The 55,908-nt window shown below is 67.6% G+C and carries 47 protein-coding genes, 1 pseudogene and 1 riboswitch (1 of these 49 only partly in view); of the genes and pseudogenes, 30 read left to right on the forward strand and 18 right to left on the reverse strand.

Features of this window, described 5'->3' with window-relative positions; genetic code table 11:
• The 7 genes and pseudogenes from murG to lpxC all read left to right on the forward strand — a co-directional run.
• Positions 1–1,085, forward strand: partial view of an undecaprenyldiphospho-muramoylpentapeptide beta-N-acetylglucosaminyltransferase gene (murG, locus tag SriyCCGPB3_RS03065; RefSeq protein WP_110711050.1) — the 3' portion only. Its footprint begins 4 nt before the window's first position; 1,085 of the gene's 1,089 nt are visible here — the last part of the coding sequence; the start codon falls outside the window, past its left edge; it ends in the stop codon at positions 1,083–1,085.
• Between the two features lie 40 nt (positions 1,086–1,125).
• A complete protein-coding gene (gene murC / locus SriyCCGPB3_RS03070; RefSeq protein ID WP_012510048.1) occupies positions 1,126–2,562 on the forward strand; it encodes a UDP-N-acetylmuramate--L-alanine ligase in 1,437 nt (478 codons plus the stop codon).
• On the forward strand, positions 2,559–3,521 hold the full coding sequence (locus SriyCCGPB3_RS03075; RefSeq protein ID WP_197611169.1) for a D-alanine--D-alanine ligase: 963 nt from the start codon (positions 2,559–2,561) through the stop codon (positions 3,519–3,521). Before murC ends, SriyCCGPB3_RS03075 begins: the two co-directional genes overlap by 4 nt.
• Positions 3,518–4,195: pseudogene (locus tag SriyCCGPB3_RS03080) on the forward strand (cell division protein FtsQ/DivIB); the annotation flags it as partial. The gene SriyCCGPB3_RS03075 and the pseudogene SriyCCGPB3_RS03080, both read left to right, overlap by 4 nt.
• A gap of 68 nt (positions 4,196–4,263) precedes the next feature.
• Complete coding sequence (ftsA, locus tag SriyCCGPB3_RS03085) at positions 4,264–5,499, forward strand: cell division protein FtsA (protein WP_005408083.1); 1,236 nt, start codon at positions 4,264–4,266, stop codon at positions 5,497–5,499.
• Positions 5,500–5,669: 170 nt separating this feature from the next.
• Entirely contained in the window at positions 5,670–6,905 is a 1,236-nt protein-coding gene (gene ftsZ, locus SriyCCGPB3_RS03090) for a cell division protein FtsZ (protein WP_164161599.1), read from the forward strand.
• Positions 6,906–7,111: 206 nt separating this feature from the next.
• Positions 7,112–8,023, forward strand: coding sequence for a UDP-3-O-acyl-N-acetylglucosamine deacetylase (gene lpxC / locus SriyCCGPB3_RS03095; protein WP_004143722.1), 912 nt, complete (start codon positions 7,112–7,114; stop codon positions 8,021–8,023).
• Positions 8,024–8,305: 282 nt separating this feature from the next.
• On the opposite strand, the gene SriyCCGPB3_RS03100 is transcribed toward lpxC, so the two are convergent.
• Positions 8,306–8,755, reverse strand: a complete 450-nt coding sequence (locus tag SriyCCGPB3_RS03100) for a DUF721 domain-containing protein (RefSeq protein ID WP_005408086.1) — start codon at positions 8,753–8,755, stop codon at positions 8,306–8,308.
• Between the two features lie 12 nt (positions 8,756–8,767).
• On the opposite strand from SriyCCGPB3_RS03100, the gene SriyCCGPB3_RS03105 reads away from it, so the two are divergent.
• The 3 genes from SriyCCGPB3_RS03105 (at position 8,768) to SriyCCGPB3_RS03115 (ending at position 13,790) form a co-directional block, all read left to right on the forward strand.
• Positions 8,768–9,724: a M23 family metallopeptidase gene (locus tag SriyCCGPB3_RS03105; protein ID WP_033834438.1), complete on the forward strand. Its 957-nt coding sequence runs from the start codon at positions 8,768–8,770 to the stop codon at positions 9,722–9,724.
• 275 nt (positions 9,725–9,999) lie between these two features.
• Positions 10,000–12,732 (forward strand): preprotein translocase subunit SecA, encoded by a 2,733-nt coding sequence (gene secA / locus SriyCCGPB3_RS03110; RefSeq protein ID WP_350259865.1) that lies wholly within the window; start codon positions 10,000–10,002, stop codon positions 12,730–12,732.
• A gap of 101 nt (positions 12,733–12,833) precedes the next feature.
• Positions 12,834–13,790, forward strand: a complete 957-nt coding sequence (locus SriyCCGPB3_RS03115) for a Nudix family hydrolase (protein WP_350259866.1) — start codon at positions 12,834–12,836, stop codon at positions 13,788–13,790.
• Positions 13,791–13,890: 100 nt separating this feature from the next.
• On the opposite strand, the gene SriyCCGPB3_RS03120 is transcribed toward SriyCCGPB3_RS03115, so the two are convergent.
• Positions 13,891–14,475: a DUF4124 domain-containing protein gene (locus SriyCCGPB3_RS03120; RefSeq protein ID WP_110711055.1), complete on the reverse strand. Its 585-nt coding sequence runs from the start codon at positions 14,473–14,475 to the stop codon at positions 13,891–13,893.
• A 40-nt stretch (positions 14,476–14,515) separates the two neighbouring features.
• Complete coding sequence (gene metF, locus SriyCCGPB3_RS03125; protein ID WP_049399801.1) at positions 14,516–15,343, reverse strand: methylenetetrahydrofolate reductase [NAD(P)H]; 828 nt, start codon at positions 15,341–15,343, stop codon at positions 14,516–14,518.
• Between the two features lie 203 nt (positions 15,344–15,546).
• Between metF and SriyCCGPB3_RS03130 the strand changes: the two genes are divergently transcribed.
• From SriyCCGPB3_RS03130 to SriyCCGPB3_RS03140, 3 genes are read left to right on the forward strand one after another with little or no spacing between them, the layout of a single operon-like run.
• Complete coding sequence (locus SriyCCGPB3_RS03130) at positions 15,547–16,479, forward strand: alpha/beta fold hydrolase (protein ID WP_350259867.1); 933 nt, start codon at positions 15,547–15,549, stop codon at positions 16,477–16,479.
• A gap of 36 nt (positions 16,480–16,515) precedes the next feature.
• Positions 16,516–17,565, forward strand: a complete 1,050-nt coding sequence (locus SriyCCGPB3_RS03135) for a sensor histidine kinase (protein WP_153856300.1) — start codon at positions 16,516–16,518, stop codon at positions 17,563–17,565.
• Complete coding sequence (locus tag SriyCCGPB3_RS03140) at positions 17,562–18,293, forward strand: LytR/AlgR family response regulator transcription factor (RefSeq protein WP_350259868.1); 732 nt, start codon at positions 17,562–17,564, stop codon at positions 18,291–18,293. Before SriyCCGPB3_RS03135 ends, SriyCCGPB3_RS03140 begins: the two co-directional genes overlap by 4 nt.
• A gap of 6 nt (positions 18,294–18,299) precedes the next feature.
• On the opposite strand, the gene SriyCCGPB3_RS03145 is transcribed toward SriyCCGPB3_RS03140, so the two are convergent.
• Positions 18,300–19,817 (reverse strand): amidohydrolase family protein, encoded by a 1,518-nt coding sequence (locus SriyCCGPB3_RS03145; RefSeq protein WP_110711058.1) that lies wholly within the window; start codon positions 19,815–19,817, stop codon positions 18,300–18,302.
• A 136-nt stretch (positions 19,818–19,953) separates the two neighbouring features.
• Here SriyCCGPB3_RS03145 and SriyCCGPB3_RS03150 point away from each other — a divergent pair, with 136 nt between their 5' ends.
• Positions 19,954–20,511, forward strand: a complete 558-nt coding sequence (locus SriyCCGPB3_RS03150) for a DUF3228 family protein (protein WP_049425078.1) — start codon at positions 19,954–19,956, stop codon at positions 20,509–20,511.
• Between the two features lie 107 nt (positions 20,512–20,618).
• Positions 20,619–21,254 carry an energy transducer TonB gene (locus tag SriyCCGPB3_RS03155; protein WP_110711059.1) on the forward strand — a complete coding sequence of 212 codons (636 nt, stop codon included), beginning with the start codon at positions 20,619–20,621 and terminating at the stop codon, positions 21,252–21,254.
• A 28-nt stretch (positions 21,255–21,282) separates the two neighbouring features.
• Here the strand turns inward: SriyCCGPB3_RS03155 and SriyCCGPB3_RS03160 are convergent, their stop codons facing one another.
• From SriyCCGPB3_RS03160 to ahcY, 3 genes are all read right to left on the reverse strand, one after another.
• Positions 21,283–21,768: a hypothetical protein gene (locus SriyCCGPB3_RS03160; protein WP_110711060.1), complete on the reverse strand. Its 486-nt coding sequence runs from the start codon at positions 21,766–21,768 to the stop codon at positions 21,283–21,285.
• Complete coding sequence (ybaK, locus tag SriyCCGPB3_RS03165; RefSeq protein WP_110714254.1) at positions 21,768–22,241, reverse strand: Cys-tRNA(Pro) deacylase; 474 nt, start codon at positions 22,239–22,241, stop codon at positions 21,768–21,770. Before ybaK ends, SriyCCGPB3_RS03160 begins: the two co-directional genes overlap by 1 nt.
• A 177-nt stretch (positions 22,242–22,418) precedes the next feature.
• On the reverse strand, positions 22,419–23,864 hold the full coding sequence (gene ahcY / locus SriyCCGPB3_RS03170) for an adenosylhomocysteinase (RefSeq protein ID WP_164161608.1): 1,446 nt from the start codon (positions 23,862–23,864) through the stop codon (positions 22,419–22,421).
• Between the two features lie 36 nt (positions 23,865–23,900).
• A riboswitch (S-adenosyl-L-homocysteine riboswitch) is annotated at positions 23,901–23,984 on the reverse strand.
• A 120-nt stretch (positions 23,985–24,104) separates the two neighbouring features.
• Between ahcY and SriyCCGPB3_RS03175 the strand changes: the two genes are divergently transcribed.
• From SriyCCGPB3_RS03175 to SriyCCGPB3_RS03185, 3 genes are all read left to right on the forward strand, one after another.
• Positions 24,105–26,621, forward strand: coding sequence for a S9 family peptidase (locus SriyCCGPB3_RS03175; RefSeq protein WP_350259869.1), 2,517 nt, complete (start codon positions 24,105–24,107; stop codon positions 26,619–26,621).
• 172 nt (positions 26,622–26,793) lie between these two features.
• The gene (ppc, locus tag SriyCCGPB3_RS03180; RefSeq protein ID WP_350259870.1) at positions 26,794–29,505 is read left to right on the forward strand and encodes a phosphoenolpyruvate carboxylase; all 2,712 of its coding nucleotides are present in this window, start codon (positions 26,794–26,796) and stop codon (positions 29,503–29,505) included.
• Between the two features lie 168 nt (positions 29,506–29,673).
• The gene (locus tag SriyCCGPB3_RS03185) at positions 29,674–30,135 is read left to right on the forward strand and encodes a hypothetical protein (protein WP_164161611.1); all 462 of its coding nucleotides are present in this window, start codon (positions 29,674–29,676) and stop codon (positions 30,133–30,135) included.
• Between the two features lie 25 nt (positions 30,136–30,160).
• Here SriyCCGPB3_RS03185 and SriyCCGPB3_RS03190 read toward each other — a convergent pair whose 3' ends face one another.
• Both SriyCCGPB3_RS03190 and metK read right to left on the reverse strand, forming a co-directional pair.
• The gene (locus tag SriyCCGPB3_RS03190) at positions 30,161–30,667 is read right to left on the reverse strand and encodes an acyl-CoA thioesterase (RefSeq protein WP_014036006.1); all 507 of its coding nucleotides are present in this window, start codon (positions 30,665–30,667) and stop codon (positions 30,161–30,163) included.
• Positions 30,668–30,806: 139 nt separating this feature from the next.
• Positions 30,807–32,018 (reverse strand): methionine adenosyltransferase, encoded by a 1,212-nt coding sequence (gene metK / locus SriyCCGPB3_RS03195; protein ID WP_010481882.1) that lies wholly within the window; start codon positions 32,016–32,018, stop codon positions 30,807–30,809.
• 336 nt (positions 32,019–32,354) lie between these two features.
• Between metK and SriyCCGPB3_RS03200 the strand changes: the two genes are divergently transcribed.
• The 3 genes from SriyCCGPB3_RS03200 to SriyCCGPB3_RS03210 all read left to right on the forward strand — a co-directional run bounded on the left by SriyCCGPB3_RS03200 (position 32,355) and on the right by SriyCCGPB3_RS03210 (position 36,097).
• Positions 32,355–34,088: a lysophospholipid acyltransferase family protein gene (locus tag SriyCCGPB3_RS03200; protein WP_350259871.1), complete on the forward strand. Its 1,734-nt coding sequence runs from the start codon at positions 32,355–32,357 to the stop codon at positions 34,086–34,088.
• Positions 34,085–34,885, forward strand: a complete 801-nt coding sequence (locus SriyCCGPB3_RS03205; RefSeq protein WP_197611182.1) for a UDP-2,3-diacylglucosamine diphosphatase — start codon at positions 34,085–34,087, stop codon at positions 34,883–34,885. The genes SriyCCGPB3_RS03200 and SriyCCGPB3_RS03205 overlap by 4 nt, the downstream gene beginning before the upstream one ends.
• Before the next feature lie 144 nt (positions 34,886–35,029).
• Positions 35,030–36,097, forward strand: coding sequence for a metal-dependent hydrolase (locus SriyCCGPB3_RS03210; protein ID WP_153856312.1), 1,068 nt, complete (start codon positions 35,030–35,032; stop codon positions 36,095–36,097).
• A 76-nt stretch (positions 36,098–36,173) separates the two neighbouring features.
• On the opposite strand, the gene SriyCCGPB3_RS03215 is transcribed toward SriyCCGPB3_RS03210, so the two are convergent.
• The 4 genes from SriyCCGPB3_RS03215 to SriyCCGPB3_RS03230 form a co-directional block, all read right to left on the reverse strand.
• A complete protein-coding gene (locus tag SriyCCGPB3_RS03215) occupies positions 36,174–37,001 on the reverse strand; it encodes a class I SAM-dependent methyltransferase (protein WP_032129690.1) in 828 nt (275 codons plus the stop codon).
• A 117-nt stretch (positions 37,002–37,118) separates the two neighbouring features.
• Complete coding sequence (gene dusB, locus SriyCCGPB3_RS03220) at positions 37,119–38,114, reverse strand: tRNA dihydrouridine synthase DusB (RefSeq protein ID WP_110714255.1); 996 nt, start codon at positions 38,112–38,114, stop codon at positions 37,119–37,121.
• Between the two features lie 147 nt (positions 38,115–38,261).
• Positions 38,262–38,693: a hypothetical protein gene (locus tag SriyCCGPB3_RS03225; RefSeq protein WP_110711067.1), complete on the reverse strand. Its 432-nt coding sequence runs from the start codon at positions 38,691–38,693 to the stop codon at positions 38,262–38,264.
• A gap of 81 nt (positions 38,694–38,774) precedes the next feature.
• Positions 38,775–39,692, reverse strand: coding sequence for a LysR family transcriptional regulator (locus SriyCCGPB3_RS03230; RefSeq protein WP_110711068.1), 918 nt, complete (start codon positions 39,690–39,692; stop codon positions 38,775–38,777).
• A 93-nt stretch (positions 39,693–39,785) separates the two neighbouring features.
• On the opposite strand from SriyCCGPB3_RS03230, the gene SriyCCGPB3_RS03235 reads away from it, so the two are divergent.
• Positions 39,786–40,967, forward strand: a complete 1,182-nt coding sequence (locus tag SriyCCGPB3_RS03235) for an MFS transporter (protein ID WP_350259872.1) — start codon at positions 39,786–39,788, stop codon at positions 40,965–40,967.
• A gap of 81 nt (positions 40,968–41,048) precedes the next feature.
• Here the strand turns inward: SriyCCGPB3_RS03235 and SriyCCGPB3_RS03240 are convergent, their stop codons facing one another.
• On the reverse strand, positions 41,049–42,014 hold the full coding sequence (locus SriyCCGPB3_RS03240; RefSeq protein WP_107431459.1) for a ribokinase: 966 nt from the start codon (positions 42,012–42,014) through the stop codon (positions 41,049–41,051).
• 25 nt (positions 42,015–42,039) lie between these two features.
• A complete protein-coding gene (locus tag SriyCCGPB3_RS03245; RefSeq protein WP_049399786.1) occupies positions 42,040–43,338 on the reverse strand; it encodes a NupC/NupG family nucleoside CNT transporter in 1,299 nt (432 codons plus the stop codon).
• A 193-nt stretch (positions 43,339–43,531) separates the two neighbouring features.
• On the opposite strand from SriyCCGPB3_RS03245, the gene SriyCCGPB3_RS03250 reads away from it, so the two are divergent.
• From SriyCCGPB3_RS03250 to SriyCCGPB3_RS03270, 5 genes are all read left to right on the forward strand, one after another.
• Complete coding sequence (locus tag SriyCCGPB3_RS03250; protein WP_197611186.1) at positions 43,532–44,503, forward strand: aldo/keto reductase; 972 nt, start codon at positions 43,532–43,534, stop codon at positions 44,501–44,503.
• Positions 44,504–44,749: 246 nt separating this feature from the next.
• Positions 44,750–44,944: a hemin uptake protein HemP gene (hemP, locus tag SriyCCGPB3_RS03255; protein WP_005412278.1), complete on the forward strand. Its 195-nt coding sequence runs from the start codon at positions 44,750–44,752 to the stop codon at positions 44,942–44,944.
• 157 nt (positions 44,945–45,101) lie between these two features.
• Positions 45,102–47,345, forward strand: coding sequence for a TonB-dependent hemoglobin/transferrin/lactoferrin family receptor (locus SriyCCGPB3_RS03260; protein ID WP_350259873.1), 2,244 nt, complete (start codon positions 45,102–45,104; stop codon positions 47,343–47,345).
• A 4-nt stretch (positions 47,346–47,349) separates the two neighbouring features.
• Complete coding sequence (locus tag SriyCCGPB3_RS03265; protein ID WP_049399785.1) at positions 47,350–47,949, forward strand: hypothetical protein; 600 nt, start codon at positions 47,350–47,352, stop codon at positions 47,947–47,949.
• Between the two features lie 73 nt (positions 47,950–48,022).
• Complete coding sequence (locus tag SriyCCGPB3_RS03270; protein ID WP_153856317.1) at positions 48,023–48,949, forward strand: DUF6607 family protein; 927 nt, start codon at positions 48,023–48,025, stop codon at positions 48,947–48,949.
• A 238-nt stretch (positions 48,950–49,187) separates the two neighbouring features.
• On the opposite strand, the gene SriyCCGPB3_RS03275 is transcribed toward SriyCCGPB3_RS03270, so the two are convergent.
• The 3 genes from SriyCCGPB3_RS03275 to SriyCCGPB3_RS03285 form a co-directional block, all read right to left on the reverse strand.
• Complete coding sequence (locus tag SriyCCGPB3_RS03275) at positions 49,188–49,673, reverse strand: hypothetical protein (protein ID WP_239506143.1); 486 nt, start codon at positions 49,671–49,673, stop codon at positions 49,188–49,190.
• Between the two features lie 109 nt (positions 49,674–49,782).
• Positions 49,783–52,299, reverse strand: coding sequence for an ABC transporter permease (locus SriyCCGPB3_RS03280; RefSeq protein ID WP_350259874.1), 2,517 nt, complete (start codon positions 52,297–52,299; stop codon positions 49,783–49,785).
• Complete coding sequence (locus tag SriyCCGPB3_RS03285) at positions 52,296–52,943, reverse strand: ABC transporter ATP-binding protein (protein ID WP_110711076.1); 648 nt, start codon at positions 52,941–52,943, stop codon at positions 52,296–52,298. Before SriyCCGPB3_RS03285 ends, SriyCCGPB3_RS03280 begins: the two co-directional genes overlap by 4 nt.
• A gap of 75 nt (positions 52,944–53,018) precedes the next feature.
• On the opposite strand from SriyCCGPB3_RS03285, the gene SriyCCGPB3_RS03290 reads away from it, so the two are divergent.
• The 3 genes from SriyCCGPB3_RS03290 (at position 53,019) to SriyCCGPB3_RS03300 (ending at position 55,892) form a co-directional block, all read left to right on the forward strand.
• A complete protein-coding gene (locus SriyCCGPB3_RS03290) occupies positions 53,019–53,663 on the forward strand; it encodes an arylesterase (protein ID WP_049444410.1) in 645 nt (214 codons plus the stop codon).
• Between the two features lie 87 nt (positions 53,664–53,750).
• Entirely contained in the window at positions 53,751–54,464 is a 714-nt protein-coding gene (locus SriyCCGPB3_RS03295; protein ID WP_002811889.1) for a response regulator transcription factor, read from the forward strand.
• A 156-nt stretch (positions 54,465–54,620) separates the two neighbouring features.
• Positions 54,621–55,892 (forward strand): sensor histidine kinase, encoded by a 1,272-nt coding sequence (locus tag SriyCCGPB3_RS03300; RefSeq protein WP_110711077.1) that lies wholly within the window; start codon positions 54,621–54,623, stop codon positions 55,890–55,892.
• The last annotated feature ends 16 nt before the right edge of the window (positions 55,893–55,908 follow it).

Consider the following 55,908-nt stretch of genomic DNA (forward strand, 5'->3'; position numbering starts at 1 on the left):
ACGCAGCCACCCACTCCGCTCGTCCAGTGATGATCCTCGCCGGTGGCACCGGCGGACACATCTTCCCCGGCTTGGCCGTGGCCCGCGTGCTGCGCGAGCGCGGCGTGCCGGTCACCTGGATGGGCGCCGACGGTGCGATGGAAACCCGCCTGGTGCCGCAGCACGACATTCCGATCGACACGCTGGCCATCACCGGCCTGCGCGGCAAGGGCAAGCTGGCTCTGCTCGGCGCGCCGTGGCGGCTGATGCGCGCGCTGCGCGCGGCCGGCATGATCATCCGCAAGCGCCAGCCGCGTGCCGTGGTCGCCTTTGGTGGCTTCGCGTCCGGGCCGGGTGGCATGGCCGCGCGCCTTCATGGCTTGCCGCTGCTGGTGCATGAGCAGAACCGTGCGCCGGGCATGACCAACCGCATCCTGTCGCGCTATGCGCGCCGGCTGCTGACCGGCTTCCCGGGCACCTTTGCCAAGGGCGAGGAGTTCGTCGGTAACCCGGTGCGCGCCGAAATCGCCGCCATCGCACCGCCGGAACAACGCTTCGCCGACCGTCACGGCCCGCTGCGCGTGCTGGTGGTGGGCGGCAGCCAGGGCGCGCGTGCACTCAACACCGGCGTGCCGCAGGCGATCGCCGCACTGGGTGCCGGGGTTCCGGTGCAGGTGCGCCACCAGAGCGGCGAGAAGATGCATGCCGAAGCGGTCGAGGCCTATGCCAAGGCCGGCGTGCAGGCAGAAATCACGCCGTTCATCGCCGACATGGCCGAGGCCTTTGCCTGGGCGGACCTGGTGGTGTGTCGCGCGGGCGCCTCGACATTGGCCGAGCTGTGTGCGGTGGGTGTCGGCAGCGTGCTGGTGCCTTTCCCCGCTGCCGTCGACGATCACCAGACCCGCAATGCGGAGTACCTGGTCGAGCGCGGCGCGGCGGTTTTGCTGAAGCAGGACGGAACGCTGGCCGACGGCATTGCCGCACTGCTGCGCGATCTGTCCGAAAATCCCGCCCGCCGCATGCAGATGGCGCAAGCCGCGCGTGCCCTGGCCAAGGTCGATGCCGCCGAGCGCATCGCCGATATCATTCTCGAGGAAGCTGTATGAAGAAGGCATGCCACCGCGCCTGCCCTGCGCGAGGCTGCGCATGATCCGTCGCCTGCACGACACCAACGACCTGGTGCGCGCGTTCCCGCGCGTGCATTTCGTCGGCATCGGCGGCACCGGCATGAGCGGCATCGCCGAAGTGATGCTGACGCTGGGCTATGAAGTGTCCGGCTCGGACAACGCCGACAACGTGGCGACCCGTCGCCTGGCCAGCCTGGGTGCGCGCATCATGCGCGGCCACTCCGCGGCCAACGTGCTGGGCACCGATTGCGTGGTGGTCTCCAGTGCCATCCGCGAAGACAACCCGGAACTGATGGAAGCGCGCAGCCAGCGCATTCCGATCATGCCGCGTGCGGCGATGCTGGCCGAGCTGATGCGCTTCCGCCGTGGCATCGCGGTGGCCGGTACCCATGGCAAGACCACCACCACCAGCCTCACCGCCGCGGTGCTGAGCGAAGGCGGCCTGGACCCGACCTTCGTGATCGGTGGCCAGCTGCTGGCCGCCGGCGCCAACGCCAAGCTGGGTGGTGGGCAATGGCTGGTGGCCGAGGCCGACGAAAGCGATGGCAGCTTCCTGCGCCTGAACCCGCTGATGTCGATCATCACCAACATCGATGCAGACCACCTGGAGAACTACGGCAACGACTTCGCCCGCGTGCAGGCGGCGTTCGCCGAGTTCCTGCAGCGCCTGCCGTTCTACGGCCTGGCGGTGCTGTGCATCGACGATCCGGAAGTGGCGGCTCTGGCTGCCAAGACCCCGCGCCACGTGATGAGCTACGGCATGAGCCCGCAGGCCGACGTGCGCGCCGAGAACGTGGTGCAGGAAGGCTCGCGCATGCGCTTCACCCTGCGCCTGCCGCAGGGCACCAGCCAGGAAGTGGTGCTGGCGCTGCCGGGCAAGCACAACGTGCTGAATGCACTGGCCGCCGCCGCAGTGGGCTGGCAGCTGGGCGTGGCCCCGGATGCGATCGCGCGCGCACTGGAAGGCTTTGCCGGTGTCGGTCGTCGCTTCAACGATCTGGGCGAAGTGACCACCGCCAGCGGCGCCAAGGTGCGCATCATCGACGACTACGGCCATCACCCGAGCGAGCTGGAGGCGGTGTTCGCCGCGGCCCGCGGCGGCTGGGCCGACAAGCGCCTGGTGGTGGCCTTCCAGCCGCACCGCTACAGCCGTACCCGCGACCAGTTCGACAAGTTCGCCGCGGTGCTGTCCAGCGTCGATGCACTGGTGCTGAGCGAGGTCTACCCGGCCGGCGAGGAACCCATTGCCGGTGCCGATTCGCATGCGCTGGCCCGCGCCATCCGCGCGCGCGGCCGCAGCGAACCGGTGGTGGTGGGCAAGGCCGCCGAGCTGGCCAGCGTGCTGCCGGACGTGCTGCAGGACGGTGACCTGCTGCTGATGATGGGCGCCGGCGACATCGGTGCCGTGGCCACCCATATCGCGGTGGAAGGCTTCAAGGGGGAGGGCGAGGCGTGAGCGCGCTGACCTTCCCGCCGCTGCGCGTGACCGACCCGGCCGTGTTCGGTCGCGTCGCCGTGCTGCTCGGCGGCAGTTCCAGCGAACGCGAGGTGTCGCTGGATTCCGGCCGCAACGTGCTCGAAGCCCTGCAGTCGCGTGGCGTCGATGCGTTCGCCGTGGACGGCATCCCGGCGCTGGCCAAGGCGCTCGCCGCCGGCGGCATCGACCGTGTGTTCAACATCCTGCACGGCCACAACGGTGGCGGTGAGGACGGCATCGTACAGGGCTTGATGGATGCCTTCGGCGTGCCGTACACCGGCTCGAGCGTGCTGGGTTCGGCGCTGAGCATGGACAAGATCCGCACCAAGCAGGTGTGGCTGACGCTGGGCCTGCCGACGCCGCAGTACCGCAAGGTCACTGCCGAGGACGTGCACGCCAATGCCGCCGAACTCGGCCTGCCGGTGGTGGTGAAGCCGGCCAACGAAGGCTCCAGCGTGGGCATCAGCCGGGTCACCGATGACGCCGGCCTGGACGAGGCGGTGGCCCTGGCTGCGCGCTACGACGGCCAGCTGCTGATGGAGCAGATGGTGGTCGGCGACGAACTGACGGTGGCCATCCTCGGCGACGTTGCGCTGCCGTCGATCCGCATCGTGCCCAAGGGCCAGTGGTACGACTACAACGCCAAGTACATTGCCGAAGACACCCAGTACCTGTGCCCGGGCCTGGACGGTGACGCCGAAGAGGAAATCCGGCGCATCGCGCTGGCCGCATTCCGTGCCGCTGGCTGCCGTGGCTGGGGCCGCGTGGACGTGATGCGTGATCGCGACAGCGGCCGTTTCTTCCTGCTGGAAGTGAACACCGCGCCGGGCATGACCAGCCACTCGCTGGTGCCCAAGGCGGCCCGCCAGGCCGGCATCGGTTTCGAGGAGCTGGTGTGGCGTGTGCTGGAACAGACCCTGGAGGCCTCGCACGCATGAACGCGGTGCTGCGCATCTTCGTCTGGCTGTTGGCGCTGTCGGTGGTTGCACTGCCGGTGGTGGCCGTAGTCAATGGCTGGGTCGGCGCCGAGCGCTGGCCGCTGGCGAAGCTGCGCGTGCATGGTGAGTTCAAGCGGGTGCCGGCCGAGCAGCTGCAGCAGGTGCTGCTGCCGTACGCGCATGCGGGCTTCTTCGCGGTCAAGCTGCAGGACGCGCAGGATGCACTGGAACAGCTGCCCTGGGTGGAAAGCGCGCAGGTGCGCAAGCAGTGGCCGGACGTGCTGGAAGTGACCCTGGTCGAGCACAAGCCGTTCGCGCGCTGGGGCAACGACCGCCTGGTCTCCGAGCAGGGCAAGTTGTTCCCCACGCCGAAGAAGCTGGCCGATCTGGCGCTGCCCGAACTGGACGGCCCGGACAGCCAGACCGAAGAAGTGATGAAGCTGTACAGCGACTCGCGTGCATTGTTCGCACCGGCCGGCGTGGACGTGCGCCGGGTGACGATGGACGCGCGCGGCAGCTGGTCGCTGGTGCTGAGCAACGGCACCGAAGTGGTGGTCGGCCGTGACGACGCGCGCTCGCGCATGCAGCGCTTCGTCAAGGTGCTGCCGCAGCTCAACCGCCAGGACGCGCCGATCGAGCGCGCCGACCTTCGTTACACCAATGGTTTCACGCTGAGCTGGGGTACCCCGGCCACGCCGGCGAAAACGCCGGCGACCCCGGCCAGCAGGACGCAGGAAAGGACATGAATCGCAAGGGTGACAAATCGCTGATCGTTGGCCTGGACATCGGCACCTCCAAGGTGGTGGCGCTGGTGGGCGAGTACTCGCCGGGCAATCCGATCGAAGTGATCGGCATCGGCTCGCACGAGTCGCGCGGGCTCAAGCGTGGCGTGGTGGTGGACATCGAATCGACCGTGCAGTCGATCCAGCGCGCGGTGGAAGAAGCCGAGCTGATGGCCGGCTGCGAGATCCGCTCGGTGTATGCCTCGATTTCCGGTAACCACGTGCAGTGCAAGAACTCGCCGGGCATCGTGCCGATCCGCGACGGGGAGGTGACCTGGGGCGACCTGGATCGCGTGCTCGATGCGGCCAAGGCGGTGGCGATTCCGGCCGACCAGAAGATCCTGCATGCGATCCCGCGCGAGTATGTGCTGGACGATTCGCAGGAAGGCATCCGCAACCCGGTCGGCATGACCGGCGTGCGCCTGGAGGTGCACGCGCACCTGGTGGTGTGCGCGCAGTCCGCTGCGGCCAACATCAGCAAGTGCGTGCAGCGCTGTGGCCTGCAGGTGGACGACCTGGTGCTGTCCTCGCTGGCCTCCAGCGTGGCCGTGCTGACCGCCGACGAGCGCGAGCTGGGCGTGGTGCTGGTCGATATGGGCGCCGGTACCACCGATATCGCGGTGTTCGTGCAGGGCGCGATCTGCCACACGGCCTCGCTGCCGATCGCCGGCGACCACGTCACCAACGACATCGCGCACATGCTGCGCACGCCGACCCCGGAAGCCGAGCAGATCAAGGTGCGCTACGCCTGCGCCCTGGCCCAGCTGGCCACCGCCGAGGAAAGCATCCAGGTGCCGTCGGTGGGTGATCGCCCGCCGCGCCGCATGCCGCGCCATTCGCTGGCGCAGGCGGTGCAGGGCCGCTACGAGGAAATCTTCGAGATGGTGCAGGCCGAACTGCGCCGCTCCGGCTTCGAGGAGCTGGTGCGCGCCGGCATGGTGCTGACCGGTGGTGCCTCGAAGATGGAAGGCGTGGTCGAACTGGCCGAGGAAATGCTGCAGATGCCGGTGCGCGTGGGTATCCCGCAGCACGTCACCGGCCTCGGCGAAGTGGTCGGCAACCCGGTGCACGCCACCGGCGTGGGCTTGCTGCTGATGGGCAGCCAGATCGAGCACCCGCGGCGTCCGTCGCTGCCGACCGGGCGCGCTGGAAGCATGTTCAAGAAACTCAAGACCTGGTTCCGCGGCGAGTTCTGACGCGGAACCCGAAACCCCCGGCATCGCCAGGGCGCAACACCCGCAGTACCCGCATCACAACGCAACACCGGCAACACACAACCCACACAGCCGCAACGTCGGCATGCAGCAGGACGGCAGGACGCCCGAATGCCCATGCCCGCCAAAGCGGATACAACGAGGACACGGACATGGCGCATTTTGAACTGATCGAAAAGATGGCACCCAATGCGGTGATCAAGGTGGTTGGCGTGGGCGGCGGCGGCGGCAATGCCGTGGCGCACATGGTCAACTCGGCGGTGGATGGCGTGGAATTCATCACTGCCAACACCGACTCGCAGGCCATCAAGAATTGTGGCGCCAAGCTGCAGCTGCAGCTGGGTACCAACGTGACCAAGGGCCTGGGCGCAGGCGCGAACCCGGAAGTCGGCCGCCAGGCCGCGCTGGAAGACCGTGAGCGCATCATGGACGCGCTGCAGGGGGCGGACATGGTGTTCATCACCGCCGGCATGGGCGGTGGCACCGGCACCGGCGCTGCGCCGGTGGTGGCACAGCTGGCCAAGGAAATGGGCATCCTGACCGTGGCCGTGGTCACCAAGCCGTTCCCGTTCGAAGGCCGTCGCCGCATGCAGGTGGCGCTGAAGGGCATCGAGGAACTGAGCCAGCACTGCGACTCGCTGATCACCATCCCGAACGAGAAGCTGATCACCGTGCTGGGTCGCAACGCGACCATGATCCAGGCCTTCCGTGCCGCCAACGACGTGCTGCAGGGCGCCGTGCAGGGCATCGCCGACCTGATCGTGCGTCCGGGCCTGATCAACGTCGACTTCGCCGACGTGCGCACCGTCATGTCCGAAATGGGCCTGGCGATGATGGGTACCGGCACCGCCCGTGGCGATGACCGCGCCCAGGCCGCTGCCGAGTCGGCGATCCAGAACCCGCTGCTGGACGACGTGAACCTGGCCGGTGCCAACGGCATCCTGGTCAACATCACCGCCGGCGCCGACTTCACCATGGCCGAGTTCGACGAGATCGGCCGCACCATCGATGGCTTCGCTTCCGAAGATGCCACCGTGGTGGTCGGTACGGTGCTGGATCCGGACATGCAGGACGAAGTGCGCGTGACCGTGGTCGCCACCGGCCTGAACCGCGTCTCGGCCAGCAAGACCCAGCGTCCGGGCGAGCGTGCGCCGATCAAGCTGGTCCGCAATGCCACCACCGGCCAGCCGGAGTTCGGCGAGTTCGACAATGGTGGCGACGCCGTGTCCAAGGCTGTCGGCGGCATGGGCCTGGGCCTGCGTCGTGCCAGCAGCGACACCGCGGCAGCGTCCACTGCGTCGGCCCCGGCGGCGTCGGCCCCGGCTGCAGCGGAACTGCCGAACGACTACCTGGACATCCCGGCCTTCCTGCGCCGCCAGGCGGACTGAGCGGGGCTGCCTGGGGCTTGTCCTCCCCGGGTTGCGCCACCATGTCCTGAAAACGCGGGCGCCGGGCCAGGATGGGCCCGGCCGCCCTGCTTCACGCGCGTCCCCGCGGCGTGCCGGTGCGTCCTGCCGGCGGCTTTCACTGGCGTTTCAGCCAGGGTAGGGGAGGGCGCGTGTTAATCTAATGTGTCACTTCCGGTCCATCCCCCATGATCCAGCAACGCACCCTCAAGAACACGATCCGCGCCACCGGCGTTGGCCTGCACAGCGGTGACAAGGTCTACATGACCCTGCGCCCGGCACCGGTCAACCATGGCATCGTGTTCCGCCGCGTGGACCTGGACCCGGTGGTGGAAGTGCCGGCCAAGGCCGAGCTGGTCACCGAAGTGACCCTGTGCACCGGCCTGACCTGCAACGACGCCAAGATCCAGACCGTCGAACACCTGATGTCGGCGCTGGCCGGCCTGGGTGTGGACAACATCATCGTTGAACTGTCCTCGGCCGAGCTGCCGATCATGGACGGTTCGGCTGGCCCGTTCGTGTTCCTGCTGCAGTCGGCGGGCATCGTGGAACAGGATGCGCCCAAGCGCTTCATCCGCGTGCTGAAGACCGTGGAAGTGACCGAGGGCGACAAGGTGGCCCGCTTCACCCCGTACGAGGGCTACAAGCTGGGCTTCACCATCCAGTTCGACCACCCGATGATCCCGGCCAAGCAGTCGCGCCAGGAAATCGAGTTCTCGACGCTGGCCTACACCAAGGAAATCTCCCGCGCGCGCACCTTCGGTTTCATGCGCGACCTGGAATACATGCGCGAGCGCAACCTGGGCCTGGGCGGTTCGATGGACAACGCCATCGTGCTGGACGAGTTCCGCGTGCTCAACGAAGACGGCCTGCGCTACGCCGACGAATTCGTGCGCCACAAGATCCTCGACGCGATCGGCGACCTCTATCTGGCCGGTGGCCAGGTGCTGGGCGCCTACGAAGGCTTCAAGTCCGGCCACGCGCTCAACAACAAGCTGGTGCGGGCGCTGATGGCCGACGCGACCGCCTGGGAATGGGTCAGCTTCGACTCGCCGGCCACCCCGGATCCGGTCGAATACGCTACCCCGGCCTACGCCTGATCATTCCAGGTCATTGAAACGAAAGACAAAAACGCCGCCTGAAAGGGCGGCGTTGTCGTTTCCGGCGCCGACGGCGCATTCAGCGTACTTTGAAAGTCTCAAGGCCGGTTCGAGGTCACGGTTTTGTGAACCTGTTGGATCGGAAGCCTGAATTTAACGTAGTTTTAACAACAATCTAACGACAGGCCCCCGGTTGGCAGCTAGGATGCGACCCGGCCCCCGAAATGTTTCACGCCGTGGTGACACGCGCGACGGGGAGCGGAGCTGGATGCTCCGTTGTCGTCAGGACCGCTTCTTCGGTTTCGAAGGAACGTCCTGCAGGCAAGCCAAGGCGTCGCGTAGCCCTTTGTGCGTGGCGGCTGAAACTGCGTGGGGTCCATTCCGGTTGTCGAGCGCTGGGGAGCGCGTGGGAGTGGGAGACGCAGTCTTGATGGTCACCCTGGTGGCCTTCAGCCCGATGGAACGGGCCGCGTCGAGCAACTGGGCTTCGGCAAGCCGCAACTTGGCATGCCAGACCGGGGACTCGACGAGAAAAACGAGGTGTTCCCCGTCCACATTGGCCAGCCGGCAACGGCTGCGCAGAGGTGGCGGCAACTGGGGGCGCAACTGACGGTCCAGCGCGTCGAGCCACAAGGCACGCCGCAGCGGGTTCCCGCTTTTGTCCGCCATCACCGCATCCAGCGCCGGCTTCGGCACTGACGCGGGGCGAACGCTGGATTTCGGCTCAGACATGAAAACTCACTGATGGCATTCAAAAAGATCGTAATCAAAACGCGTGAAGGACAGGCCAAGTCGTCGCCGATCGCGCGTTTGCGGTTCTATTTCGAGGACCGCCCCCGCGCCCTGCTGGGCAGCGTGCTCGGGGTAGGCTGCATTATCGGCCTTGCCGGCGGCATTGGCGCCAGCGCGCTGAATGATTCCCGGCTGCAGGCCAAGGTCGAGCGCCAGGATGCGGAGCTGGCCAAGGTCAAGCGCGATGCGCAGACCCAGGTCAACGCGCTGGCGGCCCGCCTCGGCGAGCTGCAGGCCCAGGCCACCCGCCTCAACGCCCTTGGCGAACGGCTGACCCAGATGGGCAAGCTGGAAGACGGCGAGTTCGACTTCAACGAGACCCCCGGTCTCGGTGACGGCGACGCCGGCGGCCCGACCAGCGACATCCCGGTCAAGGACGTCAACGCCGACTTACAGGTGCTGGAGCAGCGCTTCGCTGCTTCAGGCCGCCAGTTGTCGGTGATGGAATCGCTGATGTTCGACCACCAGCTGCAGCAGAACGCCGTGCCGTCGCGCATGCCGATCCGCAACAGCTACGTGACCTCCGGTTTCGGCACCCGTGCCGACCCGTTCGGCCGCGGTGCCGCCACCCACAAGGGCATGGACTTCCACGCCAAGGTCGGTGACCCGGTGATGGCCGTCGCCGAAGGCGTGGTCAGCTTCGCCGGCGTGAAGGGCGGCTACGGCAACGTGGTCGATGTTGACCACGGTAACGGCTACGTCACCCGCTACGCCCACAATTCGCGCCTGGTGGTGAAGGCCGGTGACCTGGTCCGTGCCGGCCAGGAAGTGGCCAAGGCCGGTTCCACCGGTCGTTCGACCGGCGCCCACGTGCACTTCGAGGTGTGGGAGAACGGCAACGTGGTCAACCCGCGCAAGTTCCTCGGCGACGGCGGCAACACGCCGGTCGGCCGCGTCAGCCGCGGCTGATGCCCGGGTCGGATCCCTTCCGCGCCGCGGGAGGGTTCTGACCCGATGCGGTTGATCTGGTAGTGCCGGCCGCTGGCCGGCAATTCCTTTGAGGGGCCCGAACGAGGTTGCCGGCCAGCGGCCGGCACTACCCCACGGGGTTGAAACCCCTTGCGGCCGTCCCAAGCTACAATGGGTGTTGCCATCGACAGGGCGCCAGGCGCCCTGTTTCGTTTGCGGCGGACGGATCCCAAGGGGGAGGCCGGGCGTCGTGTCCATCCAACCCGGTTCCTTCAATGATCAACAGCCTGCTTACCCGCGTATTTGGCAGTCGTAACGAACGACAGCTGCGCCAGCTCAACCGCATCGTCGCCAAGATCAATGCGCTGGAGCCGGAGATCGAGAAGCTTTCCGACGAGCAGCTTCAGGCCAAGACGCCGGAGTTCAAGCAGCGCATCGCCGACGGTGAAGCCCTGGACAAGGTGCTGCCGGAAGCGTTCGCGGTCTGCCGCGAAGCCGGTCGCCGCGTGCTGGGCATGCGCCACTACGACGTGCAGCTGATCGGTGGCATGGTGCTTCACCTGGGCAAGATCGCAGAAATGCGCACCGGTGAAGGCAAGACCCTGGTGGCGACCCTGCCGGTGTACCTCAACGCGCTGGAAGGCAAGGGCGTGCATGTGGTCACCGTGAACGACTACCTGGCCCGCCGCGACGCCGCGCAGATGGGCAAGCTGTACAACTGGCTGGGCCTGAGCGTGGGCGTGGTGTACCCGGGCATGCCGCACAGCGACAAGCGCGAAGCCTACGCCTCGGACATCACCTACGGCACCAACAACGAATTCGGCTTCGACTACCTGCGCGACAACATGGCGCTGTCCAAGGCCGACCGCTACCAGCGCGGCCTGCACTACGCCATCGTCGACGAAGTCGACTCCATCCTGATCGACGAAGCGCGTACCCCGCTGATCATCTCCGGCCCGGCCGACGACTCCCCGGAGCTGTACATCCGCGTCAACCGTGTCGTACCGAACCTGGTCAAGCAGGAAGCGGAAGACGGCGAAGGCGACTTCTGGGTCGACGAGAAGGGCAAGCAGGTGCACCTGTCCGAAGCGGGCATGGAGCACGCCGAGCAGCTGCTGGTCGAGGCCGGCATCCTCGACGGCGAGACCGAAGGCCTGTACGCGCCGCAGAACCTGACCGTGGTCCACCACCTCAACGCCGCACTGCGCGCGCACGCGATCTACCAGCGTGACGTGGACTACATCGTGCGCGATGGCGAAGTGGTCATCGTCGATGAGTTCACCGGCCGCACCCTGTCCGGCCGCCGCTGGTCCGATGGCCTGCACCAGGCGGTGGAAGCGAAGGAAGGCGTGCCGGTCCAGCGCGAGAACCAGACGCTGGCGAGCATCACCTTCCAGAACCTGTTCCGCATGTACAAGAAGCTGTCCGGCATGACCGGTACGGCCGATACCGAAGCCTTCGAGTTCCAGAGCATCTATGGCCTGGAAGTGGTGGTGATCCCGACCAACCGCCCGACCATCCGCAAGGACAGCCCGGACCAGGTGTTCCTGAACCGCAAGGGCAAGTTCAATGCGGTGCTGGCCGACATCGAGGAGTGCGCCAAACGCGGCCAGCCGGTGCTGGTGGGTACCACCTCGATCGAAACCTCGGAAATGCTGTCCGAGCACCTGCGCAAGGCCGGCGTGAAGCACGAAGTGCTCAACGCCAAGCAGCATGACCGCGAAGCGACCATCGTCGCCAATGCTGGCCGTCCGGCGGCCGTGACCATCGCCACCAACATGGCCGGCCGCGGTACCGACATCGTGCTGGGCGGTTCGCTGGAAGCGGAGATCCACGAGCTGGGCGAGGGCGCGACCGATGAGCAGAAGGCTGCGGTCAAGGCCGAATGGCAGAAGCGCCACGAGGCGGTGAAGGCTGCGGGCGGCCTGCACATCGTCGGTACCGAGCGCCATGAATCGCGTCGTATCGATAACCAGCTGCGTGGCCGTTCCGGCCGCCAGGGTGACCCGGGTTCGTCCCGCTTCTACCTGTCGCTGGAAGACAACCTGATGCGCATCTTCGCCTCCGACTGGGTGCAGAAGGCCATGCGCATGATGGGCATGAAGGAAGACGACGTCATCGAGGACCGCCTGGTCAGCCGCCAGATCGAGAAGGCGCAGCGCAAGGTCGAGGCCCACAACTTCGACATCCGCAAGAACCTGCTGGACTTCGACGACGTCAACAACGATCAGCGCAAGGTGATCTACGCACAGCGCGATGAACTGCTGGACGCCGAGTCGGTGAAGGACAACGTCGACGGCATCCGCGACGACGTGATCTTCGACGTGGTGGCCCGCTTCGTACCGCCGAACTCGATCGACGAGCAGTGGGACCTGCGTGGCCTGGAAGCGACCCTGGAGTCGGACTTCGGCCTGCAGATGTCGCTGACCGACCTGGTCAAGGAACACGAGGAACTGGACGCCGAGGCGATTGCCGCCAAGGTGCAGGAGCGCGTCAACCAGCACTTCGCCGAGAAGGAAGCCGGCGTGGGCGAAGAGACCATGCGCGCGCTGGAGAAGCACGTGATGCTGACCGTGCTGGACCAGAGCTGGAAGGAGCACCTGGCCCGCATGGATTACCTGCGCCAGGGCATCTACCTGCGTGGTTACGCGCAGAAGCAGCCGAAGCAGGAATACAAGAAGGAAGCCTTCGAGCTGTTCTCGGACATGCTGGAGAACGTCAAGCGCGAAGTGGTGACCCTGCTGTCGCGCGTGCGCATCCGCAGTGACGAGGAAGTGCAGGCGCTGGAAGCCGCCGAGCGCCAGCAGGCCGAAGCACGCCTGAGCCAGTCGCAGTTCCAGCACCAGGACGTGGGCGGCTACAGCGCCGACGAGGAAGCCGCGCAGGTGCAGGCTGCCCAGCAGGGCATTACACAGGCGCAGCGCGACGAGCCGAAGATCGGCCGCAACGATCCATGCCCGTGCGGCAGTGGCAAGAAGTACAAGCACTGCCACGGCCAGCTGAGCTGATCCCGACGAGCCCCGCGAAAGCGGGGCTTTTCGTTTGTGGCGGGGCAACCGCACCGGATCCGTGATTGCGCCGGTCGCCCTGTTCTGGGCATGCTTCCCCCATGGCTTCCCCCACCCGATCGATCCACGTTGTAGCGGCCGTCATCACCGATGCCCGTGGCCGCGTGCTGCTCAACCGCCGTACCGAGAACCGCGACATGGCCGGCCTGTGGGAATTCCCCGGCGGCAAGCGCGAATCCGGCGAGACCTCCGAACAGGCGCTGGTGCGCGAGCTGCGCGAGGAGCTGGGCATCGAGGCCGATGTCGGCGAGTGGCTGATGGACGTGCCGCAGCGCTATCCGGACAAGCACCTGACCCTGGAGGTGCGCCACGTGCGCAGCTGGAAGGGCACCCCACGCGGACGTGAGGGGCAGGCGATCACCTGGGTGGCGCCGGACAAGCTGGGCCGCTATTCGATGCCACCGGCCGACCTGCCGGTGGTGGCCGCCCTGCGCCAGCCCGACAGCTACCTGATCACCCCGGCGCCGGCCGATGACGCCGACGGCGTGCAGCATTGGCATGAGCAGCTTCAGCGTGTGGTGGCGGCGGGCCAGCAGCGCATCCAGCTGCGGTTGCCGATGGCGCATCCGCAGCGCCAGGCGATGGTCGAACAGGCCGTGCGCGCGCATCGTCGCAGCGGGGTGCAGTGGTTGCTCAACCGCGATATCGAGCTGGCACGCGCATTGGGCGTGGGGGTGCACCTGGGCAGCGAACAGCTGCTGGAGCTGTCGCAGCGTCCACTGCCCGAAGGCCAGCTGGTGGCCGCGTCCTGCCATGACCTGCAGCAGCTGCAGGCCGCACAGCGGCTGGGCTGCGACTTCGCCGTGCTGGGTCCGGTGCAGGCCACGGCCAGCCATCCCGATGCCGTGCCGCTGGGCTGGGATGCCTTCGCCGAGCTGCGTGCGCAGGTGTCACTACCGATCTACGCGCTGGGTGGCATGGGCAGTGGCCATGTCTCCGAGGCGCGCCGCCATGGCGGACAGGGCATCGCCGCCATCCGCGCGCTGTGGCCGGCGTGATGCAAACAGGGTCGGATCCCCGCAACGCGGGGCTCTGACCCCATCGCTGGAATCGGGGGGCAGAGCCCTTTCCGCAGGAAAGGGATCCGACCCCTGGCGATCACAGTGTGATCCAGAAGCACCCGTATTGCCGTCGCAACCCCAGCACCGTCGAAGCGCGCGACGCGCTGCCGGGCAGGGTCTGCTCCAGGCGCAGGCCGACCGGATGGCGCACGGCCGGGGGCTCAGGGTCGGATCCCTGCGCCGCAGGGCTCTGACCCTCATCCTGAGATTGCGGCAGCACCTGCGAGGGATACACCGGCACCACGTCCACCAGCGGCCGCCGCGCCAACGATTCCAGCTGGCCGAGGATGCGCTGCGCGCCCGCATCGGAAACGGCGCCCCACAGGTACAGCGAGGACAGCCGGTTCACGTCGTTGCTGAGGATGCCAGTACGCAGTGCATCCACCAGTTCGCTCAGCCGCCGTGGGCAGCGTGCCCCGAGGGTGTCGCGCTGCAGGGTATTGCCGGCGGGCGCAGGCGGTGGCAGCCGCGACTGCGCACCCAGGCTGTCGCAGGGACGGTCGGTATACACGCTTTGGCCCTGGGCATCGGTGCAGCGGTTCAGGCGCGTAGCCTGCGCGTGGACATCGCTCGATAGCACGCACAGCGGCAGCAGCAACAGCAGGAAAGAAAGCCGGATCATCCTCGCAGGGTAGCGCCGATCACGCTTGCGCGCCGTGCTTTCAGCCCTGCAGCAGCTTCAGTACCGAGGTGGTCGGCTTGGCCAGGTTCAAGGTGTAGAAGTGCAGGCCGGGGGCGCCGCCCTCGATCAGGCGCTGGCACAGCTTGGCCACCACTTCAGTGCCGAATGCACGCACCGACTCCGCATCATCGCCATAGGCCTGCATCTTGCGGCTGATCCAGCGCGGGATCTCCGCACCGCACTGTTCGGAGAAGCGGCGCAGCTGGCTGAAGTTGGCGATCGGCATGATGCCGGGCGTGATCGGCACCTGCACACCCAGCCGCCGCACTTCGTCGACGAAATGGAAGTACGCGTCCGGGTTGAAGAAGTACTGGGTGATCGCCGCATCGGCACCGGCGTCGATCTTGGCCTTGAAGTGCTTCAGGTCGGCCAGTGCGTCGGAAGCCTGCGGGTGCGTTTCGGGGTACGCGCCCACTTCGATATGGAACGCATCCCCGTGCTCGGCGCGGATGAAGTCGATCAGTTCGGCGGCATAGCGCATGTCACCGGGGAAGCCCATGCCCGATGGCAGATCGCCGCGCAGTGCGACCAGGCGGCGGCAGCCGATGGCGCGGTACAGCTTGAGCAGCTCGCGGATTTCCTGACGGGTGCCACCGACGCAGGACAGGTGCGGTGCGGCATCGAAGCCATGGTGCTGGTTGAGGTGGCGCACGGTCTCGGAGGTGTAGCTCAGGGTCGAGCCACCGGCACCGAAGGTGCACGACACGTACTCGGGGCCGTAGTCCTTCAACCTGGCCGCGGCGCGGTCCAGCTGGCTGCGCTGTTCGTCGGTCTTGGGCGGATAGAACTCGAAGCTGATGGCGGTCATGGCACGGGCGGCAGCGGCGGGTGCGGATCAGTATATCGCTTCATCAAGATGGATGTTGTCAATTTGTGCGGGTGCGCACCGTCCGTCGCCTGCGACCGTTCGCCCCGGCGATCGGCCGCTGCTCCGAAATCGCAACCCGGGTGCCGTGGCCGGCGGCACGCTGTTCCCATCCCGGCAACACCCACCCGACGAAGGAGCAGACGATGAAGATCTTCCTGGCACTCTGGTATGCAATGAAGGCCCTGGCCCGGCTGGCGATGATCGGCATGGCGATGGCCGTGCTCGGTTCCGGCTCGGCGCACGCCGCCAGCGCCAGCGCCCCGGCGGCGGGCAAGGTGCAGGTCGAGGTGGTCGGCAAGGGCCGCCCGCTGCTCATGATCCCCGGTCTCAACAGCAGTGCTGAGGTCTGGCGCGAGACCTGCCTGGCCCTGAAGGATGTGCAGTGCCATCTGGTGCAGCTGCCGGGCTTTGCCGGCGCCGCAGCCGCTGATCCGCGCCCGGCCGAGTTCCTGCCGGCGATGCGCGGGCAACTGCTGGCCTACCTGCATGACCAGCACCTGGGGCCGGTGGTGGTGGTTGGCCACAGCCTCGGTGGCCTGCTGGGCCTGCAGATGGCGCAGGCCGAGCCGAAGGCGGTCAGCGCGCTGGTGGTGGTTGACGCCCTGCCATTCCTGCCGGCCGCGCGTGACCCGAAGGCCACCGCTGACAGCGTGCGGCCGATGGCCGACCAGCTGCGCAAGGGCATGCTGGCCGCCGACGCCGCGCAATGGCAGGCGCAGTTGAAGGCGGGCCTGCCGGGGATGACCCGCGATCCGCAGCGCCAGGCCGAACTGGGCCGCTGGGGCGAAGACAGCGACCGCCAGACCACGGCCGATGCCATGCATGCGGTGATGACCACCGATCTGCGTGACAGCATCGCTTCGATCTCCGCACCGACGCTGGTGCTGGGCAGCTGGGCCGGCTACCAGCCGATGGGTGGCACCGAGGACGGCACCCGGGCGGTATTCCAGTCGCAGTACGCGAAACTGCGGGGCGTGCAGATCGCGATGAGCGCGCAGGGTTTCCACTTCCTGATGTGGGATGATCCGCGCTGGTTGCAGGAACAGGTGCAGCGTTTCCTCGCCGCGCATCCCTGACCGTTGTCCGCCCTCCTGCCATCGCCGAGAGCCCGCATGGACGCCACCACGTCATCCCGCCGCTTCTGGACGCTCAACGCACTGGCATGGGCTGGCTATGCGATGTACGGGCTGTGGGTCGGCACGCGGATCGGCGGCGGTGCGGTGTTCAGTGGCATCGTGTTGATCACCGTCAGCGTCGCGGTCTCACTCTGGTTGTGCAGCGGCGCACTGCGTTCGATTGCACTGCGCCAGCGCTGGTGGGATGCGAGCCTGGCCAGCCTGGTACTGAAGCTGGCCGCCGGTGTGGTGCTCGGGGCCAGCGTCGCTCAGGCGGTAACGGCGGCGCTGCTGCTGCCGGCACTGGCGCTGGGCTGGGTGCAACTGCCTGGCGGCCATGCGGATTACCAGTGGTCTTCGCTGCTGGTGTACTGGATGAACACCGCGTTGTTCCTGCTGATGTGGACCGGCTTGTGGGCGGGCCTGCACGGCCTGCGGCGGGCACGCCACAGCGAGCTGGCCCGCCTGCGCGCCGAGGCCGAACGCAGCGCCCTGGAGCGCGATGCGCTGCGTGCGCGGCTCAACCCGCACTTCATGTTCAATGCGCTGAACAACCTGCGTGCGCTGATCCTGGAAGACCCGGAACGGGCCCGCGACATGGTCACCCGCTTGTCGCGCACGCTGCGCCAGGCGCTGGCGCACAACCGCAGCGAGCAGGTCACGCTGGCCGAGGAACTGGCGGTGGTCGACGACTACCTGGCCATCGAGGCGGTCCACTTCGAGCAGCGCCTGCAGGTGCGGCAGCAGATCGATGCCGATGCCATGCAGGCGCAGCTGCCTGCGATGGCGTTGCAGCTGCTGGTGGAGAACGCGATCAAGCACGGTATCGCCAGCCGCCCGGGCGGCGGCGAGGTGCAGATCCATGCCACGCTGGACAATGACGTGCTGCGCCTGCAGGTGGACAATCCGCTGGCCAGCGTCAGCGAGCCCACCCACGGGCATGGCGTCGGCCTGGCCTACCTGCGTGCGCAGCTCGGTACGCAAGGTCGTTTCACCCTGCAGCCGGTCGGCGACCGCATGCAGGCCCTGCTGGAGATTCCGCAATGAGTGGCGTGCTGCGTGTGTTGATCGTTGATGATGCACGGCTGGCGCGGCAGGAGCTGCGCACGCTGTTGTCGGCGCTGCCGTGGGTGCAGTGCGTGGGCGAGGCCGACGATGTGCCGGCCGCGCGCGAGGCGATCGCCACGCTGGCCCCGGACCTGGTGCTGCTGGATGTGCAGATGCCCTCCGGCAGCGGTTTCGACGTGCTGGACGGCCTGGAGGTGGTGCCGGCCGTGGTCTTCGTTACTGCCTACGACACCTACGCGGTGCGCGCGTTCCAGGCCAATGCGCTGGATTATCTGGTGAAGCCGGTGGAGGCGCCGCGCTTGCTGGAGGCGCTGGAGCGGGCGCGCCAGCGCGAAGTGGTGACGGCCGAAACGCCGGAGTCGCGCGCCACGCTGGGTGCGCAGGACCAGGTGTTCGTGCGCGAGGGCGAACGCTGCTGGTTCGTGGCGGTCTCCGAGATCCGCCGGCTGGTGGTGGATGGCAACTACACGCGGCTGTGGTTCCGCGACCAGAACGCCCTGCTGACCCGCAGCCTGAGCGCGCTGGAAGCACGCCTGCCGCCGGATCTGTTCTTCCGGGCCAACCGCAATACGCTGGTCAACCTGCGCCGCATCCGTGGCGTGACGCCCAGCATCGCTGATGGTTATGACCTGGCGCTGGATGACGGCAGCGAGGTGGAGGTGTCGCGCCGGCAGGCGCGTGAACTGCGTGAACGGATGGCGTTGTAGCTGCCGCTACAGCTCGGCACTGACGGGGCTGGTGAGGAAGCCCCACAACAACCGCGCCATCACGGCGGGCGAACGTGCCTGCTTGCGCGCATAGGCCAGCAGCGCATCCAGCCGCGGGCGGTCGTAGAGATGGCCGGCCAGCAGCACCGCGTGCACGCGGCGGGTACTGGCGGTGTCGTGCAGCGGATTGCCATCGAGCAGCACCAGATCGGCCACCTTGCCGACCTCGACGCTGCCATGCGATGCCTGCAGGTCCAGATGGCGCGCGGCCTGCAGCGTGGCTGCGCGCAGCACGTCGGCCTGGCTCAGGCCGGCCTGCCGCAGCCATTGCAGTTCATCGTGGTAGCGGAAGCCGCCCAGCCCGGTATCGGTGCCGACCAGCACGGTGACGCCCGCATGATGCGCGGCGCCGGTCAGCGCCAGCCCGTGCTCGAAGTAGGCCTTCAGTGCGTCTTCGCCGCGCAGGCCGGGGTGGCGCGCCACGGTGGCCTGCAGGTCATCACGCCACGCCCAGCGTGAAAGCGGATCGAGATAGGCCAGGCGCGGATCGTTGATGAAGGCGGGGTCGCGCGCACGCGCATCCTCTTCGCGGGTGACATGGGTGGGTACGAATGCGGCACCGCTGGCCTGCATCACACCGAACGCCTCGTTGCAGAGCGCGGGCTGGTAGCCGCCGACCATGCGTTCGGCCAGCGCGGTTGGATCCTCGCTGTCGAGCGTGCCACCGCGCCACGCCGCCGCGTTGTCGAAGCAGTGGCGTACGAACAGATGGGCATGCTCGAAGCTGCGCTGGCCTGCCTGCAGTGCGCCCTCCAGCGGCACCGCTTTGGGCAGGTGGCCGACCAGCGGGCGACGCAGCTGCTGCGCCTCGGTGGCCAGCCGCTGATAGGTATCCGCACGCAGCCGGTTGTAGACCTTCAACGCGTTGACGCCGCGCGCGCTGTACGTGCGTGCACGCTCGGCGGCGGCCTCCGGCGCAAGTGACGGATCTTCAAAGTAGAAGCTTGCGACCTGCACGAAGCGCGGCGCAACCTGCTGCCCGGCCATGGCCTGTGCGGTCCAGCGGCGCTTGTCGGCCACGCAGGCGATCAACGGATCGGTAGCCTGGGGGCAGTCCATCATGTCGCGGGTGCCGGTGATGCCGTTGGCCAGCATCAGCGGGAACTGCAGCTGCGGCGACAGCTGCAGCGCATGGGTATGCATGTCCCAGAAACCGGGCAGCAGCCACCGGCCACCGGCATCGAACACCGGCAGCGTGGCGTCCCGTGGAGCTTCACCGATGGCGGCGATCGTGCCGTTGCGCACTGTCACTGTGGTGGGTTCACTGACCTGGCCCCGCGCGACGTCCACCACCCGCGCATTGACGATCACGCGGCTGTTGCCCGGCTCGGGCAACGGCGGTGCCGACAGCGGCCAGAGCAGGGCGGCGGTGAACAGCACTGGCGGCGCCAGCAGGAGAATGGCCAGTACGATCGGCCATCGCCGACGGCGGGCGGAACGGGGCAACGCGCGTGCTGCATCCATGAGCCGGCGATCCTTGCGATGGGTCGCCCGCAGGGTGCGGCAAGATGGACGCGGATGCCAGTGACCATCGGCATCCCGCACGCCGTACCGCCGGGGCGGTTACCCTGTGCAGCGGATTCCCAGATTGCGCCGCGCCATGTCCATCGTCCTCACCGATTTCGCCCGTCCCCGCCTGTTCCCGCGTGTGCCGCGCGGCAACACCATCCAGGACTGTACTGCCGAGCAGTTCGAGGCACACCTCAATGCGCACGCGCCGCTGAAGGTGCTCGACGGCTACGCGCCGTTCTGCAAACTGTTCGTCTACGAGAACTGGACCAGCACGCGCTGCCTGACGGTGCCGGTCACCGAGGCCAACCGCCACCAGCTGCGCAGCGGATACGAAGCGCGCAACCGCGAGGAACTGCCGGTACTGGTGCGCTGGTTCGAGGGCGTGGAGTCGCCGCGCGCGAACTATCTGGTGGTGATCCTGTACAGCGCCGGGCAGCTGGCGAAGGAGGGTTCACCGATCGAGGCCGACTGGGGCATCGTCGGCTGTATCTACACCGCCGAACCCGAAGAAGTACCGATGGCGCCGATCACCATGATGCGCAATGCACTGGGCGTGGAGGAGGGGGGTTCCGGTGTGCCGCTGGATCGCGAGGCTTACCAGCGCTCCGTCGCGTTCTGGGAGAACAACGCCAACTGGCGGCCGTGAGCCGGCCCGGGTCGGATCCCCGCAGCGCGGGGCTCTGACCCGATTGTTTGAACCAGGCCCTGGGCGCCCACTATGCTTGGACCAGGCCAACCCAGCAGGGACGGGGCATGGATATCTGGGCAAGGATGATTCCGGTGTTGCTGGTTGGCGTGTTGCCTTGCGCCACGGCGCTGGCGGCCAAGCCCGCTGCTGACATGGCGTGCGCGCCATTGGCGGCCCTGCCCGGGCTGCGCGATGCCGGGGTGACCGCGCTGTCGATGCAGCCCAGCGACGGTCGTTGCATGGTCGAGGTGACGGCGGCCAATGGCAAGGCGTTGCTTCGGCAGCAGCAGATGCTGGAGGTGCTCATGCAACACGCCTGCGCGGCGCCCGCGGAGGTGACCATCGACGACGCGCAGCTATCCCTGCAATTGCGCCTGCCGAAGCACTGCGCGGCGCGCAGCAGCCGGGATCTGTTCGCGGGCGGCGGTGTTTCGTGGGCACCGGCGCGCGGCGTGTCGCCGCGCTATCCACCGGAGGCCATGCAACAGGGACTTTCCGGGCGCAGCCTGCTCAAGGCATTGATTGACGCGCAGGGGACGATTGCAGCCGTGATCGTGGAGACGTCCAGTGGCCACGCGTTGCTGGATGAGGCAGCGGTGGAAGAACTGCGCCGCTGGCCTTTCATCCGCACCGATGCGGCGGGCTCGGCACCGGAGCTGACCATCGTGCGTGTACCCATGCGGTACGAGTGGGTGGAGTGACCGCCATCCACGCGTGGCGGCGGACGCGTCAGGCGGGGTTCCACTCCCACCATGGGTAGTGGTACTCGCGGTCGATGGCCTGCCAATGCTGGCCGCACTGGGTGCAGGCAACGGTGTGGCAGTCGCCCCAGCTGCCCTCGGCCTCTTCCACCGCGAGCAGCTGCATCTGTCCTTGTTCGATCAGGCGACGGGGATCGAAGAACGGGTAGCCGGGATTGAGCGCGCACAGGCAACCCTCGCGTGCCTGCCAGTAGCGCAGCCGTTGCAGGGCCGCCTTGAGGTGCGCCTGGTTGCTGATCAGCATGCCGCCAAGGGCGATGCCTTGGCAGCTGCGTTCGATCGTATCCACATGCGCCACCAGCGCGTCCAACGATGAGGCGCTGAACAGCCGAGCGACCGTACGCGTGGCATCGGCGATGCGCGCTGCGTCGCGCGACAGCAGGTCCTGCAGCAGCACATCGGCCTGTGCATCGTCGAGCCGGGGTATCGGCGCTGCAGACCAGGGCCAGCGCATCAGCGGGCCTTGCCGATGGCGGCGTAGTGGCCGGCCGTCAATCGCAGCAGGTCGGTCGGCGCCAGTTCCACCTCGAGGCCGCGGCGCCCGGCGCTGACATGCAGTGCGGGCAATGCCTGCGCGCTGGCGTCCAGGAACGTGCGCAGGCGCTTCTTCTGCCCCAGTGGGCTGATGCCGCCGACCAGGTAACCGGTCGCGCGCTGTGCAGCGTCAGCGGCGGCCATCTCGCACTTCTTGCAGCCGGCCGCTTCGGCCAGCGCCTTCAGGTCCAGCTGGCCGGCCACCGGCACGATCGCGACCAGCAGTTCGTGGGTCTCGGTGCTGGCCAGCAGGGTCTTGAACACCTGGGCCGGGTCGAGGCCGAGCTTGTCGACGGCTTCGCCGCCATAGGATTCGGCGTGAGCATCGTGCACGTAGCTGCGCACGGTATGGGCGATCTTCTCGCGCTTGAGCAGGTTGATGGCCGGAGTCATGTAGGCATCGTAGCGCGGCACGGCGGCGTTGCCTTGACCGAGGCTATTGCGGGTGGATGCGCGGTGCATGGCCACGCGCAAACGCAGAACGGGCGCCCGAAGGCGCCCGTTCTTTCTGCTTCCATTGCTGGGGTCAGAGCCCTTTCCTGCGGAAAGGGATCCGACCCCCCGCAGGCATCAGTAGCGGTAGTGGTCCGGCTTGAACGGGCCTTCCACCGGCACGCCGATGTAGTCGGCCTGTTCCTGGCTCAGGGTGGTCAGCTTCACGCCGATCTTTTCCAGGTGCAGGCGGGCCACTTCTTCGTCCAGCTTCTTCGGCAGCAGGTAGACCTTCTTCTCGTAGCTGTCCTTGTTCGCCCACAGGTCGATCTGTGCCAAGGTCTGGTTGGCGAAGCTGTTGGACATCACGAAGCTCGGGTGGCCGGTGGCGCAGCCCAGGTTCACCAGGCGGCCTTCGGCCAGCAGGAAGATCGCGTTGCCGTTCGGGAAGATGTACTTGTCCACCTGCGGCTTGATGTTGACGTGCTTGATGCCGGCGAACGACACCAGCGCATCGACCTGGATCTCGTTGTCGAAGTGGCCGATGTTGCAGACGATGGCCTGGTCCTTCATCGCGCTCAGGTGCTCGATGCGGATGATGTCCTTGTTGCCGGTGGTGGTAACGTACAGGTCGGCACGGCCCAGGGTCGATTCGATGGTGTTGACTTCATAGCCTTCCATCGCCGCCTGCAGGGCGCAGATCGGGTCGATCTCGGTGACGATCACGCGCGCGCCGTAGGCACGCAGCGAGGCCGCGCAGCCCTTGCCGACGTCGCCGTAGCCGCAGACCACGGCCACCTTGCCGGCCAGCATCACGTCCATCGCGCGCTTCAGGCCATCGGCCAGCGACTCGCGGCAGCCGTACAGGTTGTCGAACTTGCTCTTGGTGACCGAATCGTTGACGTTGATCGCCGGGATCAGCAGGGTGCCGGCCTGGGCGAGCTGGTACAGGCGGTGCACGCCGGTGGTGGTCTCTTCAGAGACGCCCTTCCAGTCCTTGACCACGCGGCCCCAGTAACCCGGGCGCTCCTTGGCGACGCGCTTGAGCAGGTTCTTGATGACCTGCTCTTCGTGCGATGCAGCCGGCTCGTCAACCCAGGTGCTGCCGTTCTCGAGCTCGTAGCCCTTGTGGATCAGCAGGGTCACGTCACCGCCGTCGTCGACCACCAGCTCCGGGCCGGTCAGGGTGCCGTCGGCCAGGGTGAAGGTCAGCGCGTCCAGGGTGCAGTCCCAGTACTCTTCCAGGGTCTCGCCCTTCCAGGCGAACACCGGGGTGCCGGTGGCGGCGATGGCGGCAGCGGCGTGGTCCTGGGTCGAGAAGATGTTGCACGAGGCCCAGCGCACGTCGGCGCCGATGTCCTTCAGGGTCTCGATCAGCACGGCGGTCTGGATGGTCATGTGCAGCGAGCCGGTCACGCGCACGCCCTTCAGCGGCAGCTCGGCCTGGTACTTGCGGCGGATCGACATCAGGCCCGGCATTTCGTGCTCGGCGATGTCCAGTTCCTTGCGGCCCCAGTCGGCCAGCGTGATGTCGCGGATCTTGTAATCACCTTCGGTGGAGAAGGTCTTGGCAACAGCGTTCATTCGTGTGCTCCGGTTGTGGGCGAGCGGGTGCTCGCATCTAGCCGGGCGCCGTTGTTACAAAGCCACCTTACCGAGCCTGGCCGGGCCTCATGGGATCCGGTCGCAGCGCCCCTCGGCAGGGGAGAACCCCCATTATATCGCGGCCCCGGCATGACATCCGGATGACCCAACCATCGGCAGATGGGGCGGCGTGCACGGCCTGTTAAGGTCGGTGTTTTCACGCATCACACAGGTGGAACGATGAGCATGCACGCGCGCCGCACACGGCGCTGGACCGGCCTGGTCCTGTCGATGGGACTGCTGGCGGTGGCCCCGCTGGCCTGGGCCGCGGCCCCGCAGCCCGCCCAGGTACAGGCCCAGGGCGTCAATGGCTACGAACTGCCTTCGGCGGCGCTGCAGGCGGTGGTGGACGCGCCGCGCGCGCCCTCGCTGTACCTGTCGCCGCGCCGCGATGTCGCCGCGATGATGCAGATGCCGTCGCTGCCGTCGATCCAGGTGGTAGCGCAGCCGGAACTGAAGCTGGCCGGACTGCGCATCAACCCGCGCACCTTCTCCGACAGCCGCTTCAGCTTCGGCGAGAAGCTGTGGCTGATGAACGTGGCCGACGGCAAGGAACGGCAGATCAGCGGCCTGCCGGCCAAGCTGTCGATCGCCAGCGTGATGTGGTCGCCGGACCAGAAGTGGCTGGCCTTCAACCAGGTCGACGCCGCCAGCGGCGCCAATGAGCTGTGGCTGGTGGATGTCGCCGGCGGCAGCGCCCGTCGTCTGGTCGCCGGCCTGAACACGGTGATCGGCAGTGGCTACCAGTGGCTGCCGGACAGCCGCGGCCTGGTGGTGTTCACGCGCCCGGCCAACCTTGGTGCGGCCCCGGCCGCCGATGGCGTTCCGACCGGCCCGGCCGTGCAGCAGACCAGCCAGGGCGGCGGCGTGGTGTCGATCCGTACCTACCAGGACCTGCTGAAGAACGAAGCCGACGCGCGCCAGTTCGATTACTACGCCACCACCCAGCCGATGGAAGTCAGCCTGGATGGCAACACCCGCGCGATCGGCGCGGCCGGCATCTTCATGGGCTTCTCGGTGTCGCCGGATGGCCGCTTCGTGCTGCGCCAGCCGGTGCAGCGGCCGTATTCCTACGTGGTGCCGGTGAGCAGTTTCCCGCGCCGTATCGAAGTGATCGACCGGGCCAGCGGCAAGCTGGTGCACACCGTGGCTGTGCGTCCGCTGGTGGAAGGTCTGCCGACCGGCAACGACGCTGAAGTGACCGGCGTGCGCGATATCAGCTGGCGTGGTGATGCCGACGCCACGCTGGTCTGGGCCGAAGCCCAGGACGGCGGCGACCCGAACAGGGACGCCAAGGTGCGCGATGCGGTGCTGATGCAGGCTGCGCCGTTCGACACGCCGCCGGTGACGTTGGCCCAGCTCGGCAGCCGCCTGGTGGGCATCAACTGGGGCCGTGGCGACCTGGCCCTGCTGACCGAGTCGTGGTGGAAGACCCGTAAGACCAAGACCTGGCTGATCGCCCCGGACAATGCCAGCGCCGAGCCGCGCCTGCTATGGGATCGAGACGGGCAGGACCGCTATTCCGATCCGGGCCGGCCGCTGTTGTCCAGCGACGACCGCGGGCGCTCGCTGCTGCAGACCAGCGCCGATGGCAGCAGCCTGTATCTGGCCGGTGCCGGTGCATCGCCGGAAGGCGATCGTCCGTTCGTGGACAGCTTCGACATTGCCACGGGCAAGGCCACCCGCCTGTTCCACTCGCAGGCGCCGAGCTATGCGCTGCCGGTGGCGTTGCTGGACGACCAGGCCAGCTCGCTGCTGCTGAGCCGCGAGAGCCCGGATGAGCCGGCCAACTTCTACGTGCAGTCGCTGGCCGATGCCGGTGCAGCGCCGCGTGCGCTGACCCACTTCGCGCATCCGCTGCCGCAGTTGAAGGGCGTGCAGAAGGAGCAGATCCGCTACAAGCGCAAGGATGGCGTCGACCTGACCGCGACCCTGCTGCTGCCGCCGGGCTACGATCCGAAGCGCGACGGCCCGCGGCCGCTGCTGATGTGGGCCTACCCGGGCGAGTTCAAGAGCGCGGCTGCGGCCAGCCAGGTGACCGATTCGCCGTACCGCTTCAATGCGGTCAGCTACTGGGGCCCGCAGGCGTTCCTGGCCAAGGGGTATGTGGTGTTGGCCAGCCCGTCGATGCCGATCATCGGCGAGGGTGACAAGGAACCGAACGACACCTACATCGAACAGCTGGTGGCCAACGCGCAGGCCGCCGTGGATGAAGTGGTGCGCCGTGGCGTGACCGATCGCGATCACATCGCCATTGGTGGCCATTCCTACGGTGCGTTCATGACCGCCAACCTGCTGGCGCACACGCGCCTGTTCAAGGCGGGCATCGCGCGCAGCGGCGCCTACAACCGCACGCTCACGCCGTTCGGCTTCCAGGCCGAGGAGCGCAACTACTGGCAGGCGCAGGACGTCTACCAGAAGATGGCGCCGTTCAACTACGCCGACAGGATCAAGGACCCGATCCTCTTCATCCACGGCGTGGACGACAACAACTCCGGCACCTTCCCGATCCAGAGCGAGCGCATGTTCGCCGCAGTGAAGGGCCTGGGTGGCACCGCGCGGCTGGTGATGCTGCCGAACGAATCGCACGCCTACCGCGCACGCGAATCGATCATGACCATGCTGGCCGAAAGCGAGCGCTGGCTGGAGCAGACCATCGGCCCGGCCGAGCAGGGCAAGGCGAAGAAGAAGCGCTGACGTGACCCGGTAGTGCCGGCCGTTGGCCGGCAACCTCATGGACCCACGCGACCTGAGGTTGCCGGCCAGCGGCCGGCACTACCAGATGAAACCATTTTTGCATCGCAGCACGATGCCCGTTCTGGTTTAGGCTTGGGGTCTGGATCCGTTGACCGAGGCCTGTGCGTCGCCGATGAACGAGTACCGCAGCAGCATCGAGTTTGCTTCCCCCGATCTTCCGCTTCGCGATGACGTGCGCCGGCTCGGCGCGCTGGTCGGCGACCTGCTGGTTGAACAGGTCTCCGCCGCGTTCCTCGACGATGTCGAAGACGTGCGCACCCGCGCCATCGCCCGCCGCGAGAACCAGGCGCCGCTGTCGGAGCTGGCCGATGGCCTGGCCGGGCGCACGCCGCAACAGGCCGAAACCATGGTGCGGGCCTTCAGCACCTACTTCCAGGTGGTCAACATCGCCGAGCGCGTGCATCGCATCCGCCGCCGCCGTGACTACCAGCGCGCCGGTACCGCAGGGGCGCAGCCCGATGGCCTGCAGGATGCACTGCAGCACCTGAAGGCGCAGGGCGTGGGCCTGGACGAGCTGGCGCAGTGGCTGCCCCGCATCGACATCGAACCGGTGTTCACCGCACATCCGACCGAAGCAGTGCGCCGCGCGCTGCTGGAGAAGGAGCAGCTGATGGTGGCCAGCCTGGTCGACAATCTCGACGGCCAGCGCACGCCGGGTGAAGCCGCCGCCGATGCCGCGCGCTTCCGCATGGCGCTGACCGCCTCATGGCAGACCACCGATTCCTCGCCGGTGCGGCCCACCGTCGATGACGAGCGCGAGCACGTCGGTTTCTACCTGGTGCAGGTGCTGTACCGGGTGATTCCGGTGCTGTACGAATCGCTGCAGCAGGCGCTGCGCGATACCTACGGCGAAGAGCTGCCGCTGCCACGCCTGCTGCGCTTCGGTACCTGGGTGGGTGGTGATATGGACGGCAACCCGAACGTGGACGCGCACACCATCCGCAATACGCTGGATGCGCAGCGGCAGGCGGTGCTCGGGCGCTACCAGAAGGAACTGCTGCAGCTGGCCAGCCTGCTCAGCCAGTCCACCGAGCGGGTGGGCGTAAGCGATGCGCTGCAGGCGCGCGTGGCGCACTACCAGCAGCTGCTGCCGCAGGTGCAGTCGCGCCCGCGCCATGCCGACATGCCCTACCGCCTGCTCAACGACCGCATGCGTACACGCCTGCAGGCCACGCTGGATGACGGCGAAGGCGCCTACGCCGGCCCCGATGAACTGATCGACGACCTGCAGCTGATCTTCGACAGCCTGCGCGCCAACCGCGGGGAGCATGCCGGTGGCTTTGCCGTGCAGCGCCTGCTGTGGCGGGTGAAGACCTTCGGCTTCCACCTGGCGCGGTTGGACGTGCGCCAGGAATCGAGCGTGCATGCGCGCGCGCTGGCCACCGTGCTGGGCGGCGACGCAGCGTGGGACAGTCTCGATGCCGTGGGGCGTGCGCGCCTGCTGGCGCCGCATGCCAGTGGGGACGCGCCGTTGCCGAAGGGCGACGACGAAGGCAACCAGCGTCTGGATGCGGTATTTGTGGCGTTGGCCGATGCGCGTGCGCGCCATGGTGGCGATGCGCTGGGCAGCTACATCATCTCGATGGCACACGACCGCAGTGACGTGCTGGCCGTGCTGGCGCTGGCACGCCGTGGCGGCCTGGTGGAAGAGGGCGGTTCGGTGCCGCTGGATATTGCGCCATTGTTCGAAACCGTGGACGACCTCAAGCGTGGCACCGCCACCCTGCGTGACCTGCTGGCCGACCCGATCTATCGCGCGCACCTGCACGCACGCGACGACGTGCAGATGGTGATGCTGGGCTATTCGGACAGCAGCAAGGACGGTGGCATCGCCGCTTCGCGCTGGGGCCTGCAGCGTGCGCAGGTGGAACTGCTGGAGGTGGCGGCCGAGGCCGGCATCCGCCTGACCTTCTTCCATGGCCGTGGTGGTTCGATCAGCCGTGGTGGCGGCAAGACCACGCACGCGGTCGATGCGTCGCCACGCGGCAGCATTGATGGCCGCCTGCGGGTGACCGAGCAGGGCGAAGTGATCCATCGCAAATACGGCATCCGTGCGCTGGCGCTGCGCTCGCTGGAACAGGCTACCGGCGCCGTGCTGCGCGCCAGCCTGCGCCCGCGGGCTGCCGAACCCCGCGAGGATGAGTGGCGACCGGTGATGGATGTGGTCGCTGGCTCCAGCAGCGAGGTCTACCGCGCCTTCGTCGGCCAGGCAGGCTTCATGGACTACTTCCGCACCGCCACGCCGATCGATGTGATCGAGCGGATGACGCTGGGCTCGCGTCCGTCGCGCCGGCTCGGCCAGGACGCAGCACTGGGCAACCTGCGCGCGATTCCGTGGGTGTTCGCCTGGAGCCAGGCACGCGCGGTGATTCCCGGCTGGTATGGCGTGGGCAGTGGCCTGCAGGCGGCGATTGATGCCGGCCACGAACAGACCCTGCGCGACATGGCGCGAGACTGGCCGTTTTTCCGTACGTTCCTGGACGACATCGCCATGGTGCTGTCCAAGGGCGATATCACCATTGCCGAGCAGTTCTCGAAGCTGTCCGGCGAGCTGCACGGGCGCTTCTTCCCACAGGTGCAGCGCGAACTGGAACTCACCCGGCACTGGCTGCTGGCGCTGATGGACCAGCGGACGCTGCTGGACCACGATGCGCGGCTTGCGCTGTCGATCCGCCTGCGCAATCCCTACGTCGATCCGATCAGCGTGCTGCAGGTGGATCTGCTGCAGCGCTGGCGGACCAGTGGGCGCGAGGATGAGGACCTGCTGCGCGCGCTGGTGGCCTGCGTGAACGGTGTTTCGCAGGGCGTGCAGAACACCGGGTGAAATGCATCCGCCGGGCGTTGCCCGGCGAATTCGAAATGGTAGTGCCGGCCGCTGGCCGGCAACCTCATGGTGTCTGGCGACACGCACGAGGTTGCCGGCCAGCGGCCGGCACTACCACGATGTCGGATGCACGGCTGCCTCCGGCACCTTCCGGTATCCTCTCGTCCCATGGAGCATTCCTGGCGTATCAGCAAATACTGGCAGCGGACGCCTGAGGGGTACCTATGGTCACCGCCCGAGGAGTGGACTGACTTCAGCGATGTCGGCAAGCGCGTGAGCATCGAGGATTACCTCGTTGTCGAGGATGCCTATCTGGACGTGATAAGGCGTTTCTGCGTCGGCATCGGTGTCGAGTTCCTTCGCATCCAGTCGCTTTCTTCGCACGGCCCGTGTCAGTACCACGAGGGCCAGCAACTCGGCCTGCACGAGATTGAGCGGGTGGCGCGCGGCGTGCTGCGCAACGCCTTCTGGTGCAAGCTGGTCTGTCAGAACGCCGAAGTGCACTTCGGCTACGACTACTACATGTATGCGGTGTCGTCGGTGGACGCCTCGGCCGCATTGGCAGACGCCAATCCGTTATTGAACATCGAGCGGTTCCGCTCTCCCTATCTGCCCGAACGGGAAGAGTAGTGCCGGCCGCTGGCCGGCAAAGCCCTCATTCTTCCGGCGATGGCGGGTTCGACGCCAGCAGTTCCAGATGGCGCTGTTCCATTTCCTGGCGCAGCTGGCGGCGGATCAAAGCGGCTGCCTGGCGGCGCTTCTCGTCCGATGTGACCGGCTGCAACGGCGGCACCGGTGTCGGCCGGCCTTCCTCATCCACGGCCACCATGGTGAAGAAGCAGCTGTTGGCGTGGCGCACGCTGCGCTTGAGGATGTCCTCGGCCACCACCTTGATGCCGATCTCCATCGACGAGGTGCCGGTATGGTTCACCGAGGCCAGGAAGGTGACCAGCTCGCCCACCGCGATCGGCTGGCGGAACATCACCTGGTCCACCGACAGGGTGACCACGTAGCTGCCGGCGTAACGGCTGGCGCAGGCGTAGGCGACCTGGTCGAGCAGGCGCAGGATGGCGCCACCGTGGACCTTGCCGGAGAAATTGGCCATCTCCGGCGACATCAGCACGGTCATGGACAGCTGGTGGGTTTTGAGTTCGGTCGACATGCGGCGATTGTATCGGCAACCGGTAGTGCCGGCCGCTGGCCGGCAACCACGCGACTGTTTCCGGAGGCCATGAAAAAGCCGGCCAGCGGCCGGCTCTACCAGAAAAGAGAAGGGCCGCTTGCGCGGCCCTTCGTGTTTCTTACTTCAGCTTCGCATCGGCGCGCAGGGCGGCGGCGCGGTCGGTCTTCTCCCAGGAGAAGGCCGTGGCGTTGACGGTCTCGCCTTCGCCGTTGAGGTAGCTGAACTCCTTCGGCTTGCGGCCGAAGTGGCCGTAGGCCGCGGTCTGCTGGTACATCGGGTGCACCAGGTCCAGCATCTTGATGATGCCGTACGGGCGCAGGTCGAAGTGCTTGCGGATCAGCTTCTCGATCTTGTCGTCGCTGATCTTGCCGGTGCCGAAGGTGGTGACCGAGATCGAGGTCGGCTCAGCCACGCCGATGGCGTAGGAGACCTGCACTTCGCAACGGTCGGCCAGGCCGGCGGCAACCACGTTCTTGGCGACGTAACGGGCCGCGTAGGCCGCCGAACGATCGACCTTGGACGGGTCCTTGCCGGAGAAGGCGCCACCACCGTGACGGGCCCAGCCGCCGTAGGTGTCGACGATGATCTTGCGGCCGGTCAGGCCGCAGTCGCCCACCGGGCCGCCGATCTCGAACTTGCCGGTCGGGTTGATGTGGAACTTGGTGCCCTTGTGCAGCCACTTGGCCGGCAGCACCGGCTTGATGATCTCTTCGCGGACGGCCTCGATGAGGTCCTTCTGCTTGATGCCCGGGGCGTGCTGGGTCGACAGGACCACGGCGTCGATGGCCGAGACCACGCCGTTTTCATAGCGCAGGGTGACCTGGCTCTTGGCGTCCGGGCGCAGCCACGACAGCGGCGAGTTCTTCTTCTTGCGGATCTTGGCCTGCTGCTCGACCAGGCGGTGCGACAGGTGGATCGCGGCCGGCATGTAGCTGTCGGTCTCGTTGGTGGCATAGCCGAACATCAGGCCCTGGTCGCCAGCGCCCATTTCTTCCGGCTTCTTGCGATCCACGCCCTGGGCGATGTGCGGCGACTGCTTGCCGATCAGGTTCAGCACGCCGCAGGTGGCGCCGTCGAAGCCGACGTCGGAGCTGTCGTAGCCGATGTCCGTGATGACCTTGCGGGTCAGCGCTTCCAGGTCGATCCAGGCGCTGGTGGTGATCTCACCGGCCACGATGGCAACACCGGTCTTGACCATGGTCTCGCAGGCCACGCGGGCGCGCTGGTCCTGGGTCAGGATCGCGTCCAGCACCGCATCGGAGATCTGGTCGGCAACCTTGTCCGGATGGCCTTCGGAGACCGACTCGGAGGTGAAGAGATAGCTGGACATCAGGCGTAATATCCCTTGATTCGGATGGAAAGATGGGCGCGAATGATACACGGGGTGCGCCGCCTGTGCATTGTGAACCTGTACCGGTTGCCGGTGGTTAAGCCCGCGTAGCCCCGGCAGGGGCCGTCCGGCCGGGATTGGGGCCCAGCCTCGAGGCCCAGTGTTCCACCAGCGTGGCAACACGCCGGGCTGCTACCGGCCCCGACTGCGCGGGCGACCCTGCCCGCGCCTGGACCGGGCGGCCGTCATCGTTCTGCCCCAAAACCGCCATCTGGCTGCCGCCTGCCGGGCGCAGGCTGTCGGCCAATCCGGCCGCCGGGCATGAGTGGATCTGCCATGCAGGAACTTGAACAGCGTCTCCAGCAACGCTTCCCCGATTGGTTCCATGGCCGTCGTGGCCAACTGGCGCGGCCGTTGCTGCGCAGCGTCGGCCGCTGGTCGCGCCTGGACCAGATCGAAGCCTTCCTGCAGCGCAGCTCAGGCCTGCGTGGTTTCGGCTTCGTCGCCGCCGGCCTGGAGTTCATCGACGGCCAGTACCAGGTGGATTCGGCCGCGCTGGCGAAGATCCCGGCCACCGGCCGCCTGCTGATCGTCGCCAACCACCCTTCCGGGGCACTGGACGCCCTCGCACTGCTGGACGCGGTCGGCCGCATCCGCCGTGACGTGCGGATCGTGGCCAACGACCTGCTGGGGGCGATCGCGCCACTGCAGGACCTGCTGCTGCCGGTACGCATCCTCGGTGGCAAGGCCCAGCGTGGCAGCCTGCATGCCGTCGAAGAGGCGCTGGCCGCCGAGCAGTGCGTGATCGTGTTCCCGGCCGGCGAGGTCTCGCGGCTGTCGCTGCGCGGCATCCGCGATGGCCGCTGGCAGCGCGGTTTCGTCCGCTTTGCCCGTGCCGCTGGCGCGCCGGTGCTGCCGGTGCGTGTGGAGGCGCGCAACTCGGCGCTGTTCTACGGCGCCTCGACCCTGTTCAAGCCGGCCGGCACCGCGCTGCTGGCGCGCGAGATGTTCACCCGTCGTGGCCGTCCGTTGCGGCTGAGCATCGGTGAGCCGATGCAGCTGGGCAAGGGCGGCGACCCGGGCGCACAGCTGCTGGCGGTGCGCCGCGCGCTGTATGCGCTGGGCCGTAATGGGGCGGCGGGCGATAATGGGGCGGCGGGCGATGCCGCTGCTGTTGCAGGCCCCGAGCCGCTGGCGTCCCCGGTGCCACCTTCGCAGGTCGCCGCCGGCATCGCTGCCGCCACCCAGCTGGGCCAGACCGCCGACGGCAAGCAGATCCTGCTGGCGACCTGCAGCGCTGATTCACCGCTGCTGCTGGAGCTGGGGCGCCTGCGCGAGCTGACCTTCCGCGAGGTGGGCGAGGGCACCGGGCGCAGCCGCGACCTGGACGATTACGATCCGCAGTACGAGCACATCGTGATCTGGGACGCTGCCGCGCAGCGCATCGCCGGGGCCTACCGGATCATGCGCGGTGCGCAGGCGTTGGCCCGGCACGGCCTGTCCGGGCTCTACAGCGCGTCGCTGTTCCGCTATTCCGACGACGCCATCACCCACATCGCCGAAGGCCTGGAACTGGGCCGCAGCTTCGTGGTGCCCGATTACTGGGGCAGCCGCAGCCTGGATTACCTGTGGCAGGGCATCGGCGCCTACCTGCAGTGCCGGCCGGGCATCCGCTACCTGTTCGGCGCGGTGTCGATCAGCGCGGCGCTGCCACGCGATGCACGCGAGCAGCTGGTGGCGTACTACCAGCGCTACTATAGCGGTACCGCCGGCCTGGCCGAATCGAACCGCCCCTTCCAGTACTTTGCCGCGCCGCCGAGTTTCGGCGAGCTGGATGCAGGTGCCGCGTTCGATGTGCTCAAGGCCAACCTGGCCGCACTCGGCACCGGCGTGCCGACGCTGTACCGCCAGTACACCGATCTGTGCGAACCCGGCGGCGCGCGCTTCCTCGCCTTCGGTGTCGACCCGGATTTCAGCGATTCGATCGACGGCCTGATCGAGGTGGACCTGTGCGCGATCCGGCCCAACAAGCGCAAACGCTACCTGCGCGACGCGGGGACGCCGGCATGAGCACGCTGGCGAACCTGTCGCCGCACCGGCGCGCAGTGTTCGTCTCCGACGTGCACCTCGGTTCACGTCATTGCCATGCCACCGAGCTGGCGCGGTTCCTCTCGCAGCTGCGCTGCGAACGGTTGTACCTGGTGGGCGACATCATCGACCTGTGGTGGATGGCGCATCGCCGCGCCAACTGGCGCCAGTCGCACAGCGAAGTCATCCAGGCCCTGCACGCGCTGCGCCGCGCCGGGACCGAGATCATCTACATTCCCGGCAACCACGACGCTTCGCTGCGCCACGTGTGCGGGCTGATGCTGCCGGCGATGCAGGTGCGCCGTCGCGCCATCCACGTGACCGCCGATGGCCGTCGCTTGCTGGTCGCGCATGGGGACGAGTACGACGGCGTGACCCACTTCGGTGGCCTGCAGGAAAAGTTCGGCGACTGGCTGTACTACCGCATCCTGACCGGCAACCAGGCGCTGAACGCGGTGCGGCGGCGGCTGGGCATGCGCTACTGGTCGCTGTCGGAATTCCTGAAGAAGCGCAGTGGTGCGGCCGAACGCTACATCGAGCGCTTCGTGCAGGCCGGGCTGGACGATGTGCGCCGGCGCGGCCTGGATGGCATCGTCTGCGGCCACATCCACCGCGCCGCACTGATCGAGCGCGATGGACTGGTCTACGCCAACGACGGCGACTGGGTGGAGAGCCTGACTGCACTGGCCGAAGACCATGATGGCGCGCTGCGCCTGCTCGATCACAACGGCCAGACCCTGGTGGAGCTGCCGGGCGCGCGCATCAAGCAAGCGGCTTGACCCACTCTTGTAGAGTCGAGCCATGCTCGACTGATCTTCTCAGACTGCCCCGCGTACAGCAGTCGAGCATGGCTCGACTCTACAAAAGAGCGCGAGCGGCTGTGCCATCAAGACGGCACGCCCGCAAGCCGCTAGCATCGGCCCATGGATTCCCTGACCCAGATCGTGCTCGGCGGCGCCGTCGCTGCTGCAATCGCTCCGCCCGGCCACCGCCGCGCGGCCCTGCTGGCCGGTGCCGCGCTCGGTACCCTGCCGGACCTCGACGCCCTGTGGCTCGGCTTCACTGCCGCCGATCCGGTGGCGAACATGATCGAGCACCGCAGCTTCAGCCATTCGCTGCTGGTGCTGCCCTGGGTGGCGGCGCTGATCTGGTGGTTGTTCAAGCGCTTCGGCAACGGGCGGGTCGCACAGTCACCGGTGCGCTGGTTCTGGGCGATCCTGCTGGCGTTGGTCACTCATCCCGTGCTCGATGCGTTCACCGTGTATGGCACGCAGCTGTGGTGGCCGTTGCGGCCACACCCGACCATGGGTTCCAGCGTCTTCATCATCGATCCGGCCTACACCGTGTGGCTGCTGCTGGGCTGCGTGCTGGCCTGGTTTGGCCGCGCCCGGCCTTGGGCGGGCAAGGTGCTGGGCGTGGCCCTGCTGCTCAGCAGTGGCTACCTGGGCTGGGGCCTGATCGCCAAGGCCCAGGTCGACCGTGCCGCACAGCAGAGCCTGGCCGCGATGGGCCTGGGCAATGCGCCGCGCTTTTCGGTACCGATGCCGTTCAATACCCTGCTGTGGCGGGTGGTGGCGATGACGCCGAACGGCTACGTAGTGGGCGACCGTTCGCTGGTGGCCGACCACGGGCCGATGCGGTTCGAAGGCCATGCGTCCAACGTGCAGGCGTTGCGCGAAGCAGGGAGCGTCCCGGCGGTGCAGCAGCTGACGTGGTTCAACCGTGGCTTCATGCGTGCACAGGTGGTTGACGGCCGGCTGGTGCTGAGCGACCTGCGCATGGGCCTGGAACCGGATTACACGTTCAACTTCGCGGTGGCCGAGCAGGCTGATGGGCAGTGGCGGGCGATCACGCCCGAGCAGGTGCGGGTGGATTACAGCAGCCCGGCCGCACGCGCCGACGTCGGACGCCGGTTGGCCGCGATGTGGCAGCGGATCTGGCAGGAGCCGGCAGCACAGCCGGGTGCGGTCGACCACAGCGCCGTGCATTGATCCGTAGATCCACGCCATGCGTGGATGGCGGGGGGGCATCGGCGAAGGCAGCCACGCATGGCGTGGCTCCACCGAATCAATACACCGTGGCGCGGCCCTGCACGAACGAGTAGAAGAACACCGCGTTCGGGTCGTTCTGCACCAGTCGGAACTCGCGACGCATGCCCTCCACGGTTTCCTCGTCCACCGATCCGGCCTGCAACAGTTGGTCGGCGGCCGACAGCAGCAGCTGTTCCCAGAACGCGATCATCGTCTTGCGACGTGCCGGCTCGCGGTTGTCCAGGTGGATGGTCTTGATCTCGGTGTGCACGTCGCGGAAGCCGCCGGCCAGCAGCAGGTTGCCCAGCTTGGCGCCGACGAACGGATCTCCCCCGTGGTCGTACTGGAAGTCGTTGAAGGCCATCCAGTAGCGCCAGATATGCGGCGAATACGGGTCGAGCAGGAACGAGGCATTCATCACCTCGGTGATGTAGACCGGCGAACCCGGGGCCAGCACGCGGCGCACTTCGCTCAGTACGCGTGCTGGTGACGGCACGTGCTCCAGCACCCAGCACAGGAACGCCGCGTCGAAGCTGCGTGCCTCGAACGGCAGCTCGCCGGCGTCGGCCTGCTGCAGGGTGTAGCGGTCGCTGCACCACGGTGTGCGCGCCAGGTTCTCGCGCGCGGTGGCCAGCTGTGTTTCGCTCAGGTCCACGCCGGTCACGTGCAGATCGGGGAAGCGGCGCAGCAGGATTTCGGTCTGCGCGCCGACGCCGCTGCCGACTTCCAGCAGGCGACGCGCGCCGCTGTAGTCGATCTGGCCGAAGATGCTCGATTCCAGCAGCCGTGCCTGGGTCATCAGGCGCTGCTGCTCGGTGCCGGAAAAGCCGTGCAGGTAGGTCGGGGAGGAGATCGGCGGGGTCATGGGGGCGGGCTCTTGTAGCGTCGAGCTTGCTCGACGGCTCCGGGAAATCAGTCGAGCAAGCTCGACTCTACGGTTTGAGGAATCGAGCAAGCTCGACTCGACGGCGTGGCAATACGCTCAGGCAGCAGATGACAACGCCGGTTCCCCGGCGATCAGACGGTCGAAGTACTCGGTGGTCAGCGCGATCTGGCTCTGCGGGTCTTCGGCGCGGTTGACCACTGCGCGGAAGGCGGCATTCTCCGGTCGATCCTTGGCGTACCAGCCCAGGTGCTTGCGCGCGATGCGCACGCCCTGCGGCTCGCCATAAAACGCATGCAGTGCATGCAGGTGGCCGAGCAGGATGTCGCGCACTTCCGCCAGCGATGGCGGCGGCAGTTCCTCGCCGGTGGCCAGGTAGTGCGCCACCTCGCGGAAGATCCATGGCCGGCCCTGTGCCGAGCGGCCGATCATCACTGCGTCCACGCCGGTTTCCTTCAGGACGAACGCGGCTTTCTGCGGCGAATCGATGTCACCGTTGGCGATCACCGGAATGCGCAGTGCGGCCTTGATCTCGCCGATCGTGGCGTACTCGGCCTGGCCGGTGTAGTGCTGGTCGCGGGTGCGGCCGTGCACAGCCAGTGCGGCGATGCCGCTGTCCTCGGCGATGCGGGCGATCAGAGGGCCGTTGCGGTGGTCGCAGTCCCAACCGGTACGGATCTTCAGGGTGACCGGCACGTCCACCGCGTTGACCACCGCTTCGAGGATGCGCGCCACCAGCTGTTCGTCGCGCATCAGTGCCGAACCGGCCCAGGCGTTGCACACCTTCTTGGCCGGGCAGCCCATGTTGATGTCGATGATCTGCGCGCCGTGGTCCACGTTGTAGCGGGCAGCTTCGGCCAACTGCTGCGGCTCGGTGCCGGCGATCTGCACGCTGATCGGTGCCGGCTCGCCGTCATGGTCCATGCGATGGATCGACTTGCGCGTGGTCCAGAAGCGCGGGTCGCTGATGGTCATTTCCGAGGCGGCCAGTCCCGCGCCCAGCCGTTTGCACAGCAGGCGGAAAGGCTTGTCGGTAACGCCGGCCATGGGCGCCAGCACGACGTTGGGGGCAATGGTGTACGGGCCGATCTGCATGCGCCCATTGTAGGGCGCGGGCGGCGGTACGGCCGTGTCGGGCGCGGTCCGGTTCAGGCCGATCCGCACCCAGCTCATGCCGTACCGGCATCAACAGATGCTTGACGGTTGCTTCCGCCGCCCCCAAGGGCGGGCGATGGTGGGCGGCTAGCCCAGGCTCTGCCAGGCTTGGCGGGTCCCCGCGGCGAAGGCCAGCCCCAGGCCCAGGCAGACCAGCGAACTGACCACCCAGAAGCGCGTGCCGTTGTACCCCGGTCGGAACAGCGCCAGGCCGAAGCCCATCATGGCGCGCAGCAACAGCAGCGCGGCAATGCCTGGCAGGACCAGGCGGCTGGCCGGCAACGGCGCATGCCAGCCGGCAGCAGCCAGCGCGTACAGCGCCCAGGCAACCAGCAGGGCGGTGATGCCGGCGGTCATCAGCGGCGGCCACCAGTGGCCGGCGTGGGCCAACCGGACCATGCGCGGGCCGGCGCCGAAACGCTCGTACCAGGGCGCGCCGAAGGCGATGCAGCCAATGTGCAGCAGGGCCGCGATGGCACTGCCGGCGGCCGCGATCAGCAGCCAGGGGAATCCGTCCATGTCCTGCCCACGCAGAGAAGCTGCGCGGATGGTGGGCGAGGACCGGGATGCGGGCAATGCGACAAGCGGTCGCAGCCGGGATCAGCGCGGCGGATCGATCCGCAGTCCTGAACCGAGACGGTCCAACGCCACATCCACGCGTGGCAGCCGTTGCCGGCCCTGTGGCCACAACAGGCGCAGGGGCAGGCCGCGGCAGTCCAGCGCCGGCAGGATCGACACAAGGCTGCCGCGCGCCAGCGCATCATCGACCAGCCAAGAGGCCAGCTGGGCGATGCCAAAGCCGGCCTCGACCGCCGCGACCTGCGCTTCGGCACTGCCGACCACCAGCCGCGCGCGGGCCTGCAGCGGCGTGCTACGCCGTCCAGCATCCGCCACCTGCCACGGTCCGATGCTGCCGTCGGCACGGCCGAACAGTACGCCGTCATGGTCGGTCAGTTCGGCCGCGGACGTCGGCAGGCCATGCTGCTGCAGATAGGCCGGGGACGCGCAGAAGCGCAGGCATTCGTAGCCGAGCAGGCGGCTGCCCAGGGTGGCCGGCAGCGGCTCCGGTCCACCGATGCGCACGGCCAGGTCGATGCCGTCCTCGGTCAGGTCGATGAAGCGGTCGCTGAAGGTCACCTGTGGCCGCAGCTGCGGAAACGCGTCGGCCAGCTGCAGCAGCAACGGCCAGACTTTCAGGCGCCCGAAGGTGGCCGGTGCATCCACGCGCAGGCGCCCCACGGGCGCATCGGCATGCGCAGCCAGCACCGATTCGGCATCGGCCAGCTCACCCAGCACGCGCACGCAGGTGCGGTAGAAGCCCTCACCGGCTTCGGTCAGGCGAAGGCGGCGGGTGCTGCGTTCAAACAACCGCGCTCCCAGTCGCGCCTCCAGCCGAGCAATGGTCTTGCCCACCGCCGAGCTGGTCAGGTGCAGGCGCTCGGCGGCCGCAGTGAAGCTGCCGGCATCGGCGGTGGCGACGAAGGCCTCGATGCCGCGCAGGCGCTCGGTGGGAAGCATGGGGGAAATCCAGTCCGGAATCGATGGAAAACATAGCAGTAATCGGAACCTGGGGAGGAAATAGGCTGGCGGCCCCTGTTCTGATGCCCGCTCATGTCCTCCCTCGATTCCGCCGTGGCCACTGTCCACGCAAACGCTCGCGCACGTCTTTCGGTCGTCCTGCTGGCGGTGTCCGCCTTCGTCATCGTCACCACCGAATTCCTGATCGTTGGCCTGTTGCCGGCACTGGCACGCGACCTTGGTATTGGCATTGCGCGCGCCGGACAACTGGTCACCCTGTTCGCGTTCACCGTGATGCTGGCCGGGCCACCCTTGACCGCGCTGCTGTCACACGTCAGCCGGCGCCGCCTGTTCGTGGTCATCCTGCTGTTGTTCGCGGCGTCCAACGCGCTGGCCGCGATGGCCACGCAGCCATGGCTGCTGGCGCTGGCGCGGTTGCTGCCGGCACTGGCGCTGCCGGTGTTCTGGGGCACGGCCAGTGAGACTGCTGCGCAGCTGGCCCCTGCAGGGCAGGGCGGTCGTGCGGTCGCGCGGGTCTACCTGGGCATCACCGCCGCAATGCTGTTCGGTATCCCACTGGGTACGTTGGCCGCCGACGCCCTCGGTTGGCGCGGCAGCTTCTGGCTGTTGGCGGCATTGTCACTGTTGATGGCCGGCGCATTGGCGACATGGATGCCGGACACTGAGGCCGGACCGCGTCGCGCGCTGGGCGAACAGGCACGTATGCTGCGGCAGCCGCCATTGCTGGGCCATGTGCTGCTGTCGGTGCTGGTATTCACCGCGATGTTTGCGGCCTACACCTATCTGGCCGATGTACTGGAGCGGCTGATGCAGGTACCGGCGGCACAGGTGGGCTGGTGGCTGATGGGCTTCGGGGCCGTCGGGCTGATCGGCAATGCACTGGGCGGGCGCTGGGTCGATCGTGCGCCGCTGGGCGCAACGCTGGTGTTCTGCGCGGTGCTGGCGCTGGGCATTCTGGCCAGTGTCGGGATGGCCGGCCACGGCACGTTCGTGCTCATCGCGCTGGCTTCGTGGGGCGTGGCGCATACCGCGTTGTTCCCGTTGTGCCAGGTGCGGGTGATGCGTGCGGCGCCACGGGCGCAGGCGCTGGCGGGAACCTTGAATGTGTCTGCGGCCAACGCCGGAATCGGCCTGGGCGCGCTGCTCGGCGGCGGTGCGATCGAACGCTGGGGCCTGGACACGCTGGGCGTGGTGGCTGCTGCCGTGGCGTTGCTGGCGATTGCAGCGGGGCTGCTGTTGCGGCGCTGGCAGTAGATCCGCGCCGCGCGCGGACCGCCCATGAAAAAGCCCGGGCATCTGCATGCCCGGGCTCGCTCATCCACGCATGGCGTGGATCTACTTCACTTCCACGTCGGCCGGGGTGAAGCGCGGCATTGCCGCAGCGGCGCCTTCCTTCTCGGTCGAACGACCGGCGAACTGGTTGGCGAAGCGCACGTGGCGGGCGAACGGGGCGTCGGCCACCTGCGCCAGCGACGCGGCCAGCGCACCGTTGAAGGCGTCACCGGCACCGGTGGTGTCGATCGCCTGCACCTGTTCGGCGCCTACGCGGTAGTACGGCTGGGTATCGCCGCGCAGGTTCTCATCGGCATGCGACACGAACACGCCCACCGAACCCAGGGTCACCACCACGGTGCCGTTGCCGACCAGCTTGCGGCACAGCGCGTGCAGGCTGGCACCATCCAGCGCGGCGACGTCATTGGCATCCACGCGCTCACCGACATGGCGGCCGAGCAGGGCTGCGAACTCGGTTTCGTTCGGGGTGATCACATCGGCCAGCTTGAGCAGGCCGATGGTCGAAGGGGCGTCGGCCGGTGCGGTGTTGAGCACGGTGGTGACGCCGGCCTCGCGGGCCGTGGCCAGCGCCGCTTCAATGGTCTGCACCGGCGATTCCAGCTGCACCAGCACCACCTTGGCGCCGGTCAGCAGGCCCTGCTGCTGTTGCAGGAAGTCCGTGCTGAGCGCGGCGTTGGCACCCGGGCCGATCACGATGGTGTTGCGGCCACGGGCATCGACGTAGATGCCGGCGGTGCCGGTCGGCTCGCTGCTGGCTTCGGCGATCAGACCGAAGCCGTCCTGCGCGGCCAGCTCACGGGCGGTGGCGCCACCAGCGTCGTCGCCCAGCGCGCACACGAAGTGCGTGTCGGCACCGGCGCGGCAGGCCGCCACGGCCTGGTTGAAGCCCTTGCCACCGGGGCCGGTGCTGTAGCGGCCGGCAATGGTCGCACCCGGTGCCGGCAGCGACTCGCACCGCCACACGTGATCGACATTGAAGGAACCGACGACAACGACACTGCTGCTCATAGGGAATCTTTTCTCAACCAAGGGTTCAACTGAAGTGCGTCAGTACGCCGGCGATGGTCGCCGTCATGAAGGTGGCAATGGTACCGCCCAACACCGCGCGCAGGCCGAACTTGGCCAGATCGTGGCGACGTTCCGGGGCCAGGCCGCCGATGCCGCCGATCTGGATCGCGATCGAGCTGAAGTTGGCGAAGCCGCACAGCGCGTAGGTGGCGATCAGGCGGCCCTCCTCGGACAGGCTCACGCCCGCGATCTGGCCGTTCACGATCTGCGACAGCTCGGTGTAGGCCACGAACTCGTTGATCACGACCTTCTGGCCGATCAGCGAACCGACGGTGGTGGCATCGGCCCACGGCGTACCGATCACCCAGGCGATCGGGGCCAGCACGTAGCCGAAGATGGTCGACAGGTTGGTCGGCTTGCCGATGGCAGCGGCCAGGCCGGTCACATCGCCGATCCAGGTCAGCGGGGCATTCAGCAGCGCGATCAGGGCGATGAAGGCCAGCAGCATCGCACCGATGTTCAGCGCCAGCTTCAGGCCGTCACCGGCGCCGGCGGCGGCCGCGTCGATGATGTTGCTGGAGGTCTTCTCGACTTCCATCTTCACCGTGCCGCGGGTAAGCGGGGTGCCGGTTTCCGGGATCAGCAGCTTGGCCACGACCAGGGTGGCCGGGGCCGCCATGATGCTGGCCGCCAGCAGGTGCTTGGCATAGAACGCCTGCTGCGCCGGGTCGCCACCGCCGAGCATGCCCACGTAGGCCGCCAGCACGCCGCCGGCGATGTGGGCCATGCCGCCGATCATCATGGTCAGCAGCTCGGACTGGGTCATCCTGGCGATGTACGGGCGCACGGTCAGCGGCGCCTCGGTCTGGCCGATGAAGACGCTGGCGCAGACGCTGGTGGTTTCAGCACCGGACACGCGCATCACCTTGGTGATCGACCAGGCCATCACGCGCACGATGCCCTGCATGACGTTGAGGTGGTACATCACCCCCATCAGCGCAGAGAAGAAGATGATGGTCGGCAACACCTGGAAGGCGAAGATGAAGCCGTAGTTCTTGGTGTCCATCAACGAGCCGAAGATGAAGCCCGAGCCCTCGTTGACGTAGCTGAGGATCTTGACGAAGCCCTTGCCCAGCGCGTCGAACACGTCGCGTCCGCCCGGGACCAGGATCACCAGCGCCGCGAAGGCGATCTGCAGGGTGATACCGGTGGCAACCAGCTTCCAGTCAACCGCGCGCTTGTTATTGGAAAACAACCAGGTGATGCCGATCAGCACCGCCAACCCGAACAGGCCGAAGCCGATCCTGCCCAAACCTTCGACCATGTGAGTGACTCCCCTGGGGCGTCGCGAAAAACGGGAAGCCTAGTGCAGGGCAGGGGCCGGGGCAAGAAAAAGCAGCGTGCGCGCGGCCATCGGTACCGATCAGGCCAGCAACGGCAAGGGCTTGCGCGCGGCGGGGGCAGGTAGAATGGGGTTCGATCCCGGCCCGGATGCGGGCCCGCAGCAGGAGATTTGCATGCAATACCGTCGCCTGGGCTCCACCGGCCTGCCGATTTCCGCCCTGTCCTTCGGCGCCTGGGTGACCTTCGGTGACCAGATCCCGCGCGACGAGGCCCGCAACCTGGTGGCCGCCGCCTGGGATCATGGCGTCAACTTCTTCGACAACGCCGAGGGCTATGCCAATGGCCGCGCCGAACAGGTGATGGGGGACGTGATCACCGACCTGCGCTTGCCGCGCGACGGTTTCTGCGTGTCCAGCAAGGTGTTCTTCGGTAGTGCCAAGGACCCTCGGCCCACCCAGCGCGGGCTGTCGCGCAAGCACGTGACTGATGCCTGCCATGCCGCGCTCAAGCGTCTGCGGGTGGACTACCTGGACCTTTATTATTGCCACCGCCCGGATCCGGACGCGCCGATCGCCGAGACCGTGCATGCCATGGACACCCTGGTGCGGCAGGGCAAGATCCTCTACTGGGGCACCTCGGAGTGGTCGGCGGCGCAGATCCAGCAGGCGCTGGACATCGCCGAGGCGCGCAACCTGCAGGGCCCGTCGATGGAGCAGCCGCAGTACAACCTGCTGCACCGCGAACGGGTGGAGGTGGAGTACGCACCGCTGTATGCCGGCGCTGGCCTGGGCACCACCATCTTCTCGCCGCTCGCCTCGGGCCTGCTCACTGGCAAATACGACCAGGGCATCCCGGCTGATGCCCGGTTGGGCCGCGAAGGCATGGAGTGGCTGCACGCGCTGGTGCTGGGTGACGACACCGAGGCCCGCCTGGGCCAGGTGCGGCGCTTCAGCGAGGTGGCACGCGCGCTGGGCCATGCCCCGGCTACCCTGGCCATCGCCTGGTGCCTGCGCAACCCGAACGTCTCCAGCGTGATCCTCGGCGCCAGCCGGGTCAGCCAGCTGCTGCAGAACCTGCAGGCATTGGACGTGCTGGAGCAGGTCGACGCGGCCGGCTGGGCCCAGGTCGAAGCCGTCTTCGCCTGACAACCCTTTGGAGAGTCGAGCCATGCTCGACTCCGCGCGCAGCGCGGGCGTTTCCAGGCGACGGTGCCAAGAGCAGTCGAGCATGGCTCGACTCCACAAAAGTACCGGGCCCATCTTTTGATTGATGATTTCTATCAAATTCCTGAATTCGATCATTAATCTCATCAATCAAATTGAGAATGGTTGTTGATTGTCAACTGAGAATCATTATCATTTAACTCGTCCCTCGCACGAGTCCAGATGCTCATGAATGCTCAACCTGTACTGCTGCGCCCCGAAACGCTGACCCTCCGCGATCGCCCGGTCCGCGTCGTTCCGCCGGAAGAGGTCATCGACAGCGAAGCCCTGCTCAAGGGCCGTCGTGAAATCCTGATCCAGCACGGCGACCGCTTCTATCGCCTGCGGCACACCAGCAACGACAAGCTGATCCTGACCAAGTAATCGCGGTCTGGTCGCCCGCCTCCCTCCCTCCCTCCTGCCGGCAGCGCCGACAGGGTGGGCGACCCGCCCGCTCCCGCTCTCTCCCCCTCGGTCTACCGCGTGCACCTTCCAGGTGTGCCGGTAACCGGGGGTTCCCCTGCCTGACCGAATGAACCCGATGACCCGCCATACCGCCCTGTGTCTTGCTGTCTGGATGGCCTTGCCGCTGTCCGCCCACGCTGCTGCCGCCGCTGCGCCCGACGCGCGCGAATTCGACCGGGTGCAGGTCACCGCCACCCGCACCGAGCGGGCGGTGAGCGACGTGGCGGCCACCGTGGACGTCATCGACCGCGAGCAGATGGACCGGCACCTGGTGCAGGACATCAAGGATCTGGTGCGCTACGAACCGGGCCTGTCGGTCACTCGCAGCGCGACCCGCTTCGGCCTGGATGGTTTCCGCATCCGTGGCCTGGACGGCAACCGTGTGCGCATCCAGACCGATGGCATCGTCATGCCGACCCGGTTCGACATCGGTTCGTTCGCCAGTTCCAACCGCAATTTCACCGACCTCGATACGCTCAAGCGCGTGGAGATCGTGCGTGGTCCGGCCAGTTCGCTGTACGGCTCCGATGCACTCGGTGGCGTGGTCGCGTTCGTGACCAAGGACCCGGCCGACTACCTCAAGGATGGCAAGAACAGCTACTTCGGCCTGAAGTTCGGCTACGACGGTGAGTGGAAGGGCCTGCTCGGCGGTGCCACCGCCGCCTTTGGTGGCGACCACTGGAGCGGCCTGGTCAACGTCAACCACCACCAGGGCCAGGAAACGGACAACAAGGGCACGGTGCGCAGCGACAACGACACCCGCACTGCGTCCAATCCGCAGGATCGTGATGGCCGCAGCCTGCTCAGCAAGCTGGTCTATGCACCGAGCGAAGACCAGCGCTTCCGCCTGACCGTGGAAGGCAACGAAGACACCACCGATACCAATGTGTTGTCGGCGATTGCCAGCGTTGCACCGCGCCCCGGCGCGATGGCTGCGGCCACTGGCATGAAGTCCCACGACACGCAGAAGCGCACCCGCGTGTCCTTTGCCCACGAAATGGATGCGCTGGACCAGCCGTTCGCCGACAGCCTGCACTGGCAGGTGTATGCGCAGAACAGCGAAACCCGGCAGCAGACCGACGAGACCCGCACCGACGGCAGCCGCCGTCACCGCGTGTTCTCCTTCGACCAGCATGCCTATGGCCTGCAGGCGCAGTTCAACAAGGCCTTCAGCACCGGTGCGGTCGAACACGCGCTGACCTACGGCTTCGAGGGCACGCGCACCGAGATCCGCCAGAAGCGCGACGGCTACCAGGTCAGCAAGGCCGGCGTGGTCAGCAACACGGTGGTACCGGACACCTTCCCGGTGCGTGACTTCCCGATCAGCAAGACCACCGAGTTGGGCCTGTACGCGCAGGATGAAATGCGCCTGGCCGACGGCAAGCTGTCGCTGGTGCCGGGCGTGCGCGTGGACCGTTACGAGCTGAAGCCGGAGGTGGACAGCATCTTCGCCGAAGACAATCCGACTACCGCCGTAGCGCAGCTGAAGAAGACCAGCGTGTCGCCGAAGCTGGGCATGGTCTGGCGCTTCACCGACCAGTGGTCGCTGTTCGCCGGGTATGCGCGTGGCTTCCGTTCGCCGCCGTACAACGACGTCAACATCGGCCTGACCAACGTGGCCTTCGGCTACACCGCCATCGCCAACCCGGACCTGAAGCCGGAAACCAGCGACGGCTACGAACTGGGCCTGCGCTTCATCGCGCCGGCGGCGTACGTCAGCGTCAGCGGCTACTACAACGACTACAAGGACTTCATCCAGTCCAACGTCGATACCGGCCGCAACGCACAGGGCTTGACCGTGTTCCAGTCGCAGAACATCGCCGACGCGCGCATCTATGGCGCGGAAATGAAGGCCGGCATCGAGTTCGGTGAACTCAGCCCGGCGCTGAAGGGCTGGGCGCTGCGCAGTGCGTTGGCATGGTCGCGTGGTGACAACCGGATCGATGACGAACCGTTGGCCTCGGTCGATCCGCTGCGTGGCACGCTGGGCCTGATGTACGACACCGATAGCTGGGGCGTCGAACTGGCCGGCACCTTCGTGCAGCGCAAGAAGCGCCTGCCGCCGCCGGCGGCGCAGACCAATCCGAACGCACCGGCGCCGTTCGTCTACCAGCCGGCCGGCTACGGCGTGCTGGACCTGATGGCGCACTGGAACTTCGCACCGGGTGCCACCTTCAATGTCGGCGTGTTCAACCTGGCCGACAAGCGCTACATCGAATGGTCGTCGATCACCCCGAGCCTGATCACCAATCGCGCACTGAGCGATCGTTTCAGCAGCCCGGGCCGCACCTTCTCCGCCAGCCTTGCCGTTTCCTGGTGACCTCATGAGCCGAGCACTGTCCGCACGCAGGAATGACTCCATCGCCGCGCCGTACAGCGCGGCCTGGCCGACCCCGGCACAGCTGGCCACGCTCGGCACCGTGTTGTGCCTGTACCACGCCGACGGCAATGAGCTGGGCGGCTGGCGCCAGGCCGTACGCGTGCATGCCTGCCAGGGCGTGGACAGTGAAGGCCTGCGCGAGAGCCTGTGCTTCCTCGATGGCCGCGGCCGCTGCGTGTGGCGCCTGTACCTGCTGCCGGACAGCGACTTCCTGGCCTGGGACCGGCTGGTGGCTGCACTGCCGCCGGGGCCGGAACACGACAGCGATGGCAGTGTCGGCGAACGCCTGTGGCGGCGCCTGGCCGGCCATCTCGGTGGCCAGCGCTGGCGCCTGTGCGCGCTGCGCCTGCATGCCGCCGACGATGGCCGCACGCTGGCCGCCAGTCTGTCGACCCTGTCCTCGCTGGGCGCAGCCACCGCGCGCCGCATCGCACGGCTGGAAGGTGCCGAAGGCGAGCTGGCAATCGACGATTGCTGCTGTGCCGATGCCGCGCGGCGTCCGGCGCCGCGGATTCCCGGCGACCTGCCGCTGATCCGCCTGTGATCCACTCCTGATGGAACGCCTGTCGGCCACGGACGGCCTCTCAACGCATCTGCACCCCCGAAGGAAGACCCCGATGAAGTTCCAGACAGCCAGCGCCCTGCTTGTGCTCGCCGCCAGCGGCGTGGCCAGCGCGCAGCCCTCCGATATCGCCCGTGACCACGACAGCATCCTTGCCATGCAGGGTGAGTACACCGTGGACTTCGCCTTCGACGAGACCGTGCTGCTGAAGCCGGGTTACGAGCGCGCACCGGCGATGCGCAGCGGCGGCAGCGAAGTGGTCATCGTGGTCGAGGACACGCCGAAGCGCATCGTGCTGCAGCACCTGCTGCTGGACGAGAAGAGCGGCCACATCACCAAGCACTGGCGCCAGGACTGGGTGTACGAAGCACCGAACCGTTTCGAGTTCAGTGCCGACCAGACCTGGAAGGTGCGCAGCATTCCGGCGGCGGTGAACCAGGGCGCCTGGACCCAGTGCGTATACGAAGTGAGCGACGCACCGCGCTATTGCGGCACCGGCACCTGGACCTACACCAACAACGTGCCGAGCTGGACCAGCGACCTGAGCTGGCGTCCGCTGCCGCGCCGCGAGTACACCAAGCGCAGTGACTACAACGCGCTGGCCGTGATCAACCGCCACACGCTGACCCCGAACGGCTGGACCCACGAGCAGTTCAACACCAAGGTGCAGCGCAACGCCGATGGCAGCCAGGTGGAGATCGCCCGCGAGTTCGGCTTCAACGACTACGTGAAGACCACCGAGGTCGACTTCACCCCGGCGCGGAACTACTGGAAGGCCACCGCCGGTTACTGGGCAAAGGTGCGCCAGCGCTGGGATGGCTTCCTCGGCCAGGCCCCGGGCGTGCACCTGAAGACCAAGATCGACGGCATGGCGATGATCATCCCGATGTTCACCCAGGCCGAAGAGATCCAGGCCGGCAAGAAGGTGAAGGACAAGCAGATCGACGACGTGTTCGCCAAGTACGTGGAAAAGGCCCAGTAAGTCGAGCCCTGCTCGACTCATGGCGCGGATCCTCTGGTCAGGTGCCGCGCCGCGTATCCGCTCCTGGTAGGTGCCGAGCTTGCTCGGCACGCTCTTCGCCGGCGATTGCACACCGCATCCACGCATGGCTTGGATCTACCGTGCCGCATATCCGCTCCTGGTAGGTGCCGAGCTTGCTCGGCACGCTCTCCATCGGTGATCGCACGCTGCATCCACGCCATGCGTGGATGCGATGCACTCAGGACGCCGGCCCACTCAAGGTGGTCAGGTCCAGACCAGCGTCCTGGAACGCACGCAGGGTGGCCTGCAGGCTGGCCTCGTCATCGCGGGCGCGGACGCCGAGGATGGCTTCGTGGCAACGCACTCGATCCGTGCTGCAGGCGCTACGGTCCGGCAGCAGCAGCGCGGTCTGTGCGACGAGGATCGCCATGTGCGCCACTTCCTTTCTCGGCTTCGGTTGGCCCCGGTAGAACCGGTCGAACTCAGCACGCAGGTCGGCCACCACGCCGGCATCGCTGCGCGTGCGTGACACGCTGGCCGGAACCAGATAGGTCGGGTGGCCCTCGTGGAAGGCTTGCGCTTCATCGGCCAGCACCGTTTCCAGCACGAAGGCCTGCACCGCGTCAGGAACATGGCCATCTGCCGCGCGGGCGCCTGCGGGTAGCACCGCGGCGAACAGTGGGGAACTGGCCAGAAGGATGCGCAGACAGAGGCCGTATTTCATCTTCATTCCTTGAACATCGGGAGCGCGGGAGCAACGTTCCGCGCTTCCGGACGATCCGATCGGGTGGCGCGCGCAGCATAGCGCCCCACCCGAGCGTGTCACGATCGCGTCAGGCTTCGCGCAGGGCCAGTGCCGGTGGCGTATGCAGGATCGCGCGCGTACCCCACCAGCCTGCCAGAAGGCTCAAGCCGATGCCGACCACGCCGCCGATCAGCAGGCCCGGCCACGGCGGCAGCAACGGCAGCTCGAACACCTTCTGCGAGACCGCCACACCGATCGCAGCGGCCGCGCCCACCGCCAGCAACGCCGCCAGCGTGCCCAGCGCACCGAATTCCACCAGCACCGCGCCACGCAGCTGGCGCCGGGTCGCGCCCAGCGTGCGCAGCACCGCGCTGTCGTAGCGCCGTTCGCCCGCCGTGGCCTGCAGCGCGGCCAGCAGCACCAGCATGCCGGCCAGCAGGCTGAACACCATCACCAGCTGCACCGCCTGCGCCACCCGTTCCATCACATCGCGCACCTGCGAGATCACTGCGTCCACGTCCAGCAGCGACAGGTTCGGCTGCGCGCGTACCAGCTCGCCCAATCCGGCGGCCTTGCCGGCCGGCAGATGGAATGCCGACAGCAGGTTGTGCGGCGTATCGCCCACCGCGTTCGGGTTCAGCAGCACGAAGAAGTTCGGACGGAAGGTGTTCCAGTCCGCCTTGCGCACGCTGGTGACAGTGAACTCGCGTTCCTGCTCGCCCACCGCAATGGTGATGCGGTCGCCGGGATACACGCCGTAGCGCTTGGCCCAGCCGATCTCCACCGAGGCTTCGGCGGCGGTGCTGTCTGCCTTCCAGAACGTACCGTTGACCAGCGTGTTGGCTGGCGGGAAGCTGCTGCGCCAGCTGAAGTTCAACGGCCGGTTCTCGTCATCGTCGTCGCGTTGGGCCTCGCTGGACGCCGGCTGCCCGTTCTGTTCCGGCGAGCGGTCCACGCGCAGCGGCGGCTTGCCGTTGATCGCGATCAGGCGGCCAGTGGCCATCGGTTCGATGCTGGCGTCGTTGGCGCCCAACCCGCGCAGCGTGGCCAGCACGCTGTCGCGCTGTTCGGGCTGGATGTTGATCAGGAAGTAGTTCGGCGTGTCCGCGGGCAGTCGCTCGCGCCACTGCTGCAGCAGGCCGGGGCCGGTCACCGCCAGCAGCAACAGCGCGCACAGCGACAGCGACAGCCCGACCAGCTGCATCACCGCCAGCATCCGGCGCCGGGTCAGCGCGGCCAGGCCCAGCCGCCAGTGGCCATGCAGGCGGTGCTGCAGGCCGCGCAGCAGCTGCAGCAGCACGAAGCCGACCACGCCGGCCGCCACCGCCAGCGCGGCCAACCCGCCCAGCACCCACAGCGCCAGCTTGAGATCACCGGTGACCTGCACCGCCAGCAGCAGGCTGGCCGCCAACGCCGCCACATAGGCCAGCAGCGAGGCCGGCGGCAGGGCGGCGAAGGAGCGGTTGAGCACCCGCATCGGCGGCACCCCGCGCAGGCGCAGCAGCGGTGGCAGGCCGAAGCCGAACAGCAGCAACAGCCCGATGCCGGCACCGGTCAGCGCAGGCATTGCTTCGGGCAGCGGCAGGCGCTGCGGCACCAGGCTGCCCAGCACCTGCACCAGGCCCTCCTGCGCCGCCATGCCCAGGCCGATGCCGAGTGCGCAGGCCGGCACCGCCAGCATCAGCAGCTGCAGTGCCAGACCGGACAGGATGTCGCGCTGGCGCGCGCCCAGGCAGCGCAGGATCGCCACCTGGTCGATGCGGCGCAGGGCGAAGCGGTTCGCCGCCAGCGCCGTGGCCACGCCGGCCAGCAGGACTGCCAGCAGCGCGCTGAGGCCGAGGAAGCGTCCGGCCAGGTCGAACGCCTGGCGCACGCCGCGCTGGGTGTCGTCCACGCTCAACAGGCGCAGGCCCTTCACCTGCGGCAGCAGCCATTGCCGCAGCGCGGCGATCTGGTCGGCCGCTCCGGCGAACATCAGCCGGTAATTGATGCGGCTGCCGGGGCCGAGCAGTCCGGTGCCTTCCACGTCGGCGCGGTTGACCAGCAGGGTCGGGGAGAGCGTGAGCAGGTCGCCACTGGTGTCCGGTTCGGCCTCGATGATGCCGGCGATGCGCAGCGTACCGGCGCCGAATTCGAGCGCATCGCCGGCCTTCAGGCCCAGCCCCTGCAGCAGTCGCGGGTCGGCATAGGCCTGGCCCTTGGGGGGCATGCCGGCGTCGGTGATCAGGGCGCCGCCGGGCGTGGCCCGCACCCGCAGCGTGCCGCGCAGCGGATAGCCCGCCTGCACCGCCTTGATGCTGGCCATCTGGCTGGCCTCGCCATGGAACAGCACGCTGCCGAAGCTGGCGATGCGGGTATAGGCCAGTCCGCGCCGCTGCGCTTCTTCGGCGAACGCCTGCGGCGGGTCATCGCGCCCGGCGATGCCGAGATCACCACCGAGCATTTCCGCCGCGCTGCCGGTCAGCGCCAGGTTGACCCGGTTCACCAGCGTGCCGACCGCGGTCATCACCGCCACGCCCAGCACCAGCGCGGCGAATACGGTCAGCAGGTCACCGGCCAGCGCTTCGCGGCGCAGCGCGCGCCACGCGTGCCGCAGCAGGTTCATGCCTGCGCCCCACGCTCGACCGGCAGCAGGCGGCCGTCGTCGATGCGGTGGATGTACTGGCAGCGCTGGGCCAGTCGCAGATCGTGGGTGACCAGTACCAGTGTGGTGCCGCTGCCGGCGTTGAGCTCGAACAGCAGGTCGCTGATGTGCTGGCCGGTGGCGTGGTCCAGCGAGCCGGTCGGTTCGTCGGCGAACAGGATGCGCGGGCGGGTGACGAAGGCACGTGCCAACGCCACGCGCTGCTGCTCGCCGCCGGACAGCTGGCGCGGATAGTGGCGGGCGCGATGGGCCAGGCCGACCTGGGCCAGCACTTCATCGACCCGCGCCCGGTCTTCGCGCCCGGCCAGCTCCAGCGGCAAGGCGACGTTCTCGGCGGCGGTCAGTGCCGGCAGCAGGTGGAAGCTCTGGAACACGAAGCCGACCTCGCGTGCGCGCAACTGCGCGCGCGCTTCCTCATCCAGCGCTGACAGGTCCTGGCCGGCCAGCGCGATGCGGCCGCGGCTGGGCAGGTCCAGCCCGGCCAGCAGGCCGAGCAGGGTGGTCTTGCCGGAACCGGAGGCGCCGACGATGGCCGCGCTGGTCCCTTCATGGACGGTCAGGGTGATGTTGTCCAGTATGTGGACTTCACCCTCCGGGCCCTGCACGGATTTGCCGACCTGGTCGACGGCGATGGCAACGGACGCGCTGCGGGGGGACAGGCTGTCGATGAGGAGACTCCAATGCGCAAGACGGGATGGAGCCGGCGAGCCGGCGCGATGATGGTGCTGCTGCTAGGGTTCCTGCTGCTGCCCGGGCTGGCCTGTGCCAAAGGTCCGGCGGGCACCGTGCTGGTACTCGGCGACAGCCTCAGTGCTGCCCACAATATCCCCGCCGACGCCGGCTGGGTCAGCCTGCTGCAGCAGCGGGTCAGGCAGCAGTCGAAAACCCCGGCGCGCATCGTCAATGCCAGCATGAGCGGGGAGACCACCGCCGGCGCGCTGACCCGCCTGCCAGGCCTGCTGGCCAAGGAAAAACCGACCGTGGTGGTGATTGCCCTTGGCGGCAACGACGCACTGCGCGGGCTGACCCCGGCGCAGGTGCAGGGCAACCTGGAAAAGATGGTGCAGGCCAGCCAGAAGGCGGGCGCCAAGGTGCTGCTGCTGGGCATCGATGTGCCGCCCAACTACGGGCCGGCCTATCGCCAGCGCCTGGCGGCGGCCTACAAGGCGCTGGCCACGCAGTACAAGGTGCCGCTGCTGCCCTTCCTGCTGGAGGGTGTGGCCCTGCAACCGGGCATGATGCAGGCCGACGGGCTTCATCCGACCGCGCAGGCGCAGCCGAAGGTGCTGGACAACGTCTGGCCGCTGCTGCGTCCGCTGCTCTGAACGATTTACTTCCCTCTTGACGGAACTTCACATCGCGTCCACCGTCGATCCGGCATGTTTCACAAAGCTGAAGTTAGAGGGAATCACATGCGTCAGACGAAGGAGACCTCCGGCTTGGTGCTGGTGGTCGAAGACAACCGCAACATCTCCGAGATGATCGGGGAATACCTGGAAGGTCGCGGCTTCGAAGTCGACTATGCACAGGACGGCCTGGATGGCTACCGCCTTGCGGCGGAAAACAGCTATGACGTCGTGGTGCTCGACCTGATGTTGCCGCGCCTGGATGGCATCGAAGTGTGCCGTCGCCTGCGCAACGATGCGCGCAAGTCCACCCCGGTGCTGATGCTCACGGCACGCGATACGCTGGACGACAAGCTCACCGGCCTCGGTTTCGGCGCCGATGACTACCTGACCAAGCCGTTCGCGATCCAGGAACTGGAAGCCCGCCTGCGCGCGCTGATCCGCCGCGAGCGTCGCCAGGTCGGTTCGGAAGTGCTCAAGGTCGCCGACCTGGTGCTCGATCCGGTCAGCATGCGCGCCACCCGTGCCGGTACCGAGCTGCAGCTGTCGCCGATCGGCCTGCGCCTGCTGACCATCCTGATGCGCGAATCGCCGCGCGTGGTCACCCGCCAGGAGATCGAACGCGAGATCTGGGGCAATGGCCTGCCGGATTCGGACACCCTGCGCAGCCATCTGTACAACCTGCGCAAGATCATCGACAAGCCGTTCGACCGTCCGCTGCTGCACACCGTGCAGAGTGCCGGCTACCGCATTGCCGACATCGCCCAGCCGATGGCCTGAGCAGGGCCCGCGCCGGTGCAGCAGCAGGCCCGGCCGGGATCCGGCCACGCACGAGGGCAGGGGATGACCGGATGGCGTTGCCACCGGTCATTTCCCATGCATCCGCACGGCGCGGCGCGCTGCCTATAATCGCAGCGCTCTGACCGGGACCCCGCAATGCCGCACGGCCTGCCGCGCAAGATCCGTATCGCTTTCATCCTGCAGGCAGTGCTGGCCAGCCTGGGTATCCTGCTGGGTGCCTGGCTGGTCTCGCTGGTGATCAAGCACAGCCTGGTCGGTGCCGCCCTGCGCGAGGAAGCGACGTACTTCTGGACGCTGCACGAGGCCTCGCCGGTGCAGCCGCCACCCAACACCCAGAACATCCGCGGCTACCTGCTGGAAAGCGGGCAGTCGGCCCTGTCGTTGCCTGCCAACCTGCGCAACCTGGAGCCAGGCTTCCACGAACTGCCCAAGGACGATCAGCTGGTGCTGGTGGATGTGCGCCCCGCCGGCCGGCTGTACCTGGTGTTCCTGCGTTCGCGCGCGGAGATGCTGGCGTTCTGGTTCGGCATCGTGCCGGTGCTGCTGACCCTGCTGGCGGTGTACGGCGCCAGTTGGGTGACCTACCGTGCCTCCAAACGCCTGGTGTCACCGGTGAACTGGCTGGCGCGGCGCGTCTCGCGCTGGGACCCGGGCCACCCGGAGGCGGCCGACCTGGAGCCGAACAAGCTTCCGGCGGACATGCAGGGCGAGACCCGGCAGCTGGCGGCCGCGCTGCATTCGCTGGCCAACCGGGTCAGCGCGCACGTGGCCCGCGAGCGCAACTTCACCCGTGATGCCAGCCACGAGCTGCGCACGCCGTTGACCGTCATCCGCGTCGCCAGCGACATGGCCCTCGGCGATGAAACCCTGCAGCCGCGCCTGCGCCGCAGCCTGCAGCGCATCCAGCGTGCCGGTCGGGACATGGAAGCGGTGATCGATGCGTTCCTGATCCTGGCCCGCGAGGCCGACGTCGAGCCGCAGATCGAGCTGTTCGACGTCAACGACATCGTCCGCTATGAAGTGGACAACGCCAACGAGCTGCTGGGCACGCGCCCGGTATCGGTGCACCTGCACAGCGACGGCCCGGTGCAGCTGCATGCGCCACCGCGGGTGCTGCAGGTGGTGGTCAGCAACCTGGTGCGCAACGCCTGCAGCTACACCGATGAAGGGCGTATCGACGTGCACGTGCTCAATGACCGGGTGGTGGTGCGCGATACCGGTATCGGCATGTCCGCCGAGGCGCTGTCGCGCGCCTTCGAGCCGTTCTACCGCGCCGAACCGAGCCGTCCGCAGGGCACTGGCCTGGGCCTGTCGATCGTGCGCCGGCTGTGCGACCGCTTCGGCTGGAAGGTCAGCCTGGCCAGCGAGCCGGGCGAGGGCACCGAAGCCACGGTGATCTTCCGGTAGAGGGCTTTGGCCGGGC

It is taken from the genome of Stenotrophomonas riyadhensis (assembly GCF_040256885.1).
GTDB lineage: Bacteria > Pseudomonadota > Gammaproteobacteria > Xanthomonadales > Xanthomonadaceae > Stenotrophomonas > Stenotrophomonas riyadhensis.

Bases quoted from the DNA above. Each gene is read 5' to 3' on its own strand.
- murC (WP_012510048.1), top strand. From the start codon at position 1,126: ATGATCCGTCGCCTGCACGACACCAACGACCTGGTGCGCGCGTTCCCG.
- ftsA (WP_005408083.1), top strand. From the start codon at position 4,264: ATGAATCGCAAGGGTGACAAATCGCTGATCGTTGGCCTGGACATCGGC.
- ftsZ (WP_164161599.1), top strand. From the start codon at position 5,670: ATGGCGCATTTTGAACTGATCGAAAAGATGGCACCCAATGCGGTGATC.
- lpxC (WP_004143722.1), top strand. From the start codon at position 7,112: ATGATCCAGCAACGCACCCTCAAGAACACGATCCGCGCCACCGGCGTT.
- SriyCCGPB3_RS03100 (WP_005408086.1), bottom strand. From the start codon at position 8,755: ATGTCTGAGCCGAAATCCAGCGTTCGCCCCGCGTCAGTGCCGAAGCCG.
- SriyCCGPB3_RS03105 (WP_033834438.1), top strand. From the start codon at position 8,768: ATGGCATTCAAAAAGATCGTAATCAAAACGCGTGAAGGACAGGCCAAG.
- secA (WP_350259865.1), top strand. From the start codon at position 10,000: ATGATCAACAGCCTGCTTACCCGCGTATTTGGCAGTCGTAACGAACGA.
- SriyCCGPB3_RS03115 (WP_350259866.1), top strand. From the start codon at position 12,834: ATGGCTTCCCCCACCCGATCGATCCACGTTGTAGCGGCCGTCATCACC.
- SriyCCGPB3_RS03120 (WP_110711055.1), bottom strand. From the start codon at position 14,475: ATGATCCGGCTTTCTTTCCTGCTGTTGCTGCTGCCGCTGTGCGTGCTA.
- metF (WP_049399801.1), bottom strand. From the start codon at position 15,343: ATGACCGCCATCAGCTTCGAGTTCTATCCGCCCAAGACCGACGAACAG.
- SriyCCGPB3_RS03130 (WP_350259867.1), top strand. From the start codon at position 15,547: ATGAAGATCTTCCTGGCACTCTGGTATGCAATGAAGGCCCTGGCCCGG.
- SriyCCGPB3_RS03135 (WP_153856300.1), top strand. From the start codon at position 16,516: ATGGACGCCACCACGTCATCCCGCCGCTTCTGGACGCTCAACGCACTG.
- SriyCCGPB3_RS03140 (WP_350259868.1), top strand. From the start codon at position 17,562: ATGAGTGGCGTGCTGCGTGTGTTGATCGTTGATGATGCACGGCTGGCG.
- SriyCCGPB3_RS03145 (WP_110711058.1), bottom strand. From the start codon at position 19,817: ATGGATGCAGCACGCGCGTTGCCCCGTTCCGCCCGCCGTCGGCGATGG.
- SriyCCGPB3_RS03150 (WP_049425078.1), top strand. From the start codon at position 19,954: ATGTCCATCGTCCTCACCGATTTCGCCCGTCCCCGCCTGTTCCCGCGT.
- SriyCCGPB3_RS03155 (WP_110711059.1), top strand. From the start codon at position 20,619: ATGGATATCTGGGCAAGGATGATTCCGGTGTTGCTGGTTGGCGTGTTG.
- SriyCCGPB3_RS03160 (WP_110711060.1), bottom strand. From the start codon at position 21,768: ATGCGCTGGCCCTGGTCTGCAGCGCCGATACCCCGGCTCGACGATGCA.
- ybaK (WP_110714254.1), bottom strand. From the start codon at position 22,241: ATGACTCCGGCCATCAACCTGCTCAAGCGCGAGAAGATCGCCCATACC.
- ahcY (WP_164161608.1), bottom strand. From the start codon at position 23,864: ATGAACGCTGTTGCCAAGACCTTCTCCACCGAAGGTGATTACAAGATC.
- SriyCCGPB3_RS03175 (WP_350259869.1), top strand. From the start codon at position 24,105: ATGAGCATGCACGCGCGCCGCACACGGCGCTGGACCGGCCTGGTCCTG.
- ppc (WP_350259870.1), top strand. From the start codon at position 26,794: ATGAACGAGTACCGCAGCAGCATCGAGTTTGCTTCCCCCGATCTTCCG.
- SriyCCGPB3_RS03185 (WP_164161611.1), top strand. From the start codon at position 29,674: ATGGAGCATTCCTGGCGTATCAGCAAATACTGGCAGCGGACGCCTGAG.
- SriyCCGPB3_RS03190 (WP_014036006.1), bottom strand. From the start codon at position 30,667: ATGTCGACCGAACTCAAAACCCACCAGCTGTCCATGACCGTGCTGATG.
- metK (WP_010481882.1), bottom strand. From the start codon at position 32,018: ATGTCCAGCTATCTCTTCACCTCCGAGTCGGTCTCCGAAGGCCATCCG.
- SriyCCGPB3_RS03200 (WP_350259871.1), top strand. From the start codon at position 32,355: ATGCAGGAACTTGAACAGCGTCTCCAGCAACGCTTCCCCGATTGGTTC.
- SriyCCGPB3_RS03205 (WP_197611182.1), top strand. From the start codon at position 34,085: ATGAGCACGCTGGCGAACCTGTCGCCGCACCGGCGCGCAGTGTTCGTC.
- SriyCCGPB3_RS03210 (WP_153856312.1), top strand. From the start codon at position 35,030: ATGGATTCCCTGACCCAGATCGTGCTCGGCGGCGCCGTCGCTGCTGCA.
- SriyCCGPB3_RS03215 (WP_032129690.1), bottom strand. From the start codon at position 37,001: ATGACCCCGCCGATCTCCTCCCCGACCTACCTGCACGGCTTTTCCGGC.
- dusB (WP_110714255.1), bottom strand. From the start codon at position 38,114: ATGCAGATCGGCCCGTACACCATTGCCCCCAACGTCGTGCTGGCGCCC.
- SriyCCGPB3_RS03225 (WP_110711067.1), bottom strand. From the start codon at position 38,693: ATGGACGGATTCCCCTGGCTGCTGATCGCGGCCGCCGGCAGTGCCATC.
- SriyCCGPB3_RS03230 (WP_110711068.1), bottom strand. From the start codon at position 39,692: ATGCTTCCCACCGAGCGCCTGCGCGGCATCGAGGCCTTCGTCGCCACC.
- SriyCCGPB3_RS03235 (WP_350259872.1), top strand. From the start codon at position 39,786: ATGTCCTCCCTCGATTCCGCCGTGGCCACTGTCCACGCAAACGCTCGC.
- SriyCCGPB3_RS03240 (WP_107431459.1), bottom strand. From the start codon at position 42,014: ATGAGCAGCAGTGTCGTTGTCGTCGGTTCCTTCAATGTCGATCACGTG.
- SriyCCGPB3_RS03245 (WP_049399786.1), bottom strand. From the start codon at position 43,338: ATGGTCGAAGGTTTGGGCAGGATCGGCTTCGGCCTGTTCGGGTTGGCG.
- SriyCCGPB3_RS03250 (WP_197611186.1), top strand. From the start codon at position 43,532: ATGCAATACCGTCGCCTGGGCTCCACCGGCCTGCCGATTTCCGCCCTG.
- hemP (WP_005412278.1), top strand. From the start codon at position 44,750: ATGAATGCTCAACCTGTACTGCTGCGCCCCGAAACGCTGACCCTCCGC.
- SriyCCGPB3_RS03260 (WP_350259873.1), top strand. From the start codon at position 45,102: ATGACCCGCCATACCGCCCTGTGTCTTGCTGTCTGGATGGCCTTGCCG.
- SriyCCGPB3_RS03265 (WP_049399785.1), top strand. From the start codon at position 47,350: ATGAGCCGAGCACTGTCCGCACGCAGGAATGACTCCATCGCCGCGCCG.
- SriyCCGPB3_RS03270 (WP_153856317.1), top strand. From the start codon at position 48,023: ATGAAGTTCCAGACAGCCAGCGCCCTGCTTGTGCTCGCCGCCAGCGGC.
- SriyCCGPB3_RS03275 (WP_239506143.1), bottom strand. From the start codon at position 49,673: ATGAAATACGGCCTCTGTCTGCGCATCCTTCTGGCCAGTTCCCCACTG.
- SriyCCGPB3_RS03280 (WP_350259874.1), bottom strand. From the start codon at position 52,299: ATGAACCTGCTGCGGCACGCGTGGCGCGCGCTGCGCCGCGAAGCGCTG.
- SriyCCGPB3_RS03290 (WP_049444410.1), top strand. From the start codon at position 53,019: ATGCGCAAGACGGGATGGAGCCGGCGAGCCGGCGCGATGATGGTGCTG.
- SriyCCGPB3_RS03295 (WP_002811889.1), top strand. From the start codon at position 53,751: ATGCGTCAGACGAAGGAGACCTCCGGCTTGGTGCTGGTGGTCGAAGAC.
- SriyCCGPB3_RS03300 (WP_110711077.1), top strand. From the start codon at position 54,621: ATGCCGCACGGCCTGCCGCGCAAGATCCGTATCGCTTTCATCCTGCAG.